The 57,671-nt window shown below is 38.1% G+C and carries 42 protein-coding genes (2 of these 42 only partly in view); 29 read left to right on the forward strand and 13 right to left on the reverse strand.

The window, feature by feature from the left end:
• From GWJ01_RS13170 to GWJ01_RS13200, 7 genes are all read left to right on the forward strand, one after another.
• Positions 1-372: the 3' portion of an AraC family transcriptional regulator gene (locus GWJ01_RS13170; protein WP_109393200.1), read on the forward strand. 522 nt of this gene lie to the left of the window's left edge; 372 of the gene's 894 nt are visible here — the last part of the coding sequence; its start codon lies off the left edge, out of view; the stop codon is at positions 370-372.
• 213 nt (positions 373-585) lie between these two features.
• Positions 586-2,280 (forward strand): ABC transporter ATP-binding protein, encoded by a 1,695-nt coding sequence (locus tag GWJ01_RS13175; protein WP_161711184.1) that lies wholly within the window; start codon positions 586-588, stop codon positions 2,278-2,280.
• Complete coding sequence (locus tag GWJ01_RS13180; protein ID WP_161711185.1) at positions 2,270-3,910, forward strand: ATP-binding cassette domain-containing protein; 1,641 nt, start codon at positions 2,270-2,272, stop codon at positions 3,908-3,910. Before GWJ01_RS13175 ends, GWJ01_RS13180 begins: the two co-directional genes overlap by 11 nt.
• 132 nt (positions 3,911-4,042) lie before the next feature.
• Positions 4,043-6,235 (forward strand): TonB-dependent siderophore receptor, encoded by a 2,193-nt coding sequence (locus GWJ01_RS13185; RefSeq protein ID WP_161711186.1) that lies wholly within the window; start codon positions 4,043-4,045, stop codon positions 6,233-6,235.
• The gene (locus tag GWJ01_RS13190; protein WP_109393204.1) at positions 6,235-6,489 is read left to right on the forward strand and encodes a hypothetical protein; all 255 of its coding nucleotides are present in this window, start codon (positions 6,235-6,237) and stop codon (positions 6,487-6,489) included. The genes GWJ01_RS13185 and GWJ01_RS13190 overlap by 1 nt, the downstream gene beginning before the upstream one ends.
• Positions 6,486-7,892, forward strand: a complete 1,407-nt coding sequence (locus GWJ01_RS13195; RefSeq protein WP_161711187.1) for a PepSY-associated TM helix domain-containing protein — start codon at positions 6,486-6,488, stop codon at positions 7,890-7,892. The genes GWJ01_RS13190 and GWJ01_RS13195 overlap by 4 nt, the downstream gene beginning before the upstream one ends.
• A gap of 12 nt (positions 7,893-7,904) precedes the next feature.
• Entirely contained in the window at positions 7,905-9,131 is a 1,227-nt protein-coding gene (locus tag GWJ01_RS13200; protein WP_161711188.1) for a RhtX/FptX family siderophore transporter, read from the forward strand.
• A 70-nt stretch (positions 9,132-9,201) separates the two neighbouring features.
• Here the strand turns inward: GWJ01_RS13200 and GWJ01_RS13205 are convergent, their stop codons facing one another.
• The 3 genes from GWJ01_RS13205 to GWJ01_RS13215 form a co-directional block, all read right to left on the reverse strand.
• Positions 9,202-16,317, reverse strand: a complete 7,116-nt coding sequence (locus tag GWJ01_RS13205; RefSeq protein ID WP_161711189.1) for an Ig-like domain-containing protein — start codon at positions 16,315-16,317, stop codon at positions 9,202-9,204.
• Between the two features lie 208 nt (positions 16,318-16,525).
• Complete coding sequence (dkgA, locus tag GWJ01_RS13210; RefSeq protein WP_109401328.1) at positions 16,526-17,356, reverse strand: 2,5-didehydrogluconate reductase DkgA; 831 nt, start codon at positions 17,354-17,356, stop codon at positions 16,526-16,528.
• A 27-nt stretch (positions 17,357-17,383) separates the two neighbouring features.
• On the reverse strand, positions 17,384-18,541 hold the full coding sequence (locus tag GWJ01_RS13215; RefSeq protein ID WP_109393209.1) for an iron-containing alcohol dehydrogenase: 1,158 nt from the start codon (positions 18,539-18,541) through the stop codon (positions 17,384-17,386).
• A gap of 180 nt (positions 18,542-18,721) precedes the next feature.
• Between GWJ01_RS13215 and GWJ01_RS13220 the strand changes: the two genes are divergently transcribed.
• Positions 18,722-19,504 (forward strand): class I SAM-dependent methyltransferase, encoded by a 783-nt coding sequence (locus tag GWJ01_RS13220; RefSeq protein ID WP_109401327.1) that lies wholly within the window; start codon positions 18,722-18,724, stop codon positions 19,502-19,504.
• 168 nt (positions 19,505-19,672) lie between these two features.
• Here GWJ01_RS13220 and GWJ01_RS13225 read toward each other — a convergent pair whose 3' ends face one another.
• Positions 19,673-20,341, reverse strand: a complete 669-nt coding sequence (locus GWJ01_RS13225; RefSeq protein WP_088493737.1) for a DedA family protein — start codon at positions 20,339-20,341, stop codon at positions 19,673-19,675.
• Between the two features lie 125 nt (positions 20,342-20,466).
• Positions 20,467-21,657, reverse strand: a complete 1,191-nt coding sequence (metC, locus tag GWJ01_RS13230) for a cystathionine beta-lyase (protein ID WP_109401326.1) — start codon at positions 21,655-21,657, stop codon at positions 20,467-20,469.
• 330 nt (positions 21,658-21,987) lie between these two features.
• Between metC and exbB the strand changes: the two genes are divergently transcribed.
• The 14 genes from exbB to yedF all read left to right on the forward strand — a co-directional run bounded on the left by exbB (position 21,988) and on the right by yedF (position 36,702).
• Entirely contained in the window at positions 21,988-23,022 is a 1,035-nt protein-coding gene (exbB, locus tag GWJ01_RS13235; protein ID WP_161711190.1) for a tonB-system energizer ExbB, read from the forward strand.
• Positions 23,023-23,028: 6 nt separating this feature from the next.
• The gene (exbD, locus tag GWJ01_RS13240; protein ID WP_075674386.1) at positions 23,029-23,457 is read left to right on the forward strand and encodes a TonB system transport protein ExbD; all 429 of its coding nucleotides are present in this window, start codon (positions 23,029-23,031) and stop codon (positions 23,455-23,457) included.
• A gap of 1,913 nt (positions 23,458-25,370) precedes the next feature.
• Positions 25,371-26,495, forward strand: a complete 1,125-nt coding sequence (gene hybO, locus GWJ01_RS13245) for a hydrogenase 2 small subunit (protein WP_109393213.1) — start codon at positions 25,371-25,373, stop codon at positions 26,493-26,495.
• Positions 26,492-27,505, forward strand: a complete 1,014-nt coding sequence (hybA, locus tag GWJ01_RS13250) for a hydrogenase 2 operon protein HybA (protein WP_109393214.1) — start codon at positions 26,492-26,494, stop codon at positions 27,503-27,505. Before hybO ends, hybA begins: the two co-directional genes overlap by 4 nt.
• Entirely contained in the window at positions 27,492-28,673 is a 1,182-nt protein-coding gene (gene hybB, locus GWJ01_RS13255) for a Ni/Fe-hydrogenase cytochrome b subunit (RefSeq protein ID WP_075674247.1), read from the forward strand. The genes hybA and hybB overlap by 14 nt, the downstream gene beginning before the upstream one ends.
• A complete protein-coding gene (gene hybC / locus GWJ01_RS13260; RefSeq protein ID WP_064718974.1) occupies positions 28,670-30,373 on the forward strand; it encodes a hydrogenase 2 large subunit in 1,704 nt (567 codons plus the stop codon). Before hybB ends, hybC begins: the two co-directional genes overlap by 4 nt.
• Positions 30,373-30,861, forward strand: a complete 489-nt coding sequence (locus tag GWJ01_RS13265) for a HyaD/HybD family hydrogenase maturation endopeptidase (protein WP_109401325.1) — start codon at positions 30,373-30,375, stop codon at positions 30,859-30,861. The genes hybC and GWJ01_RS13265 overlap by 1 nt, the downstream gene beginning before the upstream one ends.
• A complete protein-coding gene (hybE, locus tag GWJ01_RS13270) occupies positions 30,858-31,352 on the forward strand; it encodes a hydrogenase-2 assembly chaperone (protein WP_075674245.1) in 495 nt (164 codons plus the stop codon). The genes GWJ01_RS13265 and hybE overlap by 4 nt, the downstream gene beginning before the upstream one ends.
• A 62-nt stretch (positions 31,353-31,414) precedes the next feature.
• Entirely contained in the window at positions 31,415-32,632 is a 1,218-nt protein-coding gene (hypB, locus tag GWJ01_RS13275) for a hydrogenase nickel incorporation protein HypB (protein ID WP_109393215.1), read from the forward strand.
• Positions 32,623-32,889 carry a hydrogenase maturation factor HybG gene (gene hybG / locus GWJ01_RS13280; RefSeq protein ID WP_006535180.1) on the forward strand — a complete coding sequence of 89 codons (267 nt, stop codon included), beginning with the start codon at positions 32,623-32,625 and terminating at the stop codon, positions 32,887-32,889. The genes hypB and hybG overlap by 10 nt, the downstream gene beginning before the upstream one ends.
• Positions 32,876-34,012, forward strand: a complete 1,137-nt coding sequence (hypD, locus tag GWJ01_RS13285; protein WP_075674243.1) for a hydrogenase formation protein HypD — start codon at positions 32,876-32,878, stop codon at positions 34,010-34,012. The genes hybG and hypD overlap by 14 nt, the downstream gene beginning before the upstream one ends.
• Positions 34,009-35,028, forward strand: a complete 1,020-nt coding sequence (hypE, locus tag GWJ01_RS13290; protein WP_109401324.1) for a hydrogenase expression/formation protein HypE — start codon at positions 34,009-34,011, stop codon at positions 35,026-35,028. Before hypD ends, hypE begins: the two co-directional genes overlap by 4 nt.
• Positions 35,029-35,236: 208 nt before the next feature.
• The gene (gene yedE, locus GWJ01_RS13295; RefSeq protein ID WP_075674241.1) at positions 35,237-36,463 is read left to right on the forward strand and encodes a selenium metabolism membrane protein YedE/FdhT; all 1,227 of its coding nucleotides are present in this window, start codon (positions 35,237-35,239) and stop codon (positions 36,461-36,463) included.
• Positions 36,460-36,702: a sulfurtransferase-like selenium metabolism protein YedF gene (gene yedF / locus GWJ01_RS13300; protein WP_006535172.1), complete on the forward strand. Its 243-nt coding sequence runs from the start codon at positions 36,460-36,462 to the stop codon at positions 36,700-36,702. The genes yedE and yedF overlap by 4 nt, the downstream gene beginning before the upstream one ends.
• A gap of 67 nt (positions 36,703-36,769) precedes the next feature.
• Here yedF and rdgC read toward each other — a convergent pair whose 3' ends face one another.
• The gene (gene rdgC / locus GWJ01_RS13305) at positions 36,770-37,678 is read right to left on the reverse strand and encodes a recombination-associated protein RdgC (protein ID WP_109393218.1); all 909 of its coding nucleotides are present in this window, start codon (positions 37,676-37,678) and stop codon (positions 36,770-36,772) included.
• A 1,326-nt stretch (positions 37,679-39,004) separates the two neighbouring features.
• Here rdgC and GWJ01_RS13310 point away from each other — a divergent pair.
• From GWJ01_RS13310 to GWJ01_RS13325, 4 genes are all read left to right on the forward strand, one after another.
• Entirely contained in the window at positions 39,005-40,204 is a 1,200-nt protein-coding gene (locus GWJ01_RS13310) for a porin (RefSeq protein ID WP_227003099.1), read from the forward strand.
• 86 nt (positions 40,205-40,290) lie between these two features.
• The gene (locus tag GWJ01_RS13315) at positions 40,291-42,246 is read left to right on the forward strand and encodes a bifunctional 2',3'-cyclic-nucleotide 2'-phosphodiesterase/3'-nucleotidase (protein WP_109393220.1); all 1,956 of its coding nucleotides are present in this window, start codon (positions 40,291-40,293) and stop codon (positions 42,244-42,246) included.
• A gap of 86 nt (positions 42,247-42,332) precedes the next feature.
• Positions 42,333-43,109 carry a ribonuclease T2 family protein gene (locus tag GWJ01_RS13320; RefSeq protein WP_069368615.1) on the forward strand — a complete coding sequence of 259 codons (777 nt, stop codon included), beginning with the start codon at positions 42,333-42,335 and terminating at the stop codon, positions 43,107-43,109.
• Positions 43,110-43,128: 19 nt separating this feature from the next.
• A complete protein-coding gene (locus GWJ01_RS13325; protein WP_075673988.1) occupies positions 43,129-44,751 on the forward strand; it encodes a bifunctional metallophosphatase/5'-nucleotidase in 1,623 nt (540 codons plus the stop codon).
• Between the two features lie 262 nt (positions 44,752-45,013).
• Here the strand turns inward: GWJ01_RS13325 and GWJ01_RS13330 are convergent, their stop codons facing one another.
• From GWJ01_RS13330 to sbcD, 3 genes are all read right to left on the reverse strand, one after another.
• Positions 45,014-45,613 carry a nitroreductase family protein gene (locus tag GWJ01_RS13330; RefSeq protein WP_109393221.1) on the reverse strand — a complete coding sequence of 200 codons (600 nt, stop codon included), beginning with the start codon at positions 45,611-45,613 and terminating at the stop codon, positions 45,014-45,016.
• A 130-nt stretch (positions 45,614-45,743) separates the two neighbouring features.
• Positions 45,744-49,472, reverse strand: a complete 3,729-nt coding sequence (locus GWJ01_RS13335; RefSeq protein WP_109401323.1) for an SbcC/MukB-like Walker B domain-containing protein — start codon at positions 49,470-49,472, stop codon at positions 45,744-45,746.
• Positions 49,472-50,701: an exonuclease subunit SbcD gene (sbcD, locus tag GWJ01_RS13340; RefSeq protein ID WP_109393223.1), complete on the reverse strand. Its 1,230-nt coding sequence runs from the start codon at positions 50,699-50,701 to the stop codon at positions 49,472-49,474. The genes GWJ01_RS13335 and sbcD overlap by 1 nt, the downstream gene beginning before the upstream one ends.
• Before the next feature lie 221 nt (positions 50,702-50,922).
• Here sbcD and phoB point away from each other — a divergent pair, with 221 nt between their 5' ends.
• From phoB to brnQ, 3 genes are all read left to right on the forward strand, one after another.
• Positions 50,923-51,612 carry a phosphate regulon transcriptional regulator PhoB gene (phoB, locus tag GWJ01_RS13345; RefSeq protein ID WP_109393224.1) on the forward strand — a complete coding sequence of 230 codons (690 nt, stop codon included), beginning with the start codon at positions 50,923-50,925 and terminating at the stop codon, positions 51,610-51,612.
• A 23-nt stretch (positions 51,613-51,635) separates the two neighbouring features.
• Entirely contained in the window at positions 51,636-52,934 is a 1,299-nt protein-coding gene (gene phoR, locus GWJ01_RS13350) for a phosphate regulon sensor histidine kinase PhoR (RefSeq protein WP_109401322.1), read from the forward strand.
• A 479-nt stretch (positions 52,935-53,413) separates the two neighbouring features.
• Positions 53,414-54,757 carry a branched-chain amino acid transport system II carrier protein gene (gene brnQ, locus GWJ01_RS13355; RefSeq protein ID WP_109393226.1) on the forward strand — a complete coding sequence of 448 codons (1,344 nt, stop codon included), beginning with the start codon at positions 53,414-53,416 and terminating at the stop codon, positions 54,755-54,757.
• A 69-nt stretch (positions 54,758-54,826) separates the two neighbouring features.
• Here the strand turns inward: brnQ and ydhT are convergent, their stop codons facing one another.
• The 4 genes from ydhT to GWJ01_RS13375 all read right to left on the reverse strand — a co-directional run.
• Positions 54,827-55,798: a protein YdhT gene (gene ydhT / locus GWJ01_RS13360; protein WP_109401321.1), complete on the reverse strand. Its 972-nt coding sequence runs from the start codon at positions 55,796-55,798 to the stop codon at positions 54,827-54,829.
• 25 nt (positions 55,799-55,823) lie between these two features.
• On the reverse strand, positions 55,824-56,621 hold the full coding sequence (gene phsC, locus GWJ01_RS13365) for a thiosulfate reductase cytochrome B subunit (RefSeq protein WP_109393228.1): 798 nt from the start codon (positions 56,619-56,621) through the stop codon (positions 55,824-55,826).
• Positions 56,618-57,289 (reverse strand): 4Fe-4S dicluster domain-containing protein, encoded by a 672-nt coding sequence (locus tag GWJ01_RS13370; RefSeq protein ID WP_098941129.1) that lies wholly within the window; start codon positions 57,287-57,289, stop codon positions 56,618-56,620. The genes phsC and GWJ01_RS13370 overlap by 4 nt, the downstream gene beginning before the upstream one ends.
• A 66-nt stretch (positions 57,290-57,355) precedes the next feature.
• Positions 57,356-57,671 carry the end of a YdhW family putative oxidoreductase system protein gene (locus GWJ01_RS13375; RefSeq protein ID WP_227003098.1) on the reverse strand. Its footprint extends 398 nt past the window's final position, so only the last 316 of its 714 coding nucleotides appear in the window; its start codon lies beyond the right edge, outside the window — the gene reads right to left on this strand; the stop codon is at positions 57,356-57,358.

Below are 57,671 nucleotides of genomic sequence, written 5' to 3' on the forward strand. Positions count from 1 at the left end.
TATTTATGTCATGCGCAAGAGCCTGCGAATCGACCATTAAGTCAGCGTGAAAAAAACAGCTTAAAACAGGCGAAAGAGATCTTAATTGCTGAAATGGAAACACCACCGAAACTTGAAATATTAGCGGCACGCGTGGGATTAAATACACGAAAACTCACCCAAGGATTTCGTCAATTATTTGGTAATTCTGTTTATGGTTGGCTACAAGAATATCGCTTACAAACCGCATATAATATGTTGCTAAATGAAGGGGAATCTATCTCAAGTGTTGCCTATTATGTTGGGTATACGCCAGCTCATTTTTCCGTGGCATTTCGCAAACGTTTTGGTATATTACCGGGTGATGTACGCAAAGGGCATTTTACACCTTAATTGATTTTATTAAGTTTATGGGTAATATTGATATTCTTTCAATGTTAATTACTACACCTTAAACAGGTAATTAATTTCACTTCTCTCTATCTTGCTTAGTAAATAAGCAATTTGCTTCTAAATCGAAAGTAATAGTCACGCAATCTAAAGCCTTGTCGCTAGAGGGTAAATACCCTTTTCGTTATAGTGCCACAATATGTTGTGGAGATTATTATGCATAATGAATTATGGGCGTTATTACGTCCTTATCGCCCTTTATTAATAGGTGCCTTGTTGCTACAAGCAGTTGCAGGTTTTAGCTCTTTAGTACCGTGGTTAGCACTTTATCAGCTTCTTCTTTCTTTCCCCTCTAGTAATACGTTGTGGTTAACCATTGCTGTTATTGGTGGGATCGTATGGCTAATATCACAAACCATTGCATTTCATTTAACGCATTTAATGGATGCCAAATTAACCTACCAATTACGATTAGCATTATCAGAAAAAATGCAAAAATTACCGTTAAATTGGTTTGTTAGCCAAGGAAAAAACGGCGTTAATCAATATGTTCAGCGTGATATTAAAGCGTTACATCAATTAATTGCTCATGCGCCTGCTGATATTGTGCAATTTATTGTTGTACCTGTTATTGCGATAATGGTGTTATCGATATTAAATCTTTCTTTACTGCTTTTTGCTCTTATTCCTCTCATCATCGCTTATTTTTGTTTTAAACAAACACAATCTTCACGTTATCAAACCTATTGTGAACAGCGTGATAGTGCGATGAAAGCACTCTTTGAAGATTATCAACTCCTGGCAGAAAACCCTCTTGTTGCACGTCAATTTCCACATAAAGGCATTATCAGTAAAACAGAAAAAGCCTTATTTAATTTTGTTTTTCATTTTCAAAATTGGGTTAAACGAGTTGGATTATTGGGATCACTAACCCAGTTATTATTAAGTGCAACCTTACTCACAGGCTGGTTATTACTGGGAGCGGTTACTTTTGAACAAACATTACCGTTGGCAGATTTATTGCTGTTTATTTTATTACTAAGACGTATTGCCGAGCCCGTCATGGCGATGGGGCATGGTGGTGATGCTTTACGTGTTGCAAAAAAATCCGCACAAAGGATCCAACAGTTATTACAGCAGCCTGAAATACAATATGGTGAGCAATCTGTAGAGAGTATTTCTCATCATGTCGCATTAACGGCAGATTCTGTTTGCCTTGCTTATGGTGATAAAAAGATCCTCGATAATATTAATTTTGAAATTAAAAAAGGGGAGTTTATTGCCATTGTCGGGCCTTCTGGTGCAGGAAAAAGCTCTTTATTACAACTGATTGCTCGATTTATGGATGCAACATCAGGTGAGATCTTAATTGAGAATAAGCGCTTACAAGCATATTCACGTCATGCATTAAACCAAATCACCACTGTAGTGATGCAAAACAGCCAACCATTACCTTATTCTATTAAAGATAATCTATTGTTATTTAATCCAGATTGTCGTGAAGAACAACTGCAATCTGCAATTAATGAAACGCATTTTGCTGAAGTCATTGAGCTTCTACCTCAAGGTTTATCAACAATCATCAATGATGAAACGCCACTTTCTGGTGGTGAAGCACAACGCTTAGCGATAGCTCGCGCTTTTATTGCTAATAGCCCGTTGTTATTGGCTGATGAACCTTCTTCAGCGCTTGATCCTGATAATGCACAACATATTTTTAATGCATTGAAAAATAAAACAATGACACGAATTGTTGTGACACATTCTTTGGCGTTAGCACAGCAGGTGAATAGAGTGATATTTATGGCTGATGGAAAGTTAGTAGCAATGGGAAATCATGATGATTTGCTACTTGAGTGTGAACGCTATCGTGATTTTGTTCAGAAACAAGGAGAGCAAAATGAAGACTAATCCCTTTGTTTCATTACTCTTATCTTTAAAATTTCCCCTTAGTTTTATGGTTTTTAGTGCCATTTTAGAAGGGCTATGTGGATTATTGTTATTACCTATTATTATTTATTGGCATCAAGACCCAAGCCAATATTTATGGATGTTAGCGGGATTAACATTAATTACATTGGTTTTTCAGTACATTGCGACATTAAATGGTTTTCTTGCGGGGACGACGGTGATGAAAATCTTGGTTCAAGCCTTGATCCGTCATTTGCCTCGTAGTTTAACGCCACCTCCCCAAGCGCAAACACTGTGCTCAGGGGCTGCTATGAGTACAATGAGCATTCCTGCCCATTTACTGGCTCCGGTGATCAGTGTGGTTGTCACACCATTAACGGTCATTATTGGCCTTTTATTTTATAACGTCACTTTTGCATTTATTTTTATGCTATCTGCGTTCTTGCTTGTTGTTGTGATGCGGATCAGTGCCAAAGGATTGCATAAACAAGAGGCTACACTTCAAACTGCGGAGAACGTTGCAGCAAAAACATTGGCTGATTTTGCACAACATCAGGCGTTATTGCGTAAAAGTGGACGCAATACACAATTTTCACAGCAATTACAGCAAGATCTGTTAGCGCAACATCACCAACAGGTACAGTTATTACAGCGGAGTTTACCTTACCATTTAATTTTTTCTCTCTGCATTCAGGGTATTTTTATCGCAGTTCTCGTGTTTGGTGTGATAAATGTTGATGCTAACAAACTCACCTTAGCGCAGTGGTTAGCTGTTGTCGTATTAATTGCTCGCTTTATTGAACCGTTATTTCAGCTTTCTCATATTGATCAAGCATTAAGACAAAGCAAGCAGTCACTAACATTAATTAAAAACGCATTGGATGCTCCTACATTACAAAGCCCAAAACAGAGTGATACGCCTAAAAGCAATGACATTCGTTGTGAACAACTGGATGTGAATAATAGTTTAGGTACGCCGATCCTCTCTAACATAACAGCGCTATGCCCCGATAAAAAAATGACGGCAATTGTCGGCAGTTCTGGTGCAGGTAAAACAACATTACTACGTGTTTTAGCGCGCCTTATTGATGCGGATAAAGGGCAAGTTTTTTATGGAGATAAAAAAGTTAACGACTTATCTGAGAGTGTATTAGCGCAAACAAGACAAATCGTATTTCAGCATAACCAGTTAATTAGAGGCACTTTACGCTGGTCATTATTACAAGATGAGAAATCAACAATCAGTGATAAGGATATTTTACAGTTACTCAATGCATTGAATTTACCGTTGATTCAAACTGATTTAGATGAAGATGTAGGAGAACAAGGTGACCGTTATTCTGGAGGACAAAAGCAACGATTATGCTTAGCGCGTTCATTATTAGCCGATCCTAAGATCTTATTTTTAGATGAACCTACGGCAAGCCTTGATACAGTCAGTCGTGAAAAAGTGACTCTTTATCTTGAAAACCTAACATCCACTCGAGTCGTGATCACCCATGATCCGAATATTGCCAAACGGGCGGATCATGTCATTGTGCTTGATGATGGAAAAGTCATTGAAGAAGGTTCTCCTGGTGTATTGTTGTTATCTTCAATATGGTTCTCACGTTTTTGTGGATCATATTGAGTTTTTCGATCTTCATTAGTTGTTGCGTAATATCGATTGGCAATCGAAAGAGATAATTTGGCAATCGAAAATACCTTAATCCCAAAATTGATAGAGTGATAACCATTATCATTTGAATATTTTGGGATAGGTATGGTTTACATTTCTTCTTTAGCTGACTTAGATAAAACACAGAAATTATCACCAGTATTAAATCAACGCACACAAAATAAATTGGCATTAACACAATGCGCTATTTTGTGTTCTACCGCTTTATTTTCACTTTCTGCTATCGCTAATACAGCAACAGAAAATAATAAAGAAGTCGATGTTTTGGTGGTGACGGAAAGCACAGCACAACACCGCGATAACCTTGCTCCAGGCGTTAGTACATTAAGTAAAATGGCACTTAAGCCCAGAGAGATCCCTCAAACAGTCTCTGTGATAGACAGAGAGCAAATAGAAACTCAAAACTTAAATACCCTTGATGAAGTAATGACTCGCGCTAATGGGGTTACTAGCGCACCTTTTGTTTTATTAACAACGGCTTATTACGCTCGTGGCTTTCAAATCAATTCTTTTGAGCTTGATGGTGTTCCTGCTTTAATGGGAAATATGGCAAGTTCGCCGCAAGATATGGCTGTTTATGAACGTGTTGAGATCTTAAAAGGCTCTAACGGATTAATGCATGGAATGGGGAATCCTGCGGCAACCGTCAATATGGTACGTAAACATGCACCTTTAGACGATCAATTAAAAGCAACATTTACGGCTGGAAGTTGGAACCGTTATCGCGGTGAAGTCGATGTGGGCGGGCGTTTAAATCAAGACGGTAGTGTCCGTGGTCGAGTTGTAATGGCATGGGAAGATAAAGATTTCTTCTACGATATTTCAGATCAAAAAACACGCTTAATTTATGCCACTGTTGATGCTGATTTAACATCTAACACGCTATTACGCACAGGTATTCAATATCAAACAATCGATTCCATCACCAATATGGCTGGTGTGCCAATGGGGAAAGATGGGAGCGATTTACATCTTTCTCGTAAAACCTATTTAGATGCTGATTGGGATAAATTCAAATGGGATACCACTCGTCTATTTACTGGAATTGAACATCAAATTAATGATGATTGGCTGTTTAAAATAAATGCTGATTATCAATATGCTAAAGCGCGTTTGCTGTATGCAGGAGCATGGGGAAATATTGATCCTGAAACGGGTGATGGAGCCATGCTGATGGGCGGCGCTTACAAGTTCCATAACTATCAAACAAGTCTCGATACCAATGTCACAGGAAAACTCAGTGGCTGGGGATTGCAGCATGATGTGATAGTAGGGATGAGTTACTCGAAAGCTAGCGAGGAACAGCATACAGGGCAATTTAAAGATCCTCTCAATGTCCCTGTGAATGTTTATCGTTGGGATCCTCATAGTGTGCCGAAACCACAAGTAACGGGCTATTCCTCTCAAGGTGCGACAAAAACAGAACAAACTGGCGTTTATGGAATGAGCCGGATCAAGCTTATTGAGCCTGTTACGTTGGTTGCAGGCGCAAGAGCGAGCTGGTGGGAAGTGACAAAACCGCAAGCTAAGTTCACTGAAAATGGAAAAATCACGCCTTATGGTGGTTTGATTTGGGACTTTGCACCTCAATGGTCATGGTACAGCAGTTATTCTACGGTTTATCAACCACAAACAGGGAAAACTTGGAGTGGTGAAATGTTAAAACCAGTAGAAGGACAAACTGTTGAAACGGGATTCAAAGGTGCGTTGATGAATGGTGGGCTTAACGTCTCCGCCGCGGTTTTCCGTATTGATATGAAAAATAATCCACAAGAAGATCCTGCACATCCTGGTGGTGGTTTTAATACCTATCTTATTAGTGGTGGCAAAGTTGTTAGCCAAGGCTTTGATATTGAAGGAATGGGGTATTTATCGCCATTTTGGGATCTCTCTGTCGGTTATACCTACACTGACACAGAATATAAAGAAGACACCCTTAATAAAGGCAATAGTTTTAACTCATTAGTGCCTCGTCATATGATCAGAGCGTGGACAAACTATCAATTGCCTTGGGATGCACGTAAATGGAGCGTGGGCGGTGGTATTCAAGCACAAAGTGAATATAGCAAAACTAACGGAGAAATTACGTTACGCCAAGGTGGCTATGCGATATTTAATACACGTTTAGGCTACCAAATTAATGAAAACTGGTCTGCAGCATTAAATATTAATAACGTCTTTGATAAGCGTTACTACTCAAGCCTGTTCTCTCCGCAATGGAATAACCGTTACGGTGAACCTCGTAATGTGATGTTGAATATCAAGGCTGATTTCTAATGCAAAAAGCACTGCTGATCAGTTGTGCTGTTTTAGGCAGCGTAATCGGAAGTATTACGCTGTCATTACTGATAACAACCTTTTATCCCAGTGTAGATCCGCTTGATCGTCTGTATGCAGCCGTCTTTTTACCTGTTTTATTTCTATGTGGAATGCTCTGTTTTAGTTTGCTTTCAGTGAATGGAAAACAGGTATTTTGGCGAGCATGGAGCTGGTGGCCTTTACCTTTAATATTGTTGGAGTTTACTTTATGAAAGCGATATTAAAACGCCAGTTCTCACAACTTCATCGTCAAACAGGAACCTTATTTGGCATTCTATTATTTGTTATTTTATTTACAGGTACATGGTCATTAGCGCATGAAAATTTAAATTTATGGGCTCAATTTAAGCCGTTAAATAAAGAATTATTGCCATTAGATCAGTTATTAGTAAAAGGTGAATACCTCTTAGGTGAAAACGGTTTTAATAGTGTGAAATTAGCATCGATTGATCATCCTATTATTACTTTCTGCCAAGGAATGGGGGATTGTTCACTACAATTAAATGCACAAACAGGTGAAGAAATTAGCTTAAGAGAGGTTATCTCTCCTATTGTTAATTTACATAAAAATCTATTTGTAGGTTTTTCTGGGCGATTATTTATTAGCTTATTTGGTTTTGTTTTTGCGCTATTACTAATAACCGGCATTGTTATTCATCACCGTAAAATCTATCAATTATTTCGACTCCGTTTTAATCAAGGGCGTAGGCTGTTTTTCTTTGATTTGCATAATGTTATTGGATTATGGAGTTATCCGTGGCTCGTAATGTTTGCATTAACGGGGGCATTATCAGGATTAGGGGCATTCGGTACATTAATGCTCGCAAAATATGTGGAGCCAGAAGCACCAGCACAAGTCATGATGAAATTAATGGGACAATCAACACCCATTTCATCTGAGTTTACTGCATCTTCTCCTATCTCATTGTTAATTCACCTTTCACAAGAAAAACCAGACTTTATTCCTGAAGCTATTAATTGGAAAAATAAAGGTGATGCCGAGCAGCAAATTACAGTCAGTGGTACTCATTTATATTTACCCAGCACTGCAAATTTTGAGCAGTTCTTTTTTTCTGGTTTAGATAATCACTGGATTACAGAAAAAAGTTCTGTATCTCAGGCATTTTGGACGCGTGCTTTTATTGCCGTTCAGCCTGTGCATTATGGGCAATATTTATGGACGGGCTCAGCAAACTTTAGTTTATCGGTGCTTCATTGCCTAATGGGAATGATGGCCTGTGTATTAACCTTTAGTGGGTTAGTCATTTGGATATTAAAAAATCCCATTAATATCAGTTCCCGTTTAGTGTTAGGAAGTTGTATTGGCTTAATTTTTGCCAGCACATGTTTAATTCCTATCGCTATTTTCTCCGCGTTATCACAGATACTGCCTTTTTTTAGTATCTGGTTAATAACGCTTCTTTTTTATTTTCTTTATCCGCAAGTGATCAAACTTACTTTTCTTATTTTAACCATAAGTAGCGTGGTTTTATTTATCAGTGTCTTTAGTCACTTATTTATAACTCATGCTGCTTTGTGGTGGGTAAGTTGTGCCTTGTTGATCAGTGCCGTTTTCTATTTTTTGATGGGTCTTTTTCTACTAAAAAGACAGTAATTGGAGTCTGTTATGCAAGAATTATTAAAACATCGGCAATTAGTGATAACGCTAGGTTTACTTTATTTAGCACAAGGTATTCCGATGGGAATTGCAATGGATGCATTGCCTACATTATTACGCCAAGAAGGCTCAGCTTTAAGTGCAATCGCATTTATTCCACTAGTCGGATTACCGTGGGTATTAAAATTTTTATGGGCACCTATGGTTGATAATTATTGGTTTAAATCTTTAGGTCGTCGCCGTAGCTGGATTATTCCTATGCAGATCATTGTGACGTTTTGTTTATTGCTTTTAGCATTAATAGGTATTTCTGTTGAGATGGCTAAATGGGGTGTGGCTTTATTAGCTATCGCTTCATTAGCGAGTGCAACACAAGATATCGCGACGGATGGAATGGCGGCTGAACATGCGAGTGGCACACTATTATCTAAAATTAATGCGATTCAAATTGCAGGCGTGATGGGGGGCTTTTTCTTAGGAGGGGCTGGAATGATGATGTTAAGCGATACATTAGGGCAGCAAAATACATTGTTATTCTTTGCGTCGATCCCTGCCATTAGTTTGATATCAATTACGCTCTTTCAACAAAAAGCCAAATATGAAGCAGGGGAAAACAGTGATCATCCTAATGCAAGCTTATTAAAAACGGTACGAAGAAAAGGAGCTATCAGACTATTAACCCTGACATTGCTTTCAGCCGTCACCGCAGTTTCAGGCTTTGGTTTAGCAAAATTGTTTTTAACTGACAGTGGCTGGTCTTTAGCTGATGTCGGAAAAATGGGCATGATGGGAGGAATGGTAACTCTATTCTTTGGCTGCGGTGGTGGGGCTTGGTTAATTAATAAAATCGGTGTTTGGCGAGCTTTTTCTGCCGGATTGCTGTGTGCTTTAGGCTCCTCATTATTATGGCTTTCACAATCAACGGGCACGATTAACCTTCCAATGGTTGCTGTATGTATTGTTTTAGGCTCTTTATCATCAGGGATCACTTCTGTGGCGATTATGACCGCAGGTATGCGTTTTGCATCAACGGATAATCAAGCAGGTACAGATATGACTGCGGTACAAAGCATGCGTGATATAGGGGAAATGGCGTGTGCAATGATGTTAGTGAGTTTAACTGCACTGATTGGATATAGCGGAGGCTTCGGGTTAGCCGCAGCGATTGCACTCTTTGCTTTATTGGTGACACTGGTAAACGTAAGGTATCAAGAGCGATATAAATTAACAGAATGAGATTATTAAAAAAGCAGCTTTAAATTAAGAAAGAGCCCTAATGGGCTCTTTCTTTGTTTAATAAAATGAATTATTGATTTAGTATTTTTTCCACGTTATTCGTGGATGGATTACCATCTCCATTCCATTTCACGGATTGAGTAAAGGTTTTCTCTACATCATTGATTGTTATGTGAGTTACTAGAGTTGCGCTCCCTGAATGAGGAGTACCCGCCAACGGAGTCCAGCACTGTTCCTTCATTGCGTTACTATGACTGGTTGTTGAATGATTTGCATTGTCAACAGAAACCGACTCAATGGTTTTATCATTATAATCTACAGTACTTCGACTAAAGTCGCCTATAATATCGATTAAATTATGGCTGATAGTGACAGGAGATAGAAATATTTGATTGGCGGAACCCAATGTGTAGATAGGCTCAGCAATAACGTGAGTTGTTGGATCTGATATTGTCTCCTGACAGCTTCCTCTTGTCGCACCATTATTTGTATTAATAAAGATAATACGTCCTTCTAATCTAAAATCCATATACTCAGGAGCGATGGGCTTAATATTTAGTGGATAATAAACTGCATACTGTCTACCTGTATTTGTATTCAGATCTGTATCGAAAAGATCAAATACAATGACTTTGATTTTAAGCTGAGTACTTTTAAATAATTTCTTATCAATCTTAAATGAAGTTGTGATTGTTTGCCCACCAAGAAGTTGGGTTTTATCATAAGCAAAGATTTGATTAGTTTTTTGATCCCCATCCCATAGTTCAAGATTGACATCATAACTACTTGTGGTTGTATCAGGCGGTTGCCAGGAAAAAGTTAATGAGTCATTTTCATAAACAGGGGTCCAATTTATCGATGTGTTTATAGTCGGTATGGTTTGTGCATTTTTATTGTTATCAATCCTGCGCGTTACAGAATTAATAGTAATATGAGGCACTTTTCTTATATCAACAGAATAAGTTCCTTTTGATTCATAAAAATAGTCATTTTCTTTTGATGTTAAAATAATGTCTGTTGTGCCTGAAGTAATTTTAATAATGGTTCCATTTTCTTTTATCGCGACAATATTAGGATCTTTTGCTGACCAGACACCTTGTGCCTCTTTAGGTAATGGTGTTGTTGGTTGTTGTACATCAATATTAGTGTCTGTTTCAGATAAGATAATGTTATTTTTAGTAAAAGTGATTGAGAGTATTCCTTTATCTTGTTCGTAATCAATGGCCACTGCATCTGCTAGAAATTGATCCGTCGCATCACTTTTGATGTGTATTTTGGTTTTGCCAGGCTTCACTTCTGTAATCATTCCTTGTGTATCAACGCTAGCTATACGTTGATCGTCACTGACATAATATAAAGGAATATTTTTTACGTCTGCATTACCAAAAGTGGCGTTAACGGTATGCGTAACTCCATCATTCCATACAGATTTAATCGTACCCGATGAAGATGATTGTAAAATAGGTGCTGCTTTTTCAATGACTAAAGGATAGCTACTTTGAGCTGGTTGATATTGATCATTACCTGATGTTTGTAGTGTGATAATGGCTGTACCTGCTTTCTTCATCGAAATATTGCCGCTAGTTGTATCAATAGAGGCAATTGTTGGATCGGAGCTAGACCACATCACGTTAATATTATTAGGTAATCCCGTATAACTTAGTGCGTTGATAGGTGCTGAAGCGTAGGTCTCTTGCTGGATTTGTTTATCAAAAATAATATCGGGCTTAGGGATTGTCACTTTAATGGTTAATGGTTTTGCAATGGTTAATCCTTCTGCTTCAGCTGTTAAGATAATATCTGTTTTAACATTTGAAGTAAGATTAGTTTGATATTCACCCTTTCCTAATGAATTTAGTGGGTTATCACTAAAGTTAGGTCTACCACTGGTGGCTTTAACCGAAACAGTTTTACCATCAATAGTATTACTGTATTTATCCATTAAGTTCACAGTTAGTAGGGCGCTATCTTTATCATCACCTCCTATTGATTGGCGATTGCTACTAAAGGTTGATTTATTGGCATCAATATCAGCAGGAGTTACAGTGACATCTTGAATTGGCTTATGATTATTTAAATCAAGATAAGCACTCATTTTCAATATACCCGCCACAGTGCTGGTGACTTTTGTTCTTGCAATACCCTTTGTATCGGTATAGGTGCTAAAGTCATAGTCATCAGCTAATCCCTGTAACTTCCATGACACAATAACGTTAGGCAATATATTGTCATTAGCATCCACAATGGTTGCTTGATAATTAACACCGTTATCTCCAGCAATGATGCTTGTTCTATCGACATCGACGGATTTTACTTGCCAAGTTGTGGCATCAGCACGCAGTTGTAAGTTTTTTTGTTTTTTGAAATCAACGCCATTAACTTTAACACTTAATTGTGCTGTACCTGATTTAGTGCCTGTTGCTTCAATTTCATAATGGCCCGGAGAGACTTGTTTGGCTGAGCTAAATTGAATGGTTGGGTTATTAGATATTCCCTCAACTTGCTGATCTGGCAGAATATTACCGCCTTTATCTTTAATCGTTAAAGTCAGCAGTGCTTTATCTGTGCCATTGGCGACGATTGTTGCTGGAATTAAGTTAATTTCTGAACTATTTTCATCAACATCATCGGCTACGAAATTGACATCGGGAGCAGGGTAGCTACCTGAAACTAATACTGCATTAACTTTAGCAATACCCGCAGGATCACGTGTTAATTTAACTTCAGCAATACCATTGTTATCTGTAAATGTTAGTGGTTTAGCGAGTAAGCTATCTTTATCGCTTGCCCATGTTACGCTAACGCCACTATTAACGGGATTATCATTTTTATCGCTAATATAAGCGTGATAAGTGATGGTGTCGCCTGCATGAGGTTGTGTGTTACTTATCACAAACTTATCGACTTTGGCTGTCAGGTTATTAGGTAGAACCGTCAATAGTGCAGTTTGTGTCAGTGTCACTGAATTTATTTTGGCACTGATTGTTGTTTGACCTGCTTTCAACGCACTAACTTGTGCTTGATAAACCCCAGTGGAGATTTCATTAAATGTTGTTGTGGTTGCGGTTAAATCAGCACTATAGGTAACGCTGATTTTGTCCTTTAACCCTGTTAATAAATTATCGTATTTATCTTTTAGCGTTAAAGTAATTTGAGAACGACCTGTTTCAGAAATAATGGTGTTGGGGATAAGTGATAGTTGAGACTTATCGGCAGAAACCACATCAGTGTTAAAGTTAATCAAATGGTCAGCATCAAGAGATTGTTGGCTATCGAGCATCGCTGTAACTTGTGCTGTACCCGCTTGTGTACTACTTAAGGTAATTTCTGCAATCCCATTTTTATCTGTCTTGCTGATAGGCAACGAAAGTTTACCTAGTGAGGTTAACCAACCCACAGCAATACCTTCCATACTTGGATTACCTTGTTTATCAACAATTTTTGCACGAATGATGACTTTATCAGTACCATTTGCGGTGACATCAAAAGGTGCGATAACATTAACCGCATTAATTATGGCATTTTGTTTATCAGCAATAAAACCAAGAGGTTGAGTTAAATTAAAACGGTTACTTGCATTAGCATATTGAGCGGTAATAAGACTAATACCTTCCTGTCTACCATTGATGGTTGTTTGATAAATGCCAGTATCGATTTCTTTGAGTGCGCTAAATTTGATGGTGGTGTTATCACCAGAGAGAGCAATAAATTTCTCTTGTTTCGGAACAAGGTTACCGAATTTATCTTTTAGAGTAATTGTCCCTGTTGCGAAGGAACTGCCATTTGCCACGATAGATTGAGGATCAATCGAAAATGTACTTTGTGATGCATTAACTTGGCCAGCAATAAAATTAAGATCTTGTGTGGTACTTTTGTTGTTTTCCAATGTTGCCGTAACAGTTGTTGGGTGTGCTTCCGTCCCTTTTATCACAACTTGTACATCACCATTATCATCAGTTTTTACCATATTCTCACTCAACACATTATGGGTTGAATTCCAGAATACAGATTGTTTTATTAATGGATTATTTTCAGCATCTGTAACATGCGCCATTAAGGTAATCGTATCGTTATTGTCTGCAACCGCATCTGTTTTGTTATTTACAGTGGTTAAGACAATATTGGCGCTATTTGGATCGGCAATAGCGGTTAATGTAACTTGCGCTTTTTCTTTATTTGAAAGAGTGGCACTAATTTCTGTCACACCTGCTTTTTTGGTTCGAATTTGATTGGTTGTCTGTCCTTGATTATCAGTCACACTCTTTTGTTTATCGAGTGTGGTTGAGGCACTAGATTGCCATTCAACAGTGACGTTAGGTAATTTATTACCAAATTTATCTTTTACCACTGCGGTGAGTATTGCTTGCTCTTTATTGTCTGCAATTAATTCTGTCTTATTTGTGGTTAAAGAGATTAAACCTTGTTGATTATTGGCAATAAAAGTAATGGGTAGCGCATCTAATGATTCATTGCTGAGTCTAGCCGTGACAATAACATCAAAGGCTTGAGTACTAGTCACTGTCGTTTGAGCAATACCTTGGTTATTTGTTGTTGAAACTTCATTAATAGAAACAATATGTTGATCACGATTAGTAGACCAAATGATTTTCGCATTCGGTAAAATGTTGTGATTCTTATCTTCAACGACAGCGGTAAACGTTACGGTTGTTTTACCATCAGCAATATAAGGTGGTGCTGATGGTGTTACGGAAATAATTTTACCGTTGGATAGGTCGGCAATAAATTGCGTTGTCTTTTGTGTCGAAATATTATTGACCTGTGCGATTACAGTGACTGTACCTGCTATTTTGCTGGTCATCGTTGTTGATGCATTGCCTTGATTATCCGTTACTATTTCAGTTTCTTTAAGTTGTGCTTGATTATCAGCAGATAATTGAATTTTCGTATTGGGAACAGGGTTGTTATTTTTATCAATAACATTGAAGGCAATTAACTTTTCATCCGTGCCATTGGCAAATGAACTATTTGGATTAATAGTAAAAGTATTTATTCTTGCTGAGTTAATATCGGCAATAAAATCAACATTAGTTGAGTAGGTAATATTTTTAACACTGACATTAATAATGCTTTTACCAATATGCGTATTGGTGATTGGAACAATAATTTTACCTTCAGCGTCAGTGTTCGTTTGGCCAATAATCGTTGCACCATTATCAGCAGTAAAAGACACGGGATAGTTAGGAATTCTATTAGCATTAATGTCTGTTACGATAACTTGAATTTTATTTTGGCTTTTACCATCGGCTGGTGCGTGATTTTTAATTACGGTTAATCCACCTTTAGCAATAATGGCGGAATGCGTATCAGCAACAAAAGTCACTTGAGCTTGATTAAAAAAGTTATCTCTAAATTTTGGCGTTAATGTCACGATCTCAGGAGTACTTCCAGCGGTGATTGTGACTTGATATTTTCCTGTATCAATTCGACTGAAACTTGAAACTCGACTATTGCCAGCGGGATCATCAGATTGAATATTTAATGAAAGTTCTTTTATATCGATATCAACGGGAAGCTTATCATTATCGAGAATTGATAAAGTCAAATTTTGTGCAGAATGATTGTCGGCAGGTAGTTGTGTTGTTTTTGGCGTAAATTGGCTATTTTGTGTATTAATTGCAGACTGATCAACGGTGATTTTACTCTGTACCGGATCTGAACGATTACCTTGTTCATCAATCGCAACGGCGCTTACTGTGTAGCTGTTTTTTTCAGATGAACCCGCAATATGGCGAGGAAGAATGATTGAGTAGCTAAGATTATTATTATGTTGGATCTTACCACCATTGGCGATTAAGCGACTCGCAGACCATTCAATCTGTTTAACGGGATATTTAGAGCGAATTTGCACACCTAAATCTTTTTCTTCTTTTGCGTAACCATTAATTGTCGGTGTGATAGACAGGAATACTAAGGTTTTCTTTTTATATTCAAGAACAATATCGTTGTTTCTATTTACGAAATCGTAGCGATTTCCTGACATTAAACGCGTTGCACGGACATTATCTGGATTAAGCTGTGAAGAGAGGGATTCTCCAAGGCGATATTGGATATTTACATCAAACTTATCATCACTATTATCATTTAAACCAAAGCGACGTTCAGCACCGAAGGTAATTAAAGGCACTGGCGTATAAATGAGTCCTGCCGTATAAGCGTGAGGATTTTCTTGGCGATTATCTTTGCCAAATAAACCGACTTCTTTCCCGTAATATTGTTCAAAAATAAGCTTTGCGCCTAATTGCGGATAAGCTGGCAAGTAACCTTCTGTCCGGATATCCCAACCATTAGCAGGGCGCTCATTATAATCCATAACATCGTCAGAGGTTCTCCAATTAGATAGACGATGGTAGCGATTGGCACTTAACTTAAAATAGTCTCGCCATACTTCAGTGCCCACACCCAAACGGCTGTGATATCGGCTTAAATCGTAGTCATAAAAAGCATTAAGACCCACCATAAATTTGTCAGTAAAATACCGATAACCAATACCTTGATTTAGCTGACTTCGAGAGTCTTTACGGTGATAACTGGTTTGAGAAAAAAATAAATTCTTTTCACTATCATAGAGTGGGATAAGAAGATCAGCGGAGCTTCCTTCTAAGGTGAATTTTTTATCTGTTGAAAGTGAAACTTGAGCATGACCAAATTGATTTAACCATTGTTCTATTTGTTGATTGGCTCTGCTTGATATTTGGCTTATTGCATATTGTGTTGCGTCAGTATCTTTATTTAACAAAGATGAGTTAGCAACAATAATTTGTGCAAGCTCTTGCTCGTTTGTGATTGGAATAGACGTGTCTTGATGGTTATTTAGCCATTTTTTTGTCAACAAAGGCTCATTAGGTATATTAAGCGTAATACCTTCTTTTATTTTTAATTTACCGACTAAAGAGACATAATCAGGATTCGCTTCAATAAGCCTAAATAATTTTATATTAAATTTTTTTGCAATAGATTCAGGCGTGTCATCTTTTTGAACCTGATAAGTGTTTCTTTTTTTTACCAAATTAATAGTTTGTTTTTCTTGGATATTCTCTTTTGCGAAAACGTTGGCAGGGAGCGTTGCCGAGATGGGAAATGCTAATTGAATAAAGATATTAAACCAAGCAACTTTCTTTGTAATAGAAGAAAGTTGAGGTGTTAGTCCACTTTTAAATTTTATCATCTTTAAACTCACCGTAATAAATAATGATGAGATTCTCGTATTTATAGATGTATTAGATATCAGAAAGTGAACGTGAATTAATTAATTTATAAATATATAAAAAAATCAGATCAAAAAATAAAAATGGGTATAAAAGAGAGCGGAATATTTTGTTATAGAAAGGCCATAGAAAATTAATTCTATGGACCTTTTAATTGAATAGCAGAAATTAAATATCGACAAAAGTGTCAGGATCAGGGCCTAAACGTTTTCTCTGTTCAAGAACGGTAATTTCAGCTACCTCTTCTTTTTCTAATTTAAAATCAAAAATATGGAAGTTTTCTTCAATACGAGAAGGTGTAACTGATTTTGGGATAACCACAAGTCCACTGTCTAAATGCCAGCGTAAAACAATTTGTGCTGGGGTTTTATGGTATTTTTCAGCCAGTTTTTGAATAATAGGTTGATTAAAGACGCCTTCACCACCTTGTGCTAATGGGCTCCAAGATTCGGTGACAATATTATGAGTTGTGTTCCATGCTCTTAACGGTGCTTGCTGCATTAAAGGATGAATTTCAATCTGATTAATCACAGGAGTTACACCTGTTTCAGTAATGATCCGTTCCAGATGTTCTTCTTTAAAATTACATACACCAATGCTTTTTACTAACCCTTCTTTTTGCAAAATAATCATTTGCTTCCAAGCTTCAACATAAAGCTCTCGTGAAGGTACAGGCCAATGCATTAAATAGAGGTCAATATAATCAAGTTGCAAACGCTGGAGGCTTTCTAAGATGGCACCACGAGCATGAGTCTGATCGTTATTCCATAATTTCGTTGTGATAAAAAGTTCATCACGGGGAACAGTGGTCTGTTTTAACGCTTTGCCTACGCCTTCTTCATTATGATAAATCGCTGCCGTATCAAAAAGGCGATAGCCTGTATCAAGTGCGTGATGAATAGCTTTAACAACTTGATGATTATCTGCTTTCCAAACACCAAGACCAAGTTGTGGGATGACATTTCCATCAGATAATTTGATCAGTTTAGGTTTATCCATTTCTATCTCCAGAGTCGCAAAAAGTACTTAGAGTGCCGCTGTATAAATACGTTGACTGACTTCTAATGTGATATCTTGATGCTCACCCAGTGCAATTTGTCCATGCTCTTCCAACTTTCGCACTAATGCAGGAATATCTTCTTCACCGATTTTGAAATCAGCCAGTCGAGTTCTAAGTCCCATTAATTCAAAGAATTTTCGAGTTTCATTAATCGCAGTTTCAATTTTAAAAGCATCTGAACCTTGGTTTATACCCCAAACTTTTTGTGCATATTGGATTAACTTGCCATATTTAGCCTGACGTTTTTCATTTAATAATGCAGGTAAAACGATGGCGAGAGTTTGTGCATGATCAAGTCCGTGTAAAGCCGTGAGTTCGTGACCTAATGCATGCGTAGCCCAATCTTGAGGAACACCAACACCAAGGATACCATTTAACGCTTGTGATGCTGTCCACATTATATTAGCACGGATATCATAGTCTGTAGGTGACGTCAGCGCTTTTGGCCCTTGATCAATTAAAATACGTAAAAGGCCTTCTGCATATTCATCTTGTACACGAGCATTCACTGGATAAGTGAGATATTGCTCTAATATATGAATAAAAGCATCAACAACACCGTTGGCAGTTTGTCTTGGTGGTAAAGAATAAGTGGTTGTTGGATCTAAAATAGCGCAATGAGGGTAAACATGAGGGCTGGCAAAGCTTTGTTTATCCATTGTCTGTTTTTTGCTGATAACAGAGAAACTGTTGGTTTCTGTTCCGGTTGCTGGAAGTGTTAATACACAGCTTAACGGTATTGCTTTTTCGACCACTTTACCGCGACTGGTTACGATTTCCCAAGGTTCACCGTGATAAGGTATTGCTGCTGCAATAAATTTTGTGCCATCAATAACGGAACCGCCACCCACTGCTAATAAATGCGTGATACCGTGATATCTGGCATAAGAAACCGCTTTCATGAGTGTTTCATAAGATGGGTTTGGTTCAATGCCACTAAACTCATGAATTTGATAGCCTGGAAGCGCGGTATAAATCTGGTCTAATACGCCATTGCGCTTAATGCTACCGCCACCATAAGTCAGTAGAATTCTTTCATGTTTTCCAATTTCAGAACGAAGTTTATCTATTTGTCCTTGACCAAAATGAAGGCGAGTGGGCGAGTAATAAGTAAAGTTTTGCATTTTGTTTCCACCTTAATTCGATGTTCTGAAGTATGACAATTAATCAGGAAAAAGTTTTCCATTGTGCCTAGACTAGATAGTCTGACATACCTATAACTACAGGGTTGTAGAAATAAGAGATGAATTATTTCTCTTAGTGACTACAGCAATTCAAATTGTAGCTAATTTATAAGGAGTAATATGGAAAGTCATTATTTAACATTAAACCAAGAGCATTGGGATAAACAAGCCGCAATGGAAAATCAGTGGTCTAAGCCTGTGAGCGATGAAGAAATTATCGCGGCAAAGCAAGGTGACTGGAAAGTACATTTAACACCAAGCCCTGTAAAAAGCGAATGGTTAGGGGATATTAAAGATAAAAAAATACTCTGTTTAGCTTCTGCTGGTGGACAACAAGCGCCTATCTTGGCGGCTGCAGGTGGCATTGTGACTGTGTTTGATTTATCAGAAGGTCAATTAGACAAAGATCGCCAATTGGCACAAAAGCATCAGTTAGGTTTGGTAACAGCACAGGGTGATATGGCTGATTTAACCGCATTTGCTGATGAAAGTTTTGATATTATTTTTCACCCTATTTCAAATCTGTATGTACCGGATGTAAATCCTGTTTGGCAAGAGTGTTACCGTGTTTTGAAAAAAGACGGTGTACTAATGGCGAGCTTTTATAATCCTGTTGTATTTGTTGATGATAGAGATCCGCAATTACGTTCACAGGGATTAATGAGACCAATTTACCGCTTACCTTATAGCGATCGAGGCTCATTACCTTCGGATATTCTGCAAGAAAAAGTAGCAAGAGGTGATGGGCTGGTCTTTGGACACTCTTTGACTGATCTTATTGGCGGGCAATTAACAGCGGGTTTTTTATTACAGGATTTTGTTGAAGATTTTGCTCCTCATGCTCGTTTCTTAGTTGATAGTTATATTCCAACGTTTCTTGCGTCAAAAGCCATTAAGCTTTAAAAAAATAGAGCTAGGAAGAATATGATTGTGATTAATATAAATGGGATTTTAGTCAGATATTAATTGATATGGAGATAAGACAATGAACAACTGAACTTTTATTGCAGTATCAGATAATACATAAAAGACGCCATTATTCTAGATTTAAATAATGGCGTCTTTTTTTAATTACTTACTGCTGGCGCTATTTTTACGATGGCGAATATACATCACAATAGAACCAATTAAACCTGCGCTTAAAAGCAATACTGGTAATGTCATCAAGATATTCATGACAAGTGTTTCATGCTTTTGTACAAATGGAATAAGGTTTAGCACATAACCTAAAGAAACAATAATCCCTACCCATAGGAAGCCACTTAACCAGTTAAATATTTGAAAGCGACGTTGCTTTAATTCAGATAAACCTGCCAAGGTAGGTAATAATGTACGTACGAACCCAATAAAACGACCCAGTAATAGCGCATATAAACCTTGGCGATGGAAGAGATCATTTGCCTTATGGTGATATTGCTCTGGTAATTGAGCCATCCAACGTTTAACTACCTTCGTATCACTTAGCCATCGGCCTTGTAAAAAGCCGAGCCAACTCCCAATACTAGCGGCAGTACCTAATATAATGATAGTCGGGAAAAAGTGTAAAACACCTTTTGCAATTAAGGCACCGCAAAGAATAAGCAGTGTATCTCCTGGTAAAAATGCGGCGGGTAATACCCCGTTTTCCAGCATAATAATAACAAAAAGAACAATATAGATAACCCACAGCACATTAGGATTAGCCAACACCATATAATCGTGTTGCATGAGTGCGTGAATTATCTCTTTTAATGTACCCATTAGCGAACTCGCATTAAAAAAGGACTTTATGTTCGCTATTCTAACGCAAAATAAAGAGAACAGTTTGATTTAATCCCTGTGGAGCCACAGGGATAGGTTATTTTTAATAAAAAATTCATTCCTGATTAAGAAATACGTAAAAACGCCTGCTCTAGATCTTCAATAAGGTCATCTACATTTTCTAATCCAATATGAATGCGAAATAGTGTTCCGGTAAATGTTGGCTGAGTTTCATATTGGCGCATCGCTTTAATATCATTGGGTTGATAACCTAAAATTAAAGATTCAAATCCTCCCCATGAAAATGCCATCTTAAATAATGAGAAGTTATCTAAGAAATGTGCAAATTCTTCAGGCGTTAAGATTTTCTTTAAACTAAAAGAGAATAAGCCGTTACTACCTGAGAAATCACGTTGAAAATATTCATGTCCTAGACAAGAAGCTAATGCAGGGTGATAAACATTATCAACTAAAGGGTGTTGTTTTAACCAGCGAGCGACTTCTAATGCACTTTGTTCGTGTTGCTTCATTCTTACAGGCAGTGTTCTTAATCCTCTTGCTGTCATATAAGCCGTATCAGGATCAACACATTGACCTAATAAATAGGTATTCTCTCGTAACTGTTCCCAACAGCGTTCATTAGCTACAGCAAAACCTAACATGCCATCAGAGTGACCATTAATATATTTTGTGGCAGATTGAATTGAAATATCGACACCTAATGTCAGTGGTTTAAGCAGTAGTCCTGCCGCCCAGGTGTTATCAATCATAATAATGATTTCAGGGTTATATTGGCGAATTGAATTGACTATTCCTTGTAGGTCGTGAATTTCCATCGTGATTGATCCCGGAGATTCAAGAAAAACAATTTTTGTTTCAGGGCGTAGCAATTGGCTGATCTCTTTGCCAATTAAAGGATCAAAGTAGGTCGTTGTGACTGAGAATTTACGTAAGATCTGATCACAAAAATTTTGTGTCGGATCGTAGGCAGAACCTGTAACAAGAATATGAGAGCCTTGCTCAACAAATGCGAGTATAGATTGCGTAATCGCCGCTGCACCTGAAGGAAATAGTGCGCAGCCTACGCCTTGCTCTAATTCAGTTAACGCTTCTTGTAAGGCAAAATGGGTGTTTGTGCCTCGGCGACCATAAAAAAGCGTACCTTCTGCTCGTTTTTTTGTTGCTTCACGTTTTTGTGCAACGGAATCAAAAATAACGGATGATGTTCGTTGTATAATTGGATTTACTGCGCCTTGGGAATATTTTTTAGCTCGACCAGAAAGGAGGAGTGAGGTTTCTTGTTTTTTTAGCGTCATCCTTAATACCTTCTTTTAATTGATGGTGTGTTTACCCCCAAGTTAATTCATTTTTTGGATAAGTACAAAAGGCTTGCAGGGTAGTTGATAAAATTTCACGTTACGTGAAATAACGATAATTTGTCTTAAAAATCGACAAATGAAAAAAAAATAGCCAAATAGTAATGATAATTACTATCAAAATGCTTCATGTTTGATATCATTTGAGCGTTTTCTCTTTCCTGATGGCAAACAGGATGATTGTAAGTGAACGATTTTGGGTAAGTAGTGGCGCAACGATGCCATTACTGAATAAATAAATAGATAAAAAAGAGAGTAAAAGGCCAACTGATGCGTAATTTGACAGCTTCTATTCTATTGGCAATCGGTCTGACAGGCCCTGCTTTTGCAGATACGACTCCTGCCACACCAACTGAACAGCCAACTACTGCTGCCGTTTCTTCAACAGCTTCTACACAGGGAACCGCTACACCAACAACTGCTACACCGGCAGCTGCCACACCAAAAACTGCTACTGCGGCCACAACAACAGGAAATGAAGTGAAAGCAGTAGGTACTGAAACAGCTAAGCCTGAAGGTGAAAATACACCTGCAACAACGGCTGAGAATTCAGAAAATGTCCCTTTAGCGACAGAAAATACATCATCAGAAGTACAACCTGAAATGGTTGCAGGTGGTGGATTTGCTGAAGATTTATCTGTAATGGGTATGTACCGTAATGCAGACTTAGTCGTTAAGAGTGTCATGATTGGCTTATTGTTAGCCTCTATTGTCACTTGGGCACTATTTTTCGCGAAAGGAAGCTATTTGATTTCACTGCGTCGTCGCTTAAGAAATGAGACTGCTCAGTTAGTTGAAGCTAAATCGCTTAACGATGCGTTAGCGATTAGCAAAAAATTTGGTAATAAAAGTGCAACCGCTGATTTCTTTAATGATGCAGAATTAGAGCGTACTTACTCTCAAGAAAGTAAAGTGGCTTCAGGTATTAAAGAGCGTGTTGAAATGCGAATGGAACGTCGCGTTGCAGCCATTATCCGTGAATTAGGTCGCGGTAATGGTTACTTAGCCACAATTGGTGCAATTTCTCCTTTTATCGGTCTTTTTGGTACGGTTTGGGGGATCATGAATAGCTTTATCGGTATTGCTCATTCTCAAACGACAAACCTTGCGGTTGTTGCTCCAGGTATTGCCGAAGCGCTATTAGCAACTGCTATTGGTCTGATTGCGGCAATTCCAGCGGTTATTATCTATAACATTTTTGCTCGTATGATAGCGGGTTATCGTGGTGAAATTGGTGATATCGCAACGGGTGTGGTGACATTAGTCAGCCGTGATTTAGATATCGAAAACAGCAAAGCAAGGTAATGAATTATGGCAATGCGTCTTGGTGATGATTCAGGTGATGATAATGAATTGCATGATATCAATGTGACGCCTTTTATTGATGTCATGTTGGTTCTGCTCATTATCTTTATGGTAGCGGCACCTTTAGCTACTGTTGATATAAAAGTAAATTTACCCGCTTCAAGTGCAAAACCACAACCTCGCCCTGAAAAGCCTGTTTATTTAACGATTAAGTCGGATAAACAAATTTTCATTGGTGAAGAGATGGTCACTCATGAAACGATGGCGAATGTGTTAGATACCATGACACAAGCAAACAAAGAGACAACAATTTTTTTCCAAGCGGATAAAACGGTTGATTACGAAACATTAATGTCGGCCATGGATTCGCTAAGAAAAGCAGGTTATCTCAAAGTTGGACTCGTGGGAATGGAAACGGTCTCTACAGGCGGTTAAAATTTAGTAAATAAGCTATTTATCTAAGTATTATTACGCTATTTTAAAAGCACTTTATTTGTCGTTGTGAAATGATGAATAAAGTGCTTTTTTCTTGTATAGAAGAAACAGAGTTTATATTTTTACCATTTTTAGTGGTTATCAATATTATTAATAAAATTGAGTTAGAATAAAATTTAACTTTAGTATTAAATAATATTAATAATAGGTAGATTAAGTTACAGAATAAATAATTAATTAAGTTTATTGAGTAATGGCTGGCTGAATCAATTAATGCTAAGTAGATACTATTATTTGAACTCTCTTAACATTAATATTCATTAACTCTCCATTTTTTTTCATTTTTAGATTTGTTGAAATCAACTTTTTAAAGTTAAATTTTCCTATAACCTTGTGATTTATAATGTCTTTATGTCAATTTCATTTAAGTGTAAAAAAACTTGCGCAAAAAATCTTATTGGATATAATGCATTCACGTTACAAATTGAAATATTTTGTAACGTGTTAAAACGCCTAATTTATTTATTATCTAAGTTATCCGTATTTGGATACTTATTTTTTATTGCACCAGGTAGACCGTTGTTTTCAGTCATTCCAATTTCAGGTAAGTAGATTTTATTTACTTATTCAAATCACTTCTTATCCTTGATAAGCAGTGAGTAAAATAAAGCGTGAAAGGCAGAGAACTACACATAGCATTTTATTATTTTAATAAATTTAGAAGCCATAACATTTCGGTGTTATGGCTTTTTTATTTTGAGTGTTATATCCGTTGTTCTTATTATTTTATCGTTCCTATCGTTCCTATCACTTCTAAATCAAGATCTTCAGAGTTTGTGCTTTGTTGTGTACCATTTTTGTGCTTACTTCCACTTTATTGCTTGCTATCAGTGGGGGTTTGCCTGATTAAAAAACACAAATAGTTAACAAAGCATTTTTCAAATTTTTAGATTTTTGACCACTTCTTTTATCTATTCTCACAAAAAAAAGAAATAGACTCTATTTTGGGATTATTTATCGATAAATTGTGTTTTTTTTATCCACAAAAACAACAGGGATTTAACATTAAATTTTATTTACGTTAATTTCGTTATAAATTCGATATGTTATAAAATAACCTAATAAAATTATTGCCATTATGTACTGATTAGTAATTATTAATGATCTTAGTTTTTGATTGTTGTTATATATCGATATGTATTTAATTTTATAGCGATTTTATGCTAAGGGTTCTTCTTATTCCAAAAACGAATATACTTATAACTATATGAAAAATGATAAGAAAAATAGGTTGGTTTTTGGCTATAAAATAAACACTATCATGATGATTAAAAATTAATAACAAAAGAAGAGTTGCTAAATGAGTAATGAAAATAAGCTGAAATTAAATATATTAATGTAATCATTTCTTGTTTATGAAATGCAATTTTTAACATTATTTATGATGTAATATAAAGGTTGATAATATGAAAAAAAGAGTCATCATTATAATTAAAAAATATATTAGAACTTATTTTTAATAATTTTTATTAGAAATTAGAAATAATGAATTATTAATTTTGTATTATTTTAAATATATTGTCTTATAATTTGGTTGTTTTTTGTATTTTTTGTAAGTTATTAATTAATAATGATTTAAATTCCCTCCTTTAATGTGTTTTTGAGATAATGATAATTATTTCTATTTACTTTATCATTATTAAATAGCGTTTTAATAAATTTAAAATGACGAAATATATAAAAAATAGGCATTAAACCTTATATTGCTGAAACGTTTTTACTCACATAAAAGAATAATTTATTTTTTAATGAATTATCGCTTGATAATGATCAAGTCATTATTGTGTCGGAGTGTTAAAAAGGCGGTGTTTTAAAATTATTCCAATTAAAAATCATCATATCAGGAGAGATATATGGCCTTGGGGAATAATGTTTTTTCCCATCATGGTATTAACCGACGCGATTTTATGAAATTGTGTGCTGCGCTGTCAGCTACCATGGGATTAAGCGGCAAAGCTGCCGCAGAAATGTCAGAAGCAATGGCATCACCTGAACGTCCACCCGTTATCTGGATTGGTGCTCAGGAGTGTACTGGGTGTACGGAGTCTTTATTACGAGCAACTCATCCGACTCTGGAAAACCTCGTTCTTGATGTTATCGCACTTGAATATCACGAAGTGCTTTCTGCAGCTTTTGGTGAGCAAGCTGAAGAAAATAAACACAATGCGATGGAGAAATATAAAGGTAAGTACGTCCTCGTTGTTGACGGTTCAATCCCAGACAAAGATGGCGGTGTTTACTGTATGGTTGCAGGAAAACCAATTATTGAGCATATCAAAGAAGCCGCTGAAGGGGCTGCAGCGATTATTGCGATTGGTTCATGTTCTGCATGGGGCGGTGTACCTGCTACTGGGGGTAACCCAACTGGAGCTAAATCACTGGAAGCTATTTTACCGGGTAAAACCGTTATCAATATTCCAGGATGCCCACCAAACCCACATAACTTCTTAGCAACTGTTGCACATATTATTACTTTCAATAAATTGCCTAAGTTAGATAGCAAAAACAGACCGCTTTTTGCTTATGAGCGTTTAATTCACGAAAACTGTGAACGTCGTCCTCATTTTGATGCGGGTCGTTTTGCTAAAGAATTTGGTGATGAAGGTCATCGTCAAGGCTGGTGTTTATACCATTTAGGCTGTAAAGGCCCTGAAACGTATGGTAACTGCCCAACATTAGAATTCTGCGATGTCGGTGGTGGGATCTGGCCTGTCGGTATCGGTCACCCTTGCTATGGTTGTAACGAAGAAGGTATCGGCTTTACTAAAGGTATTTTCCAATTAGCGAACGTTTATCAGCCAACACCAAAAGCACAAGTACCTGATGTTAATGCAAAAGAAGGTGGTGGTGTTTCTTATGGTGCTGCTGGCTTACTGGGTGCTGTCGTGGGTGCAGTTGCGGGTGTCAGTGTCATGGCTGTGCGTCAATTAGGTCGTGACAAGAATGCCACAGGAGCCTCACAGGAGGATAAACGGTGAATAGGCGTCATTTCTTTAAGCTGGCATCAGGTGGGGTTCTCCTTGCGGGAATGGCACCCACTGCGAGTCATGCTGCGGCGCAGAACCGTCCCCCAATTCCTGGGTCTCTCGGTATGCTCTACGACTCTACACTGTGTGTAGGCTGTCAAGCATGTGTCACAAAATGTCAGGAAATTAATCACCCGGAGCCAATGGAGCGTGGTGATACTTACGCTAATGGTGATCCGATTTGGTCAAACAATGACAAATTAAGTCCTTACACAAATAACATTATTCAAATTTGGCGTGATGGTACTGGTGAAAATAAAGACCAACTGGAAAACGGTTATGCCTTTATTAAGAAACAATGTATGCATTGTGTTGATGCAAACTGCGTTTCTGTTTGTCCTGTTTCTGCGTTAACCAAAGATCCAAAAACCGGTATTGTCCATTATCACGCGGATATCTGTACAGGTTGTCGTTACTGTATGGTGGGATGCCCTTATAACATTCCAAAATACGATTATGATGATCCATTTGGTAAGCTCTATAAATGTGAGCTTTGTAACCAAAAAGGTGTTGAGCGTTTAGATAAAGGCTTATTACCAGGCTGTGTTGAAGTTTGTCCTACTGGTGCAGTTATTTTCGGTACACGCGAAGAGTTGCTAGAAGAAGCAAAACGTCGTTTAGCGAAAAAAGCGGGTGAAGAATATCATTACCCAAGACAAACCATTAGTGGTGGCGATACTTATCTACATAAAATTCCTGAATATCAAGATCATATCTATGGTGAGTTTGAAGGTGGCGGTACGCAAGTCATGGTACTTTCTGCGGTTCCTTTCGACAATTTAGGAATGCCAGAAGTGGCACCATTATCAACGGGTGCGCGTTCTGAATATATTCAACATACGCTTTATAAAGGCATGGTATTACCAATAGCAGCCCTTGCTGGGATCACCTATTTGGTTAACCGTAATAGTAAAAAACAAGAGCAGGAACACCACAAGGAGGATAACGATGTCGAGTCATGATCCTCGTCCACTTGGCGGTAAGTTATTTACTCTAGCAGTAAGAGTATTTTTACCGCTTGCTGTGCTCGGTTTTATTCTTATTGGTAAGCGTTTGGTATTAGGTCTGGGCGATGTCTCTGACCTGAATGGGGGATATCCTTGGGGTATTTGGATTGCCTTTGACTTATTGATAGGAACAGGCTTTGCATGTGGTGGTTGGGCACTTGCATGGGCTGTTTATGTCTTTAATAAAGGGGAATTTCACCCATTAGTGCGTCCTGCATTGTTAGCGAGCTTGTTCGGCTATTCATTAGGTGGTTTATCCATCGCTATTGATATTGGTCGTTATTGGAACATGCCTCACTTCTTTATGCCGCAATACTTTAACGTTAACTCCGTGTTGTTTGAAACAGCGACCTGTATGACCATCTATATTATGGTGATGGCATTAGAATTCTTACCTGCGTTATTAGAACGTTTAGGTTGGAAAGTGTCGTTGAAACGTCTTAATAAAGCGATGTTCTTTATTATTGGCCTTGGTGCTTTACTGCCAACCATGCACCAATCCTCAATGGGATCATTAATGATTTCAGCGGGTTGGAAAGTACATCCACTGTGGCAATCTTATGAGATGTTACCGCTGTTTTCTCTGTTAACTGCTTTCCTCCTCGGTTTTACTATCGTTATTTTTGAAGGTTCTTTGCTAAAAGCAAGCCGCACCATGAATGATGATGAAACACCACTGTTTACCAAGTTAACACGCGTGATTGAAGTGTTACTGATTGCATTCTTGGTATGCCGTTGGGGCGAGGTCATTTGGAACGGTAAACTGAGTTATATCGGAAATGGGGATATGTTCTCGTGGTTATTCATTGCTGAAACTGCATTGTTATTGCTTCCTCTTATTTTGATGCATTTAAATAATAACCGCCGTAGTCCAAAAATGCTGTTTGTTTGTGCTGTATTTATCTTAATTGGCGCAGCAATGTGGCGTATGAACTACTCTTTAGTTGCTTACAATCCAGGAAATGGTTACCACTATTTCCCAACAGCAAGCGAATTGCTGATTTCTATTGGTTTCGTTGCGTTTGAAGTAACTGCTTACATTCTTATTATCCGTTTATTGCCGGTTTTACCTGCACAAACAGATTCAAATATACAATTAAAAAAGGCTGAGGTTAAATCATGAGCCAACGCATTACTATTGATCCTATTACCCGTATTGAAGGGCATTTACGCGTCGATTGTGAAATTGATAACGGAAAAGTTGTTAAGGCTTGGTCTTCCGGTACCATGTGGCGCGGAATGGAGGAGATCCTAAAAGGAAGCGATCCTCGTGATGCATGGATTATCGTGCAACGTATCTGTGGTGTTTGTACAACAGTTCACGCAATTGCCTCAGTACGTGCTGTTGAAGATGCCTTAGGTATGGATATTCCTGTCAATGCGCAGTATATCCGTAACATTATTTTGGCTTCGCATATTCTTCATGACCATATCGTCCACTTCTATCAGCTTTCTGCGATGGACTGGGTTGATATTACTTCAGCGTTACAAGCCGATCCTGAAAAAGCGTCAGCGATGCTAAAAGGTGTTTCTCAGTGGCAATTGAACTCTGCTGAAGAATTCAGAAAGGTTCAGAAGAAAATTCAAGGTCTGGTTGACAGCGGTCAGTTAGGTATTTTCGCTAATGGCTACTGGGGTCACTCAGCCATGAAATTACCACCAGAAGTTAACCTGATTGCTGTTGCTCACTATCTGCAAGCACTTGAATGTCAGCGTGATGCCAACCGTATCGTTGCGGTTCTTGGTGGTAAAACACCACACATTCAAAACTTGGCAGTAGGTGGTGTTGCTAACCCAATTAACCTTGATGCACCAAGTGTTCTTAACTTAGAACGTTTAATGTATGTGAAGCACTTTATCGATAATCTTGGCGATTTTATTGAACAAGTTTATAAAGTCGATACTGCTATTTTTGCTGCTTATTACCCAGAGTGGCTAAAAATTGGTAAAGGTGCGAACTACTATTTATCTGTACCTGAATTACCTATTAACGGTAATAACACTGAGTTTTTATTGTCTGGTGGTTATATGGAAGGCGTTGATTTCTCAACGTATCGTCCAATTAAAGACTGGAAAGATGAAAACCTGAAAGACGGTATCGAAGAAAGTGGTAAACACGCATGGTATGAAGATGATGAACCATTAAAACCGTGGGAAGGTTTGACTCGTCCTAAATATACAGGTTGGGATGAGAACGAAAAATACTCATGGGTTAAATCACCTACATTCTATGGCAAACCTGTCGAAGTGGGTACGTTAGCATGGTTAGTATGTGGTTTAGCAGGTAAGCATGAAGGGACTGTTAAACACTATAACGAAATCAATGGGATATACACTAAGTTAACGGGTGAAACGCTGGTTAATGAGCAGTTAGAGTCAACTTGGGGACGCATAATTGGACGTACTGTTCATGCGTGTGTGTTACAAGATTCTCTAAACTTCTTGTGGCAATCACTGGTTGATAATATTGGTCGTGGCGATACTGCTGCCTTTATTAAACCAGAGTTTGAACCAGGTAAAGAGTACCGAGGTGTGGGTTTTGAAGAAGCCTCTCGTGGTATGTTATCTCACTGGATCGTGTTTAAAGACGGTAAAATCACTAACTATCAGGCAGTTGTTCCATCAACATGGAATGCGGGTCCTCGTAACTTTAATGATGAACCGGGTCCTTATGAGTTATCACTTGTTGGTACACCTGTTGCTGATCCGAAAAAACCATTAGAAGTGGTAAGAACAATCCACTCCTTTGACCCATGTATGGCGTGTGCTGTGCATATGGTTGATTTAACAGGTAAAGAACTAAGTAAGGTGAAGGTATTATAATGCGAACTCTCGTCTTAGGTATTGGTAATTTATTACTAAGCGATGAAGGCATTGGTGTTCGTATAGTAGAAGCGCTCGAAGAGCGCTTCTCTTTACCAGAGAACGTCGATGTTATTGATGGCGGCACATCAGGTATGGAAATTTTGCAAGATATCGCAGCAAGAGACCTCCTGATTGTTGCCGATGCGGTAAGAAGTAATCATGAACCTGGCAGTATTTTTGTGTTACATGATGATGATGTTCCGGCACTTTTTACACAGAAAATTTCTCCTCATCAGCTAGGTTTATCTGATGTATTAATGGCACTGCGTATGACAGATGAATTTCCACGTAAACTAATTTTAGTGGGAATTGAACCTGCATCGTTGGAGCCAAGCATGTCGCTGTCTGAGATTGGTGAGAAATCAATGGAAATTGCACTAGAACATGTGGTGAATATTTTGCGTGAATACGGCATTTCTGTCACACCTAAAGAGGTAACAGCATGAGTGAATTAAGCTGGGATATCATAGGATATGATGAACCGCCTGTTGAGCAACTTGAAACACGTTTTAGTGAAATCGCTGAAAAAGAGATGAAAGGGCTCCCTTTTTATCGCGAAGGCGTTCCTGTAAAAGCAGGAGGCTTTACCTTATTTGAAAATCAGTGGATTGGTGCTGTTCTTACGCCTTGGATGCTAGAACTGGTTGTCTTCCCTGGGCCTTCACAAGAATGGCCACATCGAAAAGTCGGTGATCGCATTGGGTTAGAATTACCTTGTGGTCAGATTAAATTCGTTGTAGGTGAGCTTGCGGGGGGGATGCAGTATCTTGCTTGTTCATTAATGTCGCCACTTGATAGACATTTAGCAGCGGAACATGCTGTTGAGTTGGTTGAAAATAGTGTGAAAATGGCTCTTTCTCTTCCTGTTCAGACACAATCCGTAGCAGAAGTTGATTTAAGTCGTCGTTCTCTCTTCCGTGGTCAGTTAAGATCATAGTGTAGAAATTTTACGCGACACTGAGTCACATTCTTCTTATTGAATAGTACAGGAGTCAGAATATGTGTAGCACTTGCGGTTGTGGCGAAGGCAATGTCAGAATTGAAGGCGTAGAGCCTCATGCACATGAGCACCACCATCATCACTCTCATGACCATGATCATCACGACCACGGTCATCATCATGATCACAGCCATCATGGGCATGATCATCATCATGAACACAATGCTACTCCAGCGAATACTGTTCATAAATATATTGATAAGTCTGAACAAAAGCATAAGCATAACTACGAAACTCATGGTCAGCCTATCATCGTTCATCACCACTATTACCATAACAGTGGTGATGTTCACCTCCATTTTCATAACGATGCACAGCTAAACGAAACTCCTGTTTTCCATGAACATCATCATGGACATGACGATCATCATGAACACGCTCATTCACACAGTCATGACCATTCTCACAGTCACGACCATGCTCATGATCATAGCCATGAGCACTCTCATCATCATTCTCACAGCCACGATCACGAACACGAAGAGCAATTTAGCCCAGTGATTGAAAATCAGAATATGCATTATGGCCAAGGTGAAGCAGGAACACATGCTCCCGGTATTAGCCAAAAGCGTATGCTGAAAATTGAAATGGATGTATTGGATAAAAATAACCGTATTGCCGTTCATAACCGTGAACATTTTGAACAACAAAATGTGTTGGCATTGAATTTAGTTTCAAGTCCAGGCTCTGGTAAAACGACACTATTAACACAAACATTAAAACAGTTAGCGCAACGAGTGTCTTGTGCTGTGATCGAAGGTGATCAACAAACTACTAATGATGCGGATCGTATCCGTGAAACAGGTGTGCCAGCGATCCAAGTAAATACAGGCAAAGGTTGTCATCTTGATGCACAAATGGTGCATGATGCGACACACCAATTAGGCTTACAGGATAACAGCGTTCTCTTTATTGAAAACGTGGGTAACTTAGTTTGTCCTGCCAGTTTTGATTTGGGTGAAAAGCATAAAGTCGCTATTCTTTCTGTCACTGAAGGTGAAGATAAGCCTCTGAAATATCCGCATATGTTTGCTGCTGCTGATTTAATGATTATCAATAAAATTGATTTAGTGCCACATCTAAATATTGACGTTCAAGCCTGCATTGAATCAGCTCGCCGTGTTAATCCAAATATCGAAATCATTGCGTTATCAGCAACAACGGGTGAAGGCATGGAAGAGTGGTTAGCTTGGTTGGAGAGTCGTTTATGTGCTTAGGTGTCCCTGCTAAGATTGTTGAGGTGGGCGAAGACGTCCACCAACTCGCTTATGCCGAAGTCAGTGGCGTCAAACGTGCAGTTAATATTTCAATGGTATGTGAAGGCGAACCTAGTGAATTATTAGGCAAATGGGTACTTATTCATGTGGGATTTGCCATGAGTATTCTTGATGAGCAAGAAGCACAAGATACTCTTGATGCATTACAGCATGTCTATGGTGTGACCCTCGAAGAGGCTGATGATGCAGTACGTTGATGAATTTCGTGATCCCGAACTTGCGAAAGCTTTACTAGCCCAAATTCGTGAAACTATTTCACAATGGCCTCACCCTATTAAACGTCCATTACAAATCATGGAAGTATGCGGTGGGCATACACATGCCATTTTCAAATTTGGTTTAGACCGCTTATTACCAGAAGAAATTGAATTTGTTCACGGGCCGGGTTGTCCTGTTTGTGTATTACCGATGGGACGAATTGATGCATGTTTAGAAATCGCAGCCCGTCCTGACGTAATTTTCTGTACTTTTGGTGATGCAATGCGAGTACCGGGTCGTAATGGCTCAATGCTTGATGCACGTCGTCGTGGTAGTGATATTCGTATTGTCTATTCACCACTCGATTCACTCAAAATTGCACAAGATAATCCAGACAAACAAGTTGTCTTCTTTGGTTTAGGTTTTGAAACGACAATGCCAAGTACAGCAATGACGCTACAACAAGCGAAATTGCGTGGGCTTAAAAACTTTTCTCTGTTTTGTCAGCATATTACTATCGTACCTACTTTACGTTGCCTACTAGAGCAAGATGATGTTCGCATTGACGGCTTTATTGCACCGGGGCACGTCAGTATGGTGATTGGTTGTACGCCATATCAACCGCTATGTGACGAATTTGAAAAGCCTTTTGTGGTGACAGGATTTGAACCATTAGACTTATTACAAGCTATACTGATGGTCATTAAACAACTTAAAGCAAAAGCAGAAAATACAGATTATGTTTTAAGTATTGAAAACCAATATAGTCGCATTGTACCGAATGAAGGTAATAAGTTGGCTCAAAAAGCACTTAGCGAAGTGTTTATGTTAAAAGAAACCAGTGAATGGCGCGGGTTGGGTGAGATCCCAATGTCAGGTATTCAATTAACACCAGCTTATTCTGAGTTTGATGCTGAGTTACGTTTTACACCTGCACCGCAGAAAGTGGCAGATAATCCACAATCTCGCTGTGGCGATGTATTAACAGGACGATGCAAACCTTCCGATTGCCCGCTCTTTGGTAAAAGTTGTACACCAGAAACGGCATTGGGTGCCTTAATGGTATCATCCGAAGGTGCATGTGCGGCTTATTATCAGTATCGCCGTGAAGGTAATATATGAAACAACCTGATGAAATCACCTTAGCCCAAGGAAATGGTGGGCAAGGTATGCAACAGCTTATCGAAGGACTGTTTTTAAAAGCGTTCGATAACCCATTATTAAATGAAAAAGAAGACCAAGCGCGGATCGCGTTAAATGAGTTAACCACTCTTGGCGATCGACTTGCATTTAGTACCGACAGCTATGTCATCGATCCCATTATTTTCCCCGGTGGAAATATTGGTAAATTATCTGTTTGTGGTACGGCTAACGATCTTTCTGTGGGTGGTGCGGTTCCTCGTTACCTTTCCTGTGGTTTTATTCTTGAAGAAGGGCTTCCATTTGAAACCCTAGAAATCCTTGTGATGGCGATGGCAAAAGCAGCTGCGCAAGCAGGAATACAGATTGTCACAGGGGACACGAAAGTCGTTCCTCGTGGTGCTGCGGATAAGATCTTTATCAATACTGCGGGTATTGGCGTTATTCCAACAGCAATTAATTGGGCGGCAAGCAATATCAAAGCGGGCGATAAGATCTTAGTGAGCGGTACTATTGGTGATCACGGCGCAACAATCCTGAATCTGCGTGAAAATTTAGGATTAGAGGCGGATCTACAAAGTGACTGCGCTGTTCTTGAGCCAATGATTGCACCTTTACGTCAAATTAAAGGAATTCGCGCCTTACGTGATGCAACACGAGGCGGAGTGACCGCAATTTTACATGAGTTTGCTCAAGCCAGTGGTTGTGGCATGAATGTGCATGAAAGCAAATTACCAATGAAACAATCTGTTCGTGGCGTTTGTGAATTATTAGGGCTTGAAGCACTAAATTTTGCTAACGAAGGAAAAATTGTTTTAGTGGTATCACCAGAAGCTGAAGCTCAAGTACTTGAAGCATTACATCAACATACTTTAGGTAAAGACGCTTGTACTATTGGTGAAGTTACCGAGGATAATTATATTCGGTTAACAGGAATTTTCGGGACTAGCCGTATTCTTGATTTACCCTATAACGAACCATTACCCCGTATTTGCTAATCACTTATTACCCACTTATAGATTGAATGATCACAAGATTTATAAGTGGGATAAGTTACCTATCTGTTACAAAAAATTTGTTATAACGCAAATTTCTCTCATTTATCTGAATACTGACTCTTTGATAAAAAAATTATTGGAGTAACATGTTCGGCCAATCCTACTGCGTGGAGAGGGTCTCTCGTAGAGGTAAGCTCTAGGAAAAAACATGTCTTGGTCAGAATTTAAATCTCAATACCTGATCCGTTTTTGGAAGCCTCTTCCAGCTGTTATTGCGGCAGGTATCTTATCAACTTACTACTTTGGTTTAACCGGCACTTTCTGGGCTGTCACGGGTGAATTTACTCGTTGGGGCGGTCACGTTATGCAATGGTTTGGTGCTCATCCTGAAGAATGGGGTTATTTTAAAATCATCGGTCTTGAAGGTACGCCATTAACGCGTATTGATGGCGTGATGATTATCGGAATGTTTGGAGGTTGTATTATGGCCGCTCTTTGGGCTAACAACGTCAAACTTCGTCATCCTCAGCATAAAATTCGTATTCTTCAAGCTGTTCTAGGTGGGATCATCGCAGGTTTTGGTGCTCGTCTAGCAATGGGGTGTAACCTTGCTGCTTTCTTTACTGGCATTCCTCAGTTCTCTTTACATGCTTGGTTTTTTGCTGTTGCAACGGCAATCGGCTCTTACTTTGGTGCCAAATTATCATTGATGCCTCTGTTTCGTATTCCGGTAAAACTGCAAAAAGTCAGTCAAGCTTCACCTATCACTCAAGATAAACAACGTGCGAAGCGCCGCTTTAGATTGGGAATGGTGATCTTTTTTGCCATGATTGCGTGGTCTTTAATTATTCTCTTTGATTCACCAAAACTGGGTTTCGCTATGTTAGGCGGTATTGGTTTTGGTATTTTAATTGAACGTGCGCAAATCTGTTTTACTTCTGCTTTCCGTGACTTATGGATAACAGGCAGAACCCATATGGCAAAAGCGATTATCATCGGTATGGCGGTGAGTGCGATTGGGATCTTCAGCTATGTTCAGTTAGGTGCTGCACCTAAAATTATGTGGGCAGGACCGAATGCCGTCATTGGTGGTTTGCTTTTCGGTTTCGGTATTGTTTTGGCCGGTGGATGTGAAACGGGTTGGATGTATCGTGCCGTTGAAGGCCAAATTCACTTTTGGTGGGTTGGGCTTGGTAACGTAATAGGTTCAACATTACTGGCTTATTATTGGGATGATTTTGCCTCAGTGATCGCAACGGATTATGACAAGATTAATTTACTTGATACCTTTGGCCCCGTGGGGGGATTAGGTGTGACGTATCTGATGCTTGGTGTGTCATTTGTATTATTACTTTGGTGGGAAAAACATTTTTTCCGTAAAAAAGCCCAACAAGCACAATCTATTTCAACGCAGATTAATAAGGAAATTGCATGAGCCAGAAAGACACTATTATTCCTGATTATCGTCTAGATATGGTCGGTGAACCTTGTCCTTATCCTGCGGTGGCAACGCTTGAAGCTATGCCATCACTGAAAAAAGGCGAAATATTAGAAGTGGTGAGTGATTGTCCTCAATCAATCAACAATATTCCACTTGATGCGAAAAATTACGGATATACCGTATTAGATATTCAACAAGATGGTCCGACTATCCGTTATTTAATTCAAAAATAAATTTTTATTAAATAAAAAACAGCCTATTTAGATAAAATGATAGGCTGTTTTCTTTAATAAAATGGCGTTACTCTGCTTCGCCGCCGAGGACTTCCGTGACGCGTTCAATCAAGGCGCTTAATTCACCGGTCATTAAAACAAAGTCAGCATCAAAACGTTGGGCAAAATCGGCTTTATCGATATCGTCATTTTGTTCACGTAAAGTTTCACTGAATTTGATCCGTTTGATAGAACCATCATCACAAAGCATAAATTGCAGACGATCTTCCCAATCTACAGAAAGTTTGGTAACAAATTTACCCGCTTCAATATGTGTCGCAATTTCGTCAGAAACCAATTCTTGTTTCTTACAACGAATAACACCGCCTTCATCTAGTACAGCTTTTAACTCTGCTTCATCCATTAAGGTAAAGCCTGCAGGGAGTTCTCCAGAGCGTACCCACTCTGTCATTTTTAATTCAACAGATTCATTAAAGTTCAGAGGAACAACTGGTAATGAACCTAAGGTTTTGCGTAACAAGGCTAAGTTATCTTCGGCGCGTTTTGCACTGCCTGAATCAACAATGACTAGCTGTTTTTCTAAATCTAGCCAAATAAAAGTTTGTGAGAATTTACTAAATGCGCGAGGAAGTAAGGTGTGAACTACTTCATCTTTTAGGGTCGCTTTTTCTGTTTTTTTCAGTTTGCGCCCTTGTTCACCTTCAAGTTTTTCAACTTTGTCTTGCAGTGCTTGCTTAATGACTGTCGCAGGTAAGATTTTGTCTTCTTTTCGTGCGCACATCATGACTTGTTTACCGGTTACATGGATAAGTGCTTCACCCCGATCGCCCATTGGTGAAACCCAACCTGTTCGAGTCATATCTTGGCTACTACAAGGTGTGAATGCCAATGAAGAAAGCTGTTGTTCTAACTCATCCATCGACAGCGCTATCTCTTTATTTAAGCGATAGACCAAAATATTTTTAAACCACAGCATCTGACATTCCCCTTAATCATTATTTACCACAATATGATACTGAATGTTTAGGGTATCTAAAAGGTAATATCCCTTAAAAGGAAATCTATGCAGTGTTATTTAATAAAAAGGTAAAAAAGCTGAAACGAATAATTAGTAACTCTACTCTATGATAATGAGTTTTATTCTTATTTGTGTCTAATTAATTAAGAGTTTTGATAATGAAATAACATGATTTTTAGCACAAATCATTATGTGATAATAATCACATAATTTTATTTTTATACTCTTTTTGTTTACAAACTGAAATCACTTTCAGATTTATCCCTGCAATAATTTACAAAACAAAAATATTCCTGACACTATCATGTGATAATTATCACAAAATTAGGAAAATGTAGGAGGGGGCTTTTCACAACAAACAAAGTGATTTCGATCACAAATTTTGATATTTTTTTTTCAAATATCGATAAAAGAGTACTATTGGGCTTTTTATGTTAACCATGGTAATAATTTAGATTTTGTAATGTTTGATTGGGTTTTGTTGTTACTTGTACGTATTGATTAGATATTGTGATTGAATGGTATTCTTATGCTTCTCTTTTTAATATTTGCAGATAATTATTCTTTTTATGATAGCGTGCTACTCGTTATCACTAGTTAAATTGTATTTAAATTCGACTTTGCCTTTATTTAAATAAGAAATAAATATAAAGAATAAAAATTATTAATTAAGAATAACAATATTCAAATCTTTAGTGTTATTTATTTAGTGGTTAAAATTAATACTTCCTTTTAAATATATTAAATAGGGAGATAAATTTTTTATTAGCAAAAAAAAGAGTCTTATAAAGAAATGAAATATAAAAGAAAAATCCAAAAGTGCTATTTTTAAAAAGTTGATTAAGTTCAAAAAACACGTATCTTTACCTTTAATTGTGATACCTATCACTTGGGTATGTAACCATGAAAATGCACATTGATGTAATTGTGGGCTACATCACGAAAGTAGGGCTTTTTTTTGAGTAACATGCCATTGAAAACTCAACAACCTATTTCTTTTCCTAACAGAAATAAAAGCAATGCCCTTATTTAAATATAATGAGGATATTATTTTTGTGTCTTATTGGTGATTACGTCTGTGTCAAGGAAATTAAAACCTTTAAGAAGATTTTGTAGAGTCATAATTAGTAGCTATAAAAATTATCAATTGTGAGAGCGATTTTCTTTTTCGAAATTCGTGGCAGAGATCTTTTGTCTGAATCTCAGGTCAATTATATACGGCGGTATTATTTTTGACCTTAAAGGAAATCATAAAACTATAGAAAATAGATGGGTATTTTAATCATGAAAAGCTTGAAGCCTCTAGCAGCACTGGTTGGTTTGTTGGTTCTTTCTGGATCTGCAAACGCAGTAAACGTGTATAACGATAAAGGTACACGTTTTGATGTGAATGGTCAGTTCCGTTTAAAAACGCAAGTGACTAGCCAAAATCATGAAATGAAAATGACGGATGATGGTAGTCGTATTGGTTTCTTTGGTTCGCATGAACTGACTAACGATATCAAAGTTTTTGGTAAATTAGAGTGGGGTTCAGACACTCAAAAAACTAACAGTGACAACCCTAAATCAAACTTTGAAATGTACAACCGTGTAGGTTATGTCGGTTTCTCTCATCGTGATTATGGACAAATTCAGTTTGGTCGTACTTATATTCCGATCGACTGGGTGAAAAAATCAAGCTATGGCTATGGTAACACCGGTGTATTCTACTTTAGCGATGTATTAGGTCGTTCAGTCGGTTATTCTGGTGGTGAAACGAGCGTTAATGGTAAATATGTAAATACGAATGGTGTTGGTAAAAACAACTTTATGACTCGTTTACCACAAACTATTTTTATTGAAACTAACCGTTATGAAGGCTTTAAATTAGCAGGTACTGTAACGGGTAAAACAGGTGATGATGGTCGTCGTGTTGCAGGTGATATTACACGAGCTTACTCATTAGTTGGTTTCTATAAATCAACCTTCGGCTTAGAATTTGATGCAGGTTATTCTGCAGCTAAAGGTGAAGCAAACAATTCAGGTCCAAATAAAGATAAAACACCTGAAAACAGTATCTTAGCTTTTGGTGCAGAATACTTCTTCCCAGGCCGTGAATTTTCTATTGGTTTAGACTATGGTCAATCTCGTGGTAAAAACCCTGGCTTAGCTCTCTATGAAAACCAATATAATAGCCCACGTGGTTGGAACTCAGTTAAAGGCAACTGGAAAGCAGATTTATATGGTGTTGGTGTGAAATGGCACTGGGATCGTATTGAAAGTGGTATGTATGCGGGTTACTACCTGCGTGATGGTGATGCAAACACGTTCAACTACAAAAAAGAAACCTATACTGTGGGTGTAGATAAACGTTTTGCAGTATCTAAATATAACAACTTACGTTTATTCGCTGAAATGGCATACGATGATGCTCGCAGTGATAACGTGAAGTATGAAGATAAAAAACAATATATCTTCGAAACGGGTATGCGTCTGTACTTCTAGTCCTAGTAAAGGCACTACCGTTTGACAGAAGTAACGAAAGGAGAGCCATTTTGCTCTCCTGTTAACCAATATATAAGGGGTGTGTAATGGTTAAGAATGTGTTGAAAATTTCAACATTAGCAATGTTTGTCGCATTCAACGTGAATGCTGCGACAGTCGATCTTCGTATTATGGAGACGTCTGATGTTCACAGTAACTTAATCGACTTTGACTACTTCAAAGACAAACCAACAGAACAGTTTGGTTATGTCCGTACTGCTAATTTAATTAAAGCAGCAAAAGCTGAAGCAACCAATGCGATTTTAGTTGATAACGGCGACTTGATCCAAGGTAGCCCGCTGGCTGACTATCAAGCAGCTAAAGGCTTAGAAAAAGGCGAATCTCATCCAGCTCACCAGCTGATGAACACCATGGGCTACACAGTAGGTAACTTTGGTAACCATGAATTCAACTATGGTTTAGATTACCTGAAAAAAGCCATTGCCGGTGCTAAATTCCCTTACATCAACGCCAACGTGATGGATGCGAAAACAGGCAAAAACTATTTCACACCTTATATCATTGTTGATACACCAGTAAAAGATCGTGATGGTAAAGAACACACTATCAAGATTGGTTATATCGGCTTCGTACCACCACAGATCTTAATCTGGGATAAAGCCAATCTGGATGGTAAGGTCGTTGTAAACGATATTACAGAAACAGCGAAAAAATTCGTCCCTCAAATGAAAAAAGAGGGTGCTGACCTGATTGTGGCTATTCCTCACTCTGGTTTCGCGTCAGAGCCATACAAAGCAATGGCGGAAAACTCTGTTTATTATTTAAGCGAAGTTGAAGGTATCAATGCAATCATGTTTGGTCACGCTCATGGCGTATTCCCAAGCAAAGAATTTGAAGGCATTAAAGGCGTAGATACAGCGAAAGGTACCGTAAATGGTGTTCCTGCTGTTATGCCAGGCCAATGGGGTGATCACTTAGGTGTCGTTGATATGGTTATCAATAACGACAGCGGTAAATGGGTGATGACCGAAGCAACAGGTGAAGCGCGTCCTATCTTTGATAAAGCAAACAAAAAAGCATTAGTTGAACGTGATGCTGAATTAGCTCAAATCATCGAAAAAGCACACCAAGGTACCCGTGATTTCGTGGGTAAACACATTGGTAAAGCTTCTGCCAACATGTACAGCTTCTTAGCATTAGTACAAAGTGATCCAACTGTACAAATCGTTAATGATGCACAAGTTGATTACACCAAACACTTTATTCAAGGTGATCCGAACTTAGACGGTTTACCAGTATTAGGTGCAGCTGCGCCATTTAAAGCGGGCGGTCGTAAAAACGCACCAGCAGACTTCGTAGAAGTTGAAAAAGGTGACTTAACATTCCGTAATGCAGCAGACTTATATCTGTATCCAAACACATTAGTGGTTGTTAAAGCGACCGGTGCTGATGTTGTTGAGTGGTTAGAATGTTCAGCAGGTATGTGGAACCAAGTTGATCCTAATTCAACTAAACCACAAGAACTGATCAACTGGGATGGTTTCCGTACTTATAACTTCGACACCATTAGCGGTGTGAACTATAAAGTTGACTTAACTCAACCAGCTAAATATGACGTTGATTGCCAAGTGGTTAACAAAGATGCGAATCGTATCAAAGATGTGACTTATGAAGGCAAACCAATCGATCCTAAAGCAACATTCCTGATCGCAACAAATAACTACCGTGGATACGGCGGTAAGTTCGCTGGTACTGGTGAAGCGAATATTGCGTTTGCATCTCCAGATGAAAACCGTGCAATCTTAGCTTCTTACATTGCTAAACAAACTAAAGAAAAAGGCGAAGTTGCGACTAAAGCTGCTAACAACTGGTCATTCTTACCTATTAAGACTGATAAAGCGTTAGATGTCCGTTTTGAAACTTCACCAAGTGAAAAAGCGGCTGCATTTATTAAAGATTTCGCTCAATATCCAATGACCTTCGTGGAAAATGATGAAATTGGTTTTGCAATTTACAAAATCGATTTAACTGAGAAGAAATAAGCAATTAAACCTGCCCGTTCAGGGCAGGTTTTTCTTACCTTTTTTGAACCAAGAGAGTAGATTTTATTGCTCTTTAAGGGGATTTTATGCGCTTTATGAAGCTATTACCTGCTGCTTTTGCTTTAGTGCTAGCAGGATGTGCAACGCAAGCACCTGAAATTACAGAACCATTAAAACCTCAAGCTAAATTAGTTGAAGGCGTATCTTGTATTTTACCTGATGCTCCAACGGCACCTTACGACTACATTGCTTCTAATGATCGCTATGGTCAAAACAGCACTGCATCAACAGATTATTTTAAGTTAGCGATTAACTACTCACCGGCTTTTTGTGATTATAAAAGTAATAATATTAAACGTTTAAATAACGATAATGAAAAAGATCGTGCAAAACGTGAGTACGATAAATTTGAAATTCAGTGTTTCTCTGATAACAAATTTGGCTGGATTGTTCATGGGCTGTGGGCTGAAACCTGTGATGGTAAATCATGGGAAGAGTGCCGCGATTGGAAAGACATACGCAAGCATCCTCGTTTATGTAAAGGCGATTTACCACCTTTAGAATACTCTGCTATTAAACCTTATCTGTGTGATTCTCCAGGTATTGATCTGTTACAAGGTGAATGGGAAAAACACGGTGTGTGTGCGTTTGATACACCAGATGCATTCTTTGGTAAACAAAAAGAGTTGTATGAAGCGTTAGTATTACCAGAAGGCCGTCCTTCAAATAGTGCATTGATTAAGTTCTTAAAAGAGCACAATCCATCACTGAAGGATAAAGAAATTCAAATTAATCGAGATGAATTCTATATCTGTTATAGCAAAGATTTCGAAGTAATTGATTGTCCGAAACGTGAATTTTGATCTTAGGGATAAATTTTAAATGAACCATAAATATAAACTCGTTGCACTTGCTGTAAGCTCAGTCTTATTAGCAGGTTGTGCAAAGAACTACGACGAAGCTAATGTTGTTGATGTGCGTGTTATCGCAATGAACGACTTCCACGGTGCGCTAAAAGCGCCAGGTCCAAACAAACCTGGTGGTATTGAGCACATGGCTACGTTAATTAAAGAAATGAAGAAAGATAACCCAAACAACATCGTTGTTGCGGCGGGTGATATGGTTGGTGCAAGCCCACTGTTATCTTCAATGTTCCATGATGAGCCTTCAATCGAAGCATTATCATTAGCAGGCTTAGAAGCAACTTCAGTGGGTAACCACGAATTTGATAAAGGCATGGGCGAGTTACTGCGTAAACAAAACGGTGGTTGTCACCCAGTAACGGGTTGCCAAGGCCCAACTGAGTTTAAAGGCGCAGATTTCCAATACTTAGCGGCTAACGTTATTGTTAACGAAACTGGCAAAACATTATTCCCAGAATACGTTATTAAAGAATTCAACGGTATTCCTGTTGCATTCATCGGTTTAACTTTAGAAGGTACTGCGGCTATCGTAACCCCTAAAGGAACCGAAGGCTTAAGCTTCCACAATGAAGCAAAAACAATTAACGCATTAGTGCCTCAGTTAAAAGCAAAAGGCGTTCAAGCAATTGGTGTTCTGATCCACGAAGGTGCTGCACAGCGTCGTGATGGTGGTCCAGTTAATATCAACGCATGTAATGGTATTACAGGTAAAGTACTGGGTGTTGTTGAACAATTAGATCCAGCTATCGACTTCGTTGTGACTGGTCATACTCACCAAGCTTATAACTGTACTATCAACGGTAAATCAGTGACATCGGCACAGTCTAATGGTGCAATGTTAACGCGTATCGACCTGAAATTAGATAAAACAACGAAAGATGTTGTTGATATCGAAGCTCGTAACATTTGGGTTGATAACCGTAAATACGAAAAAGATCCAGCAGTTACTAAACTGTTAGAAGCTTACGAAAAAATTGCTACCCCATTAGCTAATCGTATTATCGGTAAGTTAGAAGGTAACCTGAACAAGCAAACGAATGACGCGGGTGAATCTGCACTGGGTCAAGTGATTGCTGATGCGCATTTATATACTGCAAAACCAAAAGATATGGGTGGTGCACAAATCGCATTTATGAACAGCGGTGGTATTCGTGCTGATATGACTGGTGGTGATGTTTCTTATAACGCAATCTACACTGTACAGCCATTCTCTAACGTACTGTTAACTCAAACGTTAACGGGTGAACAAATCAAACGCCTATTAGAACAACAATGGGATCGTTCACGTCCACAAGTGTTAGCTGTTTCAGGCAACTTCCAATATACATGGGATAGCAAAGCCTCTAATGGTAACCGTGTTATCGTCGAATCAATGAAAATTGATGGCAAACCAGTGGATATGAAAGCATCTTACCGTGTTGTGGCTAACGAATACTTAGCAACAGGTGGTAGTAACTTCTCTGTACTGAAAGAAGGTAAAGATCCAGTTTACAGCGTGCCAGATGTTGATGCAGTCGTGAAATATTTTGCTGAGCAGTCTCCAATTGCTCAACCAAAAGCAAATAACATCACACGTAAATAACGTATTTTCATACGCCTTGTGAAAATCGCACCTTTTACTTTAGTAGAAGGTGCGTAAATAAATAAAGAGAGCAAAGTGTTGAACACAAAGGGTCCATCCCTACCTTTGTATTCATTGCGCACTTTGCTCTTTTTTTTATTAAAAATAACTGTGAATGACTTAAATGAGAGATAAAAAAAAGCCCACAATGGCTGTGGGCAAGGAATGAAAGTAAAAAAGAGGGTATTATTTAGGGTCTTTTGTCAGATGTCTCTTCTAACACTTATTTGAAGATTTTAAAGCGTGAATCATCTTCCATATAACTCTTCTCGCCAGCCTCTTGTTCGATAGAACCAAAGACCATTTGAGCTCTTAATTTCCATGTTTTTGGCAGATCCCAAGTTGCATGAACTTCATCATCAATAATTGGGTTGTAGTGTTGTAATGAAGCACCTACGTTCTCTGCTGCTAATGCAGTCCAAACAGAAAGTTGCGCCATACCACTTGCTTGTTCTGACCATACAGGGAAGTTATCCGCATACAGTGGGAATTGCTCTTGAAGACCTTTTACAATATCGGTGTCTTCAAAATACAGAATTGAACCAGCACCAGCTGCAAAGCTATTAATTTTTGCTTCAGTTGCACTAAATGCTTCTGCGGGTACTAATTTTTTCAGGGTATTTTTAACGATATCCCACAGTTTTTGATGTTGTTCACCAAACAGAACAACTACACGAGATGTTTGTGAGTTAAATGCAGTTGGGCTTTCTTTAACCGCTTCTTTGATAATTGCCGTGACTCTGTCTTCGCTAATTGGAAGTTGATTACCTAAATGATAAATTGTTCTACGTTTTTTCATTAAATCAGTAAATGCGTTAGACATGATGTCTCCTCGATAAATTTAAGCGCTTAAAGCGTGTCTTAGCTTGGGCTAATCTATGGACATACTATAGGGCTTAGCAGTGATTTATTGATATATAAAAAATTTAATCAGTTACGTCAAAATATTCGACCTAGTTTTTAACTTTTTGATTTTCATTCTGTTTATCTGAAAATCTAAACTCAGGAGCAAGTTGGCTAATACCTAAACCTCCCGCTTTTTTTACTTTAATTTGGACAGGAATACGTTCTTTCATGGCTTCTACGTGACTAATTACGCCAATAATTTTGCCGGATGCATTAAGGCTGTCGAGTGCATCTAATGCAATATCTAAGGTATCAGGATCTAATGTGCCAAAGCCTTCATCTAAAAATAGTGATTCAATTTGAGTCTTGTTACTGACCAAATCTGAAAGCGCTAAAGCGAGTGATAAACTGACTAAGAAACTTTCGCCACCAGAAAGCGTGCGAGTATCCCGCAGTGCATCCGCTTGCCATGTATCTGCAATCTGTAATTCAAGGCTTGCTGGTGTTTTACGCTGTAAGAAATAACGCCCATGAAGCTTTTCTAAACGACGGTTAGCTAAATAAATCAGATGATCAAGCGTTAATCCTTGGGCGAAACGGCTGAACTTATCTCCTGATGCAGATCCCACTAATTCATTTAAATAACTCCAATCATCAAACTGAGATTGCTGTTTGGCAATATGAGTTAGTAGATCCTGTTGCTCTTTACGCTTTTCCTCGTCAGTACGCAGTTGTTCTTGAATACGAAATTTCGTTTCTTGTAATTGAGTAAACTGTGTTTCTAACATCAATAATTGAGCGGTAATTTGCTCGAGATCCTGTTGCGTTGCCAATATTGGCTGCTGTGATAAGTGCTGTTGATATACGTTTTCTTGTGTATCCAAACGCGTTTTTTCTTGCAGAAGCTTATCAAGTCTTTGTTTTTGCTGCTCTTGTAAATGATTTCTCTCTTCAACCGATAGTAATGAGGCTAAAAATGCGTTCTCATCATCAAATGGACTGTTTTTTAATCTGTTTTGGTATTGTTCAAGGGTGGCTTGTGAGTGAACATGAAGCCGTTGTAGTGATTTTTCGTTTTCCTGATATTGGCCAATAAGCTGATTTAAACGGATTTCGAGTCGGTTTTTTTCTTCGCTATATTGCTCAATTTGTTTTTGTAACAACTGACTTTGTTTATCCAACTCATTGCGAGCATCTTCGGTAGTTTGTGTGCCGAATAAAGCTTGGCGTTGTGTTTTTAGTTGTTTTTGTTGTTGATGTAATTGTTGTAAATGAACTAAAACAGCATCAAGTTCTTTTTGAACTTCAGCTAAATAGCGTTTTCTCTCTTTTTGCGTTAATAACAATTCGCGGATTGTTTGTTGTAATTCGTGATGTGTTTTTAATGTTGATTGATATTGTTGGCTTTCTTCTTTACGCGCAATAAGCCATTGAATTTTATCTTCAGATACCTGTAACTCATAACCTTGTTGTTTGACAAGGGATTGAATATCTTGCGCTAATTGGGTGTGTTGTTGAAGATATTGCGCTGTTTGTTGTCGTTTATTAGAAGCTTCTTTTTGTTGCTGAGCTAATTGATTTTGTTGATGAAGAATAGCTTGCTGTTGTTGATAAAATTGTTCTTTATTATCAGATAACAGCTTGTATTCTTGTTGAATTTTGGCTTCTAATGCTTGATAATTTACTCGTTTTTGCGTCAGTAAATTATCTTCTTTTTCAAGTGCTGCATCTAATTGAGTTAAAACAGTTTCTTCGCAATCAACATCCGGTAATGCGTGAGTTTGAGCTAAGACTCGCCATTGCTGTTTTAATGACGCAATATCTTGTGTTAGTTGCTCAAGGTCGCTACTTAATTTTTCATTTTGAGCTTGATAGTTAGCACATTGTGTTTTTTGTTCTACTAACTCTATAGTTAATGCATGAACTTGTTGCGTTAAAATATCTAATCGTGTTTTTGTTTCATCTGGTTTTATTTCTTTATATTTTTCAACATAAGGATGTTCAGTTGAACCGCAAACAGGGCATGGATTGTCTTTAACTAAACGTTGTCTCTCTTCTTCGTATTCAGCTAATTTCCGAATTAAAAGATAATTGTCATTTAAATCTTTAAGGTGTTGCTCTTTCTCTCTTAAAACGATGCCATTTTTGCTGATATTTTCAGTCAGTACAGCTATTTTTTGCTGGTTTTCCGAATGACTTTTTTGGTACAGACGTTCAGTTTTTAGAGCACGCTGTAATTGAACCTGTAATCCCATTATTTTTGCGAGCGCATTTCTTTGCTGAGAAATTTGTTGCAAGCGATGAGGAATATCTGCAATTGTATCTGCTTTATTTTGTTGCTCAAGTTGCGTTTGTAATTCACTTAATTGTTGTTGTTGTAAATTAAGAGCGTGTTGTTGTGTTTCTAGTGTGCGTGTTGTTTTTTCGAGAGCAAGTTTAAGTAACTGCTCTTTTTCTTGTTCTGCTTTTTCACTTTTCTGACTAATTAGATATTTCTCTGCAATTTCATCATATTGTTCAAAATAGCGTTGCCACAAAGGTAAATTCTCAGCAAGTTGAGCATAAGCTGTATGCTGATTTAAATATTCACTTAATTCATTGAATTGTTTTTGTGATCCAGCTAATTGGATTTCTGTTAATTGTATTTTTTCCAGATATTCTGACTGTGTTTTTTCCAGTGTGTTTTTTTGCTGTGTTTTTGCTGAAATATCTTGTTGTAGCAAGACTAACTGGTTATCTAATGGCGTCACTTCTTCACGAATAAGTTGTAATATTTGCTGTTTTTTATCATCGTGTTGTTTAAATGTGTCACGAGCCTCCACTAATCGCTGGCTAATAGGTTGGCTTTGTTGTTCAATAAGCCGTTTTTCTGCTTTCAAGGTTGAGAGTTGTGACTCAATATAGGTTTGTTCTTTTAATAGACGATTTTTTTCATCATAAATCGGGCGGATCTTTTCAGCGGGTTCGCTATTTTCAAGACGTTGAATATCGGGCTTGGCAGCAACTAATGCTTCTTGCGCTAAGTTAACTCCGTTTTGTGCTAATAGCTTGTTTTTCTTGATTTCAATGTCTTTTTCTTTCCACTGCTTTGCTGCTTGATATTCCTGTTGTTCTTTTTGTAATAGTCTCTCTTTGGCAAAAAGTTCAGTTTGCTCAGTTAATAAAGCTTGGCGAGCATTTTCATCTAATAACGCCATCATTTCGGCTTGTTGCTTTAGTGTTTTTAAGGCTTGTTCTTCTTCACGCCAATGCTTAAAGATCGATTGGGAAATATGGCGATAAATATCTGTGCCAGTCAGTTCTTCGAGTAATTCAGCGCGAGATTTATCATCTGCATTTAAAAAGGCCGCAAATTGTCCTTGAGATAACAACATTGACTTAGTAAAACGATCAAAATCGAGCCCTGTAATATTAATAATTTCTTCTTTTACTTGGCTAATTTTATTCGTTAATATTTTATCGTTGCCACTCAGTATATTAATTTTAGCTAATTCAACTTTAGGTTCTTGAAGATTACCATCTGGTTTACCTTTAGCGCGCTTTTGTTCCCAAAATGCTCGATACGCCACACCCTTAACTTCAAATTCAACTTCAGCTAAACACTCTGCCGTGTGGCGTGTCATTAATTCATTTTGAGTTTTAGTTATTCGGCCTAGTCTAGGAGTACAGTGGTAAAGCGCCAAACTAATCGCATCTAATAGTGTGGTTTTTCCTGCCCCGGTAGGGCCTGTAATAGCAAATAATCCGTTGCTAACAAAAGGCTCTTGGTCAAAGTTGATTTTCCACTCACCTTTTAAAGAGTTAATATTTTTAAATCGCAGACTTAAGATTTTCATTATGCTTCGTTATCCTCTTGTTCTGCCATTTCAACAGCTTGTTTAAACAATGTTGTTAACCGTGTTTTCGTTTCTTCTGAATCAAATTCATGCTGTTCTAAGCGTCTTTCAAAAACATCATAAACCGTTAATTCGGTCAGTGTTTCGTTCTCATTTTGTGTGAATGCTTGGCGCTGTTTTCTGGCTCTTCTTAATAAGATCACATCAAAAAGGGGATCGTTAGTTAGCTCTTGAACTCGGGTTTGTATATCACTGAGATAATCTTGTGTTGAAACTTCGATATCCAACCAAATAGTGGTATCTGTTTCATCGTATTGTTTTTTTAAATCATCAAGTTGTATGGCTATCTCTTTTAATGAGCCACTGATAGTGCGTAGCAACTGAAATTCAGGAATAGGTAATAGTGTGAGATTAGTTAATTTGTCTTGTTCGAAATCGATAAGGCAGACGCTTTTTTGTTGTCCGCTTTCATCAAAACTTAAAGGAATAGGAGAGCCACTATAACGAATATGACCTGATTTATTTACCACTTGAGGGCGATGAATATGACCAAGAGCAATATAGTCAAATTCAGGAAATAGTGTTGCAGAGAAAGCCTCTAAAGTACCGATATAAATTTCACGTACAGAGTCCGTTACACTTGCACCAATGGTTGTAAGGTGACCTGTTGCAATAATAGGAATATTGACGTTTAGTTGCTTACGTAAATCGAGAGCCTCTTGATATTGAGCTTGATAATAATCAGCAATCGCTTCTTTTAGGATATCTTGTTTTTCAGCACCTGATTGCCCACTTTTACTACTTATCATATCTCTAGGGCGTAGATAAGGGATCGCACAAAGTAATGCTCCCGGAGTATTATCTTTTTGAGGAAGAATAAGCGGAGCTTGTGGGGTTTCAGCATGAACATTGGCAATAACCGTTGTATTTAAACATGCTAATAATGATTTAGATTCATTTAGTGTTGCGACTGAATCGTGATTACCACCCAGAATGACGAGCTGGCATTGTGTATCTCGGATAGCAACAACAAAGCGGTTATAAAGCTCTCGGGCATAACTTGGTGGGGAGCCTGTATCAAAAATATCTCCTGCAACAATCAATGCATCAACTTGATAATGTTTAATTTGTGCTAACAACCAATCAAGAAACTGTTGATGTTCTTGAGCTCGAGTTTTAGTAAAAAAATATTGCCCTAAATGCCAGTCTGATGTGTGAATAATCCGCATTGCTATTCCTCTTTTTTATCTGATGAAGAGTATAGCGCACCTTACTTTTTTAGTGAAAATCCAACAATAAGCCTTCTTTTTGAGTGATATTTCACCGAAAAATGATTTATTTACCTTAACAACTGGGATCTATTTCAGTAATGTTAAGGTTAGTCATAAATCTGTCATAAAACTGCATCATAATCATTTTGACCCTCTATATACATTACACAGGATAGAGTATGGCAAGGCGTATTCTTGTTGTTGAAGATGAAACCGCAATTCGAGAGATGATCTGTTTTGTTTTGGAACAAAATGGTTTTCAGCCTATTGAAGCAGAAGACTATGATTCTGCATTGAGCTTTCTTATTGATCCTTACCCTGATCTGGTTTTATTAGATTGGATGATCCCTGGTGGATCAGGCTTGCAGATAATAAAACAGATGAAGCGGGAAAGTAACACCCGTGATATTCCAATTATTATGCTAACAGCAAAAGGGGAAGAAGAAGATAAAGTTCAAGGGTTAGAAACGGGTGCTGATGATTACGTCATTAAGCCTTTCTCACCTAAAGAGCTTGTGGCTCGCGTGAAAGCAATTTTACGACGATTATCACCAATGTCTTCGGAAGATATTATTGAATTCAATGGATTAGGACTTGATCCTGTTTCTCATCGAGTAACGAGTCAAGATAAACCGATTGATATGGGACCTACCGAATTTAAACTCCTGCACTTTTTTATGACACATCCTGAACGCGTGTATAGCAGAGAACAACTGCTAAACTATGTTTGGGGAACGAATGTTTATGTCGAAGACCGTACTGTTGATGTGCATATTCGTCGTTTACGTAAAGCCATCGAAGAAGATGGTCATGACAGAATGATACAGACAGTACGTGGAACGGGATATCGTTTCTCTGCCCGTTTCTAAGTCAATATGGGAGTAATCGTCAGGTGTTAGAACGACTATCGTGGAAAGCCCTCGTTTGGGGGCTATGTCTATTTTGCTTACCTGCTTTTATATTATCGCTTTTTATCGGGCATCTTTCTTGGTTGCTGGTGGCATCGCTACTTAGTGCACTTGTGTGGCATGCCTATAACTTGCTGAAATTATCTAAATGGTTATGGCTAGATCGCTCAGTACTGCCTCCGGAAGGAAGAGGAGGATGGGAGCCTATTTTTTATGGTATTCGACAAACACAGCAACGTAATCGAAAACGACGTCGAGAATTAGGCGACTTAATTAAGCGTTTTAGAAGCGGGGCTGAAAGCTTACCTGATGCGGTTGTAATGATGACCAATGAAGGTAATATTTTTTGGTGTAACAGCTTAGCTCAACATCTATTAGGTTTTCGCTGGCCAGAAGATAACGGGCAAAATATTTTTAATTTATTACGTTATCCAGATTTTTTGCACTATTTTACCGCAGGCGATTTTAGTCACCCTTTAACGATTTCTCTTAATAATGGATCTATTGTGGAATTTCGTGTGATGCCATATAGCGAAGATCAGCGCCTAATGGTGGCGCGAGATGTGACAGAAAAAAATAAACTAGAAAATGCACGACGTGATTTTTTTGCCAACGTGAGTCACGAATTAAGAACGCCTTTAACCGTTATTCAAGGCTATCTTGAAATGATGGAAGAAAATAGTGTCGCTAAACCAGCAGAGCATAAGGCTATAGTGACGATGCAAGAGCAAGCTAAGCGCATGGATACGCTTGTTCAACAACTCTTACAACTTTCTCGTATCGAATCTGCTCCTCATATCGATTTAAACAAAATTGTTGATATTCCTGCTATTTTGGCTTTATTACAACAAGAAGCGGACTCATTGAGTCAAAGTCAACACCATATTATTTTTGATGTTGATGAGCATTGGGCTGTTCGAGGTAATGAAGAGCAATTACGTAGTGCGGTTTCTAACTTAGTGTATAACGCTATTAATCACACTGAAGAAGGTACAACAATCAAAGTCAGTTGGAAGAAAGTTCCCCAAGGTATGTTATTTAGTGTCTCAGATAATGGTTCGGGGATTAGCGCAGAACACTTAACTCGTTTAACAGAGCGCTTTTATCGTGTTGATAAAGCTCGTTCTCGTCATTCTGGCGGTACAGGGTTAGGTTTGGCTATTGTGAAAAAATCACTACTTCATCATCACTCTCAATTAAATATTGAAAGTAAAGTAGGTGTTGGGAGTACATTCTCTTTTATCCTTCCTCAAACATTGCTTACTGCTAAAAAAACACACTAGTAGTATGTCTTTTTTAAAGCCTTTATCACTTGTCTTTAATCTGTGATAAAGGCTTTTTTGCCCCTTTCTTGATCTTTTTAATATCAATAAAAACTAATATCGTAGCGTTAAATTTTAATATTATTAATTAATGGTAACTTTAAATGATGCCAATACTCAATATTATTGGTGATAAAGTGCACAAATCATATCATGTATATTCTATGATATATGAAAGTTATAACTAGTGCTGAAAAATAGTTTAGATGATTATTCTGGTTTTAGGATTGGCTATTGCCTTTTTTCATTATAAAAGTTTTACTTGTGAGCAGTTATCGGCAAATTTTTCTATTTAGTACTTAATTGCTCTGCATGAAATGATTATATTTAAATATTATCCTGAATAATGACGGTCTGAGCTTAAATAGATGTTGTTGATTTTATGTTGCGCTACCTTGGCGTAATTTAACCATTATTGTAACTACATATTAACAAAACTTATGGCACATAGATTAACTTCCAGAGATGTTCTGGCATTAGGGTTTATGACATTCGCCCTATTTGTTGGCGCTGGCAACATTATTTTTCCTCCAATGGTGGGGTTACAATCAGGCGAATTTGTTTGGACTGCTGCGATTGGCTTTTTGATCACTGGTGTGGGTTTACCTGTTTTAACGGTTGTTGCACTGGCAAAGGTCGGTGGTGGTATTGAGGCATTAAGTACACCTATTGGTAAATCAATGGGATTGCTATTAGCCATTGTTGCTTATCTTGCTGTTGGACCACTTTTTGCAACCCCTCGTACTGCAACAGTTTCTTTTAAAGTGGGTATTGCTCCTTTAGTGGGTGATACAGAAATCTCATTGCTGATTTATAGCATTGTCTATTTCTTAATTGTTATTGGTATTTCGCTTTATCCGGGGAAATTACTAGACAGTGTTGGTCATATTCTTGCACCGATTAAAATTCTGGCATTAGCGATATTAGGTATGGCTGCGGTATTTTGGCCTGCTGGTGGCGCTATTCCTGCGACTGAAGCTTATCGTGATATGGCGTTGACTCAGGGATTTATTAACGGTTACCTCACCATGGATACATTGGGTGCTATGGTTTTTGGTATTGTTATTGTTAATGCAGCACGCTCTCGAGGGATTGATAATTCATCATTGTTAACACGTTATACCATGTGGGCAGGAATTATTGCGGGTGTATTATTAACTGCGATTTATTTGAGTTTATTTAAATTAGGCTCTAGCAGTGGCAGTATCATTCCGGGTGCTCAAGATGGTGCTGATATTTTACATGCCTATGTTCAGTACACTTTTGGTAATTTTGGTAGCTTCTTCTTAGCCGTACTGATTTTCTTAGCCTGTATGGTGACTGCTGTTGGTTTAACCTGTGCTTGTGCAGAGTTTTTTAGCCGTTATTTGCCTATCTCTTATCGTGTATTAGTGTTGATTTTAGCGATATTTTCAGCCGTTGTTTCAAATTTAGGATTGAGCAAACTGATCGAGTTTTCTATTCCTGTACTGATAATGATTTATCCACCTTGTATTGTGATTATTTTAATGAGTTTCACATTACGTCTGTGGAATAACCCAAGCCGTATTATCGCGCCAGCAATGGCTGTTAGCTTATTTTTCGGTATTTTTGATGCAATAAAAGCGTCTAATTATCTGAAACATTTATTACCAGAATGGGCGACAAAACTGCCACTAAGTGAGCAAGGTTTAGCGTGGTTGATCCCAGTATTAGTAGCGATTGTTGTGTGTGGTATTTACGATAGAGTCGCAGGCTTACAGAGTAAAAAAGTGATCCATACTGAAGCCATCAATAAGCAATAAAGTACATTGATTGTAAAAGTAAAAAGGGAAACGAAAGTTTCCCTTTTTTAATAATATATATTTGAGGTATTAATTAACAGAAGTCGAATTCTGTTTTATATGTGCAACAGGATGCTGATTTTCATCTAAATAGTAATGAACTCCAGCGATGATACCATCCTCACCTTCATAGAAGATTTTAAAGCGGGTACGATTGCCGTCATGATAAGCAATAACGACACTACCGCCTTTTCCTAAGCAAAACTGATGGAGATCACCTGTTGAGATACAAATACTGTCGTCGCCAGATACCGTGACTTTACAGTTATCACCTGTATTAATTGCCACAGAGTTATTTCCAGTAACATTGATTTGCGCTAAATCACCAGTGTTAGTGACTTTTGCGCGATCTTGAGAGGCGGTAATGAAATTACGTATACCACTGTTTGCGATATGAACACCATTACCTGACGCATAAATTTTGACATCATTGCCACTATTACAAATGCGAGAGCGCCCACCTAAGCTACCAATACGACACTGATTACCCGTATTACACACTTTTCCTGCGAAACCCGTATTCATTAATTGATTGCTATAACCCGTGTTAGAAATGCTATTTTCATCACCAGAAAAAGCGACGATGTTATTACTGCCACATAAAGCGAGGTCAGTGCTTAATTGCTGACTTTTTAAGATCAATTGATGCCATTCAGTAGAAAATTGAATATTTTCAGAGGTTGGCAAAGTGTTGTGATAGGGCAGACGTTGTAATGTCACGCCTTGTTGTTGTTCATTGCCGAGCAGGAACAAGATGTTTTCCATGACTTCTTGTTCCTGTTTGGCAAAGGATACTTCACTAAAATGACGTAAATAAATATATTGAATAAAGCTTTCTATCCACTGTGTACGGCGCTGTTTTATTAACTCACTATGAATAGCACTGTAAGTGCCTCCATCAGGAAAATAACGTAAAAACCAACGATAAAGCGAAGTTGAAACATGCAGTTGTCGTAAGTCTTCTTTTGTTAATCTAATATTTTCCTTTGAAGGGACTGACATATAAGCTCCTTAATCCATGTATTAATTAGTGTCTATGGTAACCGTCAACCATACTGCGAAATGTTTGGAATGGCGTTTTTCCTGTTGTACACAGATAAAGGTGACCAATGATAAAAAAGACACTACATACAGCTAATATTTGGTGCGCTATTAATAACCAAGCTTTAAACATTACAGCATCAGCAGGAATGAATGCTGGATTTTGAAGTAAAACACCAGTTATCAAAAGCAGTGGAACTAACGCATACATCACACCTAAATAAGCCATTTGTTGCAGTGGATTAAACTTAACATTGGGTGTTGCTGGGAAAGGATGACCTTCTCCTTTAATAATACCGTAGAGATAAAAACGAGTTTGCATAAAGGCACGTTGAAACCAGTTTTTGCCATCAATGCGGTAAAACTTGCCATTACCACCAATAAGATTAATAAGAACAAAGGACAACCAGCAAACCAAGAGCAGATAACCACAGATTTCATGCACACTAACTAATAACGCGGTATCGTGGGCTGAAAGTAGGGCGAAATGGTTGATGCCACCACTTAGAAGTAACAGAATAAATAAAGAGGCATTACTCCAGTGCCATAAACGAACAGCTTTAGAGTAAAGATAAAGTTTCTCTTCTTTATGCGATTCACCATGTGGTGTGGCAAAGCGATAACGTAAAAAGCCATGTAGTGCGAGCACAAGTAGCATGCCAATAAATAATACGCCTGCAACAATTAGCCAAAGAGGTAAATAGTCGGGAGTATAGATTAAAACATACTCTTTTAGTGCGGCTTGGAACTGAGCACTGTCTGGCATTGTATTGACGATACTCATACTTTACCCTCCTCTTGAACATGAGGCCCTACACGACGATAAAGATGCGGTTTTCCTACACCATCAAGTTGATAAATATAGTAATCGTGTGTTTTGAGCCATTCTTGAATTTGAGGGCTGTCTTCTCTACCAAATAACAAGGCACTTTGTGGACAAGCACTCACACAAATCGGTGGGAAACCTTTTTGTAATCGAGACTCAAGACAAAAGTCACATTTATCAGCAACATGTGTCACAGGGTTAAGATAACGGACTTGGTATGGACATGCCGATATACAATAGCTACAACCAATACATTTCTCTTTATTAACACGAACGATGCCATTGGTTTCATCACGCCAAGAAGCACCTGTAGGGCAAACCGGAATACAAGGGGCATCTTCACATTGTTGGCAAGAGTGTCTAAAGAAATGATATTTATCGTTGTCTTCTTTGAGGCTTAATGGAATATGGGCAATATCCATTCGTGCCATACCATTGGGTACTTTATTTAATCGACGACATGCAGTGGCGCAGATATTACAGCCATTACAGAGCGTCTCATCGTGGATCATGGCATAGCGGATAGGTTTTTTTTCTGCAGTTGCCGCAAGCGCACTTCCTAGTGGCGCACTGAAAAAAATGACCGATCCCATACCTGCTACAAATTTACGGCGAGAAACACGCATTATTTTTGCTCCTCAGTCTGATGATGTTGTAATACCCACATCGAATTTCGTTGATAAGGCAGAACATTAAGGATTTTCATGTTGTTCTACCTCGATCCATTCAGTTAAGCCTCGTGCTTTGCCGTAACTCATTAACGTATTGCTAAAGAGATAAGGGGCATCGTTGGATGCTAAAACTTGCTGAATATCCTGAAAATCAGGGTGAGTTTTCATCAGTGTCAGTGCATCTTCAATCTCTGAAGCCGTGTATTTAAAGGGTTCAGACATCAACATGCTTTGTTTCAATGGTCGAGGATAGGTTTCGCATTCAAAACGAACTACACCTGCAATTGCTGTACAAATATCCGCATGGCGGTTTAATAATTGCAGTTGTGCGAAGTTA

Source organism: Proteus sp. G2618, from assembly GCF_009915995.1.
Classification (GTDB): Bacteria; Pseudomonadota; Gammaproteobacteria; order Enterobacterales; family Enterobacteriaceae; genus Proteus; species Proteus terrae.

Excerpts from the sequence above, each read along its gene's own strand:
- GWJ01_RS13175 (WP_161711184.1), top strand. The coding sequence starts at position 586 with ATGCATAATGAATTATGGGCGTTATTACGTCCTTATCGCCCTTTATTA.
- GWJ01_RS13180 (WP_161711185.1), top strand. The coding sequence starts at position 2,270 with ATGAAGACTAATCCCTTTGTTTCATTACTCTTATCTTTAAAATTTCCC.
- GWJ01_RS13185 (WP_161711186.1), top strand. The coding sequence starts at position 4,043 with ATGGTTTACATTTCTTCTTTAGCTGACTTAGATAAAACACAGAAATTA.
- GWJ01_RS13190 (WP_109393204.1), top strand. The coding sequence starts at position 6,235 with ATGCAAAAAGCACTGCTGATCAGTTGTGCTGTTTTAGGCAGCGTAATC.
- GWJ01_RS13195 (WP_161711187.1), top strand. The coding sequence starts at position 6,486 with ATGAAAGCGATATTAAAACGCCAGTTCTCACAACTTCATCGTCAAACA.
- GWJ01_RS13200 (WP_161711188.1), top strand. The coding sequence starts at position 7,905 with ATGCAAGAATTATTAAAACATCGGCAATTAGTGATAACGCTAGGTTTA.
- GWJ01_RS13205 (WP_161711189.1), bottom strand. The coding sequence starts at position 16,317 with ATGATAAAATTTAAAAGTGGACTAACACCTCAACTTTCTTCTATTACA.
- dkgA (WP_109401328.1), bottom strand. The coding sequence starts at position 17,356 with ATGGATAAACCTAAACTGATCAAATTATCTGATGGAAATGTCATCCCA.
- GWJ01_RS13215 (WP_109393209.1), bottom strand. The coding sequence starts at position 18,541 with ATGCAAAACTTTACTTATTACTCGCCCACTCGCCTTCATTTTGGTCAA.
- GWJ01_RS13220 (WP_109401327.1), top strand. The coding sequence starts at position 18,722 with ATGGAAAGTCATTATTTAACATTAAACCAAGAGCATTGGGATAAACAA.
- GWJ01_RS13225 (WP_088493737.1), bottom strand. The coding sequence starts at position 20,341 with ATGGGTACATTAAAAGAGATAATTCACGCACTCATGCAACACGATTAT.
- metC (WP_109401326.1), bottom strand. The coding sequence starts at position 21,657 with ATGACGCTAAAAAAACAAGAAACCTCACTCCTCCTTTCTGGTCGAGCT.
- exbB (WP_161711190.1), top strand. The coding sequence starts at position 21,988 with ATGCGTAATTTGACAGCTTCTATTCTATTGGCAATCGGTCTGACAGGC.
- exbD (WP_075674386.1), top strand. The coding sequence starts at position 23,029 with ATGGCAATGCGTCTTGGTGATGATTCAGGTGATGATAATGAATTGCAT.
- hybO (WP_109393213.1), top strand. The coding sequence starts at position 25,371 with ATGGCCTTGGGGAATAATGTTTTTTCCCATCATGGTATTAACCGACGC.
- hybB (WP_075674247.1), top strand. The coding sequence starts at position 27,492 with ATGTCGAGTCATGATCCTCGTCCACTTGGCGGTAAGTTATTTACTCTA.
- hybC (WP_064718974.1), top strand. The coding sequence starts at position 28,670 with ATGAGCCAACGCATTACTATTGATCCTATTACCCGTATTGAAGGGCAT.
- GWJ01_RS13265 (WP_109401325.1), top strand. The coding sequence starts at position 30,373 with ATGCGAACTCTCGTCTTAGGTATTGGTAATTTATTACTAAGCGATGAA.
- hybE (WP_075674245.1), top strand. The coding sequence starts at position 30,858 with ATGAGTGAATTAAGCTGGGATATCATAGGATATGATGAACCGCCTGTT.
- hypB (WP_109393215.1), top strand. The coding sequence starts at position 31,415 with ATGTGTAGCACTTGCGGTTGTGGCGAAGGCAATGTCAGAATTGAAGGC.
- hybG (WP_006535180.1), top strand. The coding sequence starts at position 32,623 with ATGTGCTTAGGTGTCCCTGCTAAGATTGTTGAGGTGGGCGAAGACGTC.
- hypD (WP_075674243.1), top strand. The coding sequence starts at position 32,876 with ATGCAGTACGTTGATGAATTTCGTGATCCCGAACTTGCGAAAGCTTTA.
- hypE (WP_109401324.1), top strand. The coding sequence starts at position 34,009 with ATGAAACAACCTGATGAAATCACCTTAGCCCAAGGAAATGGTGGGCAA.
- yedE (WP_075674241.1), top strand. The coding sequence starts at position 35,237 with ATGTCTTGGTCAGAATTTAAATCTCAATACCTGATCCGTTTTTGGAAG.
- yedF (WP_006535172.1), top strand. The coding sequence starts at position 36,460 with ATGAGCCAGAAAGACACTATTATTCCTGATTATCGTCTAGATATGGTC.
- rdgC (WP_109393218.1), bottom strand. The coding sequence starts at position 37,678 with ATGCTGTGGTTTAAAAATATTTTGGTCTATCGCTTAAATAAAGAGATA.
- GWJ01_RS13310 (WP_227003099.1), top strand. The coding sequence starts at position 39,005 with ATGAAAAGCTTGAAGCCTCTAGCAGCACTGGTTGGTTTGTTGGTTCTT.
- GWJ01_RS13315 (WP_109393220.1), top strand. The coding sequence starts at position 40,291 with ATGGTTAAGAATGTGTTGAAAATTTCAACATTAGCAATGTTTGTCGCA.
- GWJ01_RS13320 (WP_069368615.1), top strand. The coding sequence starts at position 42,333 with ATGCGCTTTATGAAGCTATTACCTGCTGCTTTTGCTTTAGTGCTAGCA.
- GWJ01_RS13325 (WP_075673988.1), top strand. The coding sequence starts at position 43,129 with ATGAACCATAAATATAAACTCGTTGCACTTGCTGTAAGCTCAGTCTTA.
- GWJ01_RS13330 (WP_109393221.1), bottom strand. The coding sequence starts at position 45,613 with ATGTCTAACGCATTTACTGATTTAATGAAAAAACGTAGAACAATTTAT.
- GWJ01_RS13335 (WP_109401323.1), bottom strand. The coding sequence starts at position 49,472 with ATGAAAATCTTAAGTCTGCGATTTAAAAATATTAACTCTTTAAAAGGT.
- sbcD (WP_109393223.1), bottom strand. The coding sequence starts at position 50,701 with ATGCGGATTATTCACACATCAGACTGGCATTTAGGGCAATATTTTTTT.
- phoB (WP_109393224.1), top strand. The coding sequence starts at position 50,923 with ATGGCAAGGCGTATTCTTGTTGTTGAAGATGAAACCGCAATTCGAGAG.
- brnQ (WP_109393226.1), top strand. The coding sequence starts at position 53,414 with ATGGCACATAGATTAACTTCCAGAGATGTTCTGGCATTAGGGTTTATG.
- ydhT (WP_109401321.1), bottom strand. The coding sequence starts at position 55,798 with ATGTCAGTCCCTTCAAAGGAAAATATTAGATTAACAAAAGAAGACTTA.
- phsC (WP_109393228.1), bottom strand. The coding sequence starts at position 56,621 with ATGAGTATCGTCAATACAATGCCAGACAGTGCTCAGTTCCAAGCCGCA.
- GWJ01_RS13370 (WP_098941129.1), bottom strand. The coding sequence starts at position 57,289 with ATGCGTGTTTCTCGCCGTAAATTTGTAGCAGGTATGGGATCGGTCATT.